The organism is Cupriavidus sp. SK-4, from assembly GCF_000611125.1.
GTDB classification, from domain to species: Bacteria; Pseudomonadota; Gammaproteobacteria; order Burkholderiales; family Burkholderiaceae; genus Cupriavidus; species Cupriavidus necator.
The window spans coordinates 88,303-144,295 of record NZ_JFJW01000036.1 but is presented as its reverse complement, the minus strand read 5'-3'; the positions used below and the strand labels follow the sequence as shown (position 1 = coordinate 144,295).

Here is a 55,993-nt window from a genome sequence, read left to right as displayed (position 1 = left end):
TCGTGATGCAGTTCGATGAGTGCACGCCGTACGAGATCGACGGCCGCGCTGCCACGCATGAAGAAGCCGCCAAATCCATGCGCATGAGCCTGCGCTGGGCCAAGCGCTCGCGCGACGAGTTCGAGCGCCTGGCCAACCCCAACGCGCTGTTCGGCATCGTCCAGGGCGGCATGTACGAAGACCTGCGCGATGAATCGCTGGCGGGCCTGTCCGAACTGGACTTCCACGGCTATGCCATCGGCGGGCTGTCGGTGGGCGAGCCCAAGGAAGACATGATGCGCGTGCTGGAGCACGTGGCGCCGCGCCTGCCGGCCGACAAGCCGCACTACCTGATGGGCGTGGGCACGCCCGAAGACCTGGTCGCCGGCGTCGCCGCCGGGGTGGACATGTTCGACTGCGTGATGCCGACCCGCAACGCGCGCAACGGCTGGCTCTTCACCCGCTTCGGCGACGTCAAGATCAAGAACGCGGCGCACCGCAACGACCCGCGCCCGCTGGATGAAAGCTGCGCCTGCTACACCTGCCGCAACTTCTCGCGCGCCTACCTGCACCACCTGCACCGCGTCGGCGAGATCCTCGGTGCGCGCCTCAATACCATCCACAACCTGCGCTACTACCTGCAACTGATGCGCGAGATGCGCGAAGCCATCGAGCACCACCGCTTTGCCGACTTCCGCCGCCAGTTCGCCGCCGACCGCGCCCGCGGCACGCAGTGACAACGCCGGGCGGCGCGAACTTTTGCGCTGCCGGCGGTCGAATAGCCGGGTCATCCGGGGGCGAGCCGCGATCCGGAACGCCCGGCCTTGCCGACCCCTGCCGCAAGTTGCCCCGGGTGCACCCGAACAAACCCGTATTCCGCCCTAGAATGCCAAGGGCGGGCGGAATGCGAATGGTAGAATGATCGATTATTTGACTAATTTTTGTGACGGAGAATTAACGTGCTGATTTCTAACGCATTTGCCCAGACCGCCGGAGCCGGCGGCGCGGCTGGCGGCCTGATGAGCTTCCTGCCCATCATCCTGATGTTTGGCGTGCTGTGGTTCATCATGATCCGCCCGCAGATGAAGCGCCAGAAGGAAGCCAAGGCAATGCTCGAAGCGCTGGCCAAGAACGACGAAGTCGTGACCGCCGGCGGCATCCTGGGCAAGGTGACCAAGGTCACCGACCAGTACGTCAGCCTGGAAATCGCCGAAGGCACTGAAATCACCGTGCAGAAGAGTGCCGTAACCACCGTGCTGCCCAAGGGCTCGCTCAAGGCGCTCTGATCTCCGGATCGCGCGCGCGACTCCCGCCTTTGTCTTTTCCGGCATGCCCGTTCGCGCATGCCCCGGCAGCCGCCTGATCCAGCCCGACGAAGCCCCCGTGGCTTCGATCCGTGGCTGCCAGGCGGCTGTTTGCCAAACCGGTTCGGCCCCGCCGACGTGGTGCGCCACGCCAGCGCCGGCCCCGCCAACCGCTGAATGACTGGCCAGAGATGAATCGTTATCCGCTTTGGAAATACCTCGTGATCCTGGTGGCCCTGGCCATCGGCATCATCTATACCTTGCCGAACTTCTTCGGCGAGGCGCCTGCGGTGCAGGTGTCCTCGGGCAAGGCCACGGTCAAGGTCGACCTGTCGATGCAGAAGCAGGTCGAAGAAATCCTGGCGCAGAACCAGCTGCAGCCTGACGGCGTCTTCTTTGACATTTCCGGCCAGTCCGGCTCGGTCAAGGCGCGCTTCCGCACCACCGACGAGCAGCTCAAGGCCAAGGACATCCTGTCGCGCACGCTCAACCCCGACGCGGCCAACCCCACCTATGTGGTGGCGCTGAACCTGCTGTCGGGTTCGCCAGGCTGGCTGACCGCCATGCACGCGCTGCCGATGTACCTGGGCCTGGACCTGCGCGGCGGCGTGCACTTCCTGCTGCAGGTCGACATGAAGGGCGCCGTCGACAAGAAGCTCGACAGCCTGGGCGGCGACGCGCGCACCCTGCTGCGCGACAAGAGCATCCGCCACGGCGGCATCGACCGCGACGGCGAGCGCCTGACGGTGCGCTTCAACAACGCCGAGGACGCCGGCCGCGCCCGCCCCATCCTGGCCGACAACCTGCGTGAAGTCGCCTTTGCGATGGACGGCAACAATATCGTCGGCACCTTCACCGAAGCCGCCCGCAGGGCCGTGCAGGACGCCGCAGTCAAGCAGAACATCACCACGCTGCACAACCGCGTGAACGAGCTTGGCGTGGCCGAGCCGGTGATTCAGCAGCAGGGCGCCGACCGCATCGTGGTGCAGCTGCCGGGCGTGCAGGACACCGCCAAGGCCAAGGACATCATCGGCCGCACCGCCACGCTGGAAGCCCGCCTGGTCGACAACGACGCCCCGCGCAGCCCGCGCCAGGGCGACCCGATCCCGTTCGGCAGCGAGCTCTTCACGCAAGGCAACGGCGCCCCGGTGGTGCTCAAGAAGCAGGTCATCTTCACCGGCGACCGCATTGAAAGCGCCTCGGCCGGCTTCGACCAGAACCAGCAGCCTTCGGTCAACATCAAGCTCGACGCCCAGGGCGGCCGCGTGCTGCGCGACGTCTCGCGCGAGAACCTGAAGAAGCCGATGGCGATCGTGCTGTTCGAAAAGGGCAAGGGCGAAGTGCTGACGGTGGCGACGATCCAGTCCGAACTGGGCTCGAGCTTCCAGATCACCGGCTCCTACTCCACCGAAGCCGCCAACGACCTGGCGCTGCTGCTGCGCGCCGGCTCGCTGGCCGCGCCGATGGAGATCATCGAAGAGCGCACCATCGGCCCGTCGCTGGGCGCGGACAACATCCAGAAGGGTTTTGACTCGGTCGCCTACGGCTTTGCCGCCATCGGCGTGTTCATGATCCTGTACTACATGCTGTTCGGCGTGTTCTCGGTGGTGGCGCTGGGCGTGAACCTGCTGCTGCTGATCGCGGTGCTGTCGATGCTGCAGGCCACGCTGACGCTGCCGGGCATTGCCGCCATCGCGCTGGTGCTGGGCATGGCCATCGACGCCAACGTGCTGATCAACGAGCGCATCCGCGAAGAACTGCGCGCGGGCGCGTCGCCGCAGATGGCGATCGCGGTCGGCTTCGACCGCGCCTGGGCCACCATCCTGGACTCCAACGTGACCACGCTGATCGCCGGCCTGGCACTGCTGGCCTTTGGTTCGGGCCCGGTGCGCGGCTTTGCCGTGGTGCACTGCCTGGGCATCCTGACCTCGATGTTCTCGGCGGTGTTCTTCAACCGCGGCCTGGTCAACCTCTGGTACGGCCGCAAGAAGAAGCTGCAGAGCGTGGCCATCGGCCAGATCTGGAAGCCGGGCAACACCACCGACACGCCGGTCGCCAAGTAAGGCGAGCAGCAACAACTAGCAGTACAGAACAGGATTCAACATGGAATTCTTCCGCATCCGGCGCGACATTCCGTTCATGAAGCACGCGTTGGTCTTCAACGTGATTTCCTTCCTGACGTTTGCCGCGGCCGTGTTCTTCCTCTGGCACAAGGGCCTGCACCTGTCGATCGAATTCACCGGCGGCACGGTGATGGAGGTCAGCTACCAGCAGGCGGCCGACCTGGAAAAGATCCGCGGCCAGGTGGGCAAGCTGGGCTATACCGACGTGCAGGTGCAGAACTTCGGCACCTCGCGCGACGTGATGATCCGCCTGCCGCTGCAGAAGGGCCCGGACGGCAAGCCCGTCACCTCGGCCCAGCAGAGCGAGCAGGTGATGACCTCGCTGCAGGCGGCCTCGCCTGACGTGAAGCTGCAACGGGTGGAGTTCGTCGGCCCGCAGGTGGGCAAGGAGCTGGCCACCGACGGCCTGCTGGCGCTGCTGTGCGTGGTGGCCGGCATCGTGATCTACCTGTCGTTCCGCTTCGAATGGAAGTTCGCGGTGGCGGGCATCATCGCCAACCTGCACGACGTGGTCATCATCCTGGGCTTCTTCGCCTACTTCCAGTGGGAATTCTCGCTGTCGGTGCTGGCGGCAATCCTGGCGGTGCTGGGCTACTCGGTCAACGAATCGGTGGTGATCTTCGACCGGATCCGCGAGAACTTCCGCAAGTTCCGCAAGATGACCACGCACGAGATCATCGACAACGCGATCACCAGCACCATCTCGCGCACCATCATCACCCACGGCTCGACCCAGATGATGGTGCTGTCGATGTTCTTCTTCGGCGGCCCCACGCTGCACTACTTTGCCCTGGCACTGACGGTCGGCATCTTGTTCGGCATCTACTCGTCGGTGTTCGTGGCCGCGGCGCTGGCGATGTGGCTGGGCGTCAAGCGCGAGGACCTGGTCAAGGGCGACAAGAAGTCCGACTCGACCGACCGCAACGACCCCAACTACGGCGCGCAGGCCTGACCCCTGCCCTGCCGGCAAAACAGAACGGCGCCCCGCGGGGCGCCGTTTTTCATGGCTGCAAAGCCTGGGTAATTCAGGCCGGCATCGAGAACCGCTCGATCCACGCCGCCAGCCGGTCGGCCGCGAATGCCTCGCTGCGCGGGCATGCGCGGCACACCACGGTGTTGCCGTCGCGCGCAAACTGCAGCGCGCCGCCAGCCTCTTCCAGCCACAGCAGACTGGCCAGCCAGGCCGCGTGCTGCGCCGACACGGGTGCGCCGATCGGCTGCGCGAGGAACTCCGCCAGCGTGGCCGGCGCGGTCCACACCACGGTGTCGCCGTCGCGGCGCACCACCTCGCTGCCCAGCGCATCGACAATCACGACTGCAGCATCGGCAGCGCCCCGGCCGGCATTGGCGCTGCGCAGGCCCGCCAGGCGCGTGGCCACGGCATGGCCGAAGCTGCCGCTGCGCTCGGCCTCCGCGCGCACCAGGTCGGCGTAGTCCATGCGCTGCCAGTCCGGCTCGACGCTGCCCGCGCCGGCCAGGTCGACCGCCGCGAGGTAGGTCTCCACCGGCTGGAAACGGCCCGGCCCGATCAGGCTGGCACACAGCGCATGCACCATGCCGATGCGAGAGGCCACGGTCTGGGTCTGCAGCACGGACAGCTTCTCGCGCAGCAGCTGGTCGCGTTCCTTGCGCAGGCCGGCCAGTTCCAGCGCCTGCTTCAGTTCCATGCGCAGCGCGGTAATGTCCCACGGCTTCTTGATGTAGCGGTGGATCTGCCCCTGGTTGACCGCCTCGACAGTCTGGTCGAGCTCCGAATACGCGGTGGTCAGGATGCGCACGATATGCGGGTAGCGCTCGCGCGCGTAGCGCAGCAGTTCGTTGCCATGCTCGCCCGGCATGCGCTGGTCCGACACCAGTACCGCCAGGCTGCCTGCGTGGGCGTCGAGCATTGCCTTGCCCTCTTCAACGGAGCCGCCCGTGGCCACCGGTGCCAGCGCCCCGATGGCACGCTGGAAATACTTGACTGCAGTCGCTTCGTCATCGACGAACAGAATCGCCGGGGGTGGTGCCTGCGTGGCATTCGGTTCGGTCATCGGTCACTCCTATGCTTTCGACTCTTGAAACTTGGAAAGTCCAGCGTCACCGTCGTGCCGGCGCCGGATGCGGATTCGATCCGGATGCCACCGCCAAACGACTGCATGACGCGGTTGCAGAAAATCATGCCCAGGCCGCTGCCGCCGGCACTGGCGTGCGTGGTGACAGGGTCGACCAGCAGCCGCTCCATCACCTCCGGCGGAATCCCCGGCCCGTTGTCGCAGATGCGGATTTCCGGGCGCGGCTGCGCCACCACCACAAAGCGCAACGCCGGCGTGCCGACACTGCCCAGCGCCCGCAGCGCGTTGCTCATCACCGAGGAGAGCACCAGCGCCACGCAGTTGGGCAGCGTCTGCACCGGGAAATCGCCGTGCATCTCCACCTGCACCCAGCTGCGCTGGTCGCCCGCGAACGGGTAGCTGTCCAGCAGCGAAGTGACCAGCGAGCCGGCGCTGACCTCGGCGCCGGCATCGGGCCGCGCCGGCGTGCTGCCGGCACTGTTGCGCACCGACTGCAGGAACGACGACAGCACCGCCAGGCAATACTGGGCGTTGTCGTACATGGCGCTGGCCGCCTGGCCGATCTCGGCCTGGCGCTGCGCACTGTATTCGCCGGCGACACGCCCGCGGATGCCGTGGGCAAAGTTGGCGATGGCTGCCAGCGGGGTGTTCAGCTCGTGCGCCAGGAAGGCCAGGGTCTCGTCGATCGCCATCAGCCGGTGCTGGCGCAGGGTGCGCTCGCGGTGACGCTCGGCGGCGCGTGCCAGCACCTCGCGCAGGTCGGCCACGCTCAGCGGCTTTTCCAGGATGCGGAAGACTTCGCCGCTGTTGACCGTTTCCAGCAGCACATCCTTGTCGGCATAGGCCGTGACCAGGATGCGCACGATCTGCGGGTATTCCTGCGCCACCTGGCGCAGCAGCTGGCCGCCGTCGCGCCCGGGCATGCGGAAGTCGGTCACCAGCACCGCCACGCGGGCGGGGTCCGCGCGCAGCACCGCCAGGGCCTCGTCGGCGCCGTCTGCCACCAGCACCTCATAGTCGCCGCCGGCGGCCCGGGCGAAATACTTGCGCGCCATCTCCTCGTCGTCGACATAGAGGACGGCAAGCCGTGCCTGCTTCGCTTCGCTCATGGCTGGTTACTCCGCACGCGGCAGGTCGAAGCTGAACGCGGTCCACTGGCCCAGTTCGCTCTCGGCATACAGCTGACCGCCGTGGCGTTCCACCACCGCGTAGCTGATCGACAGGCCCAGGCCAAGCCCCTGCCCCACCTCGCGCGTGGTGAAGAACGGCTCGAACACGCGCGCCAGGTTTTCCTGGGGGATGCCAGGGCCGTTGTCGCGCACCATGACGTGCAGGCGGTGGTTGTCCCACCGGGCCGTGGTATGGATCGCCGGCGCGGCCGTGCCTGCCTTGCGCATGGCCAGCGCGGCATTCGAGAACAGGTTGATCAGCACGCCGATGATGGCCGCCTCGTCGCCCAGCACCAGGGTGTCGGCAGGCAGTTCGCGGCTGAGGCTGACGCCGCGCAGCTCATGCGCGGTCAGGCGGATCGACGAATCGAGCGCCTTCTCGAACAGGAACGGCGTGCCTTCCACCTCGGCGCCCGGCTTGCGGTAGGCAAAGGTCTTGAGGTCGGAGACGATATGCTGGATGCGCTGCATCCCCTGCTTGGCGTCGACCAGGCACTCTTCCAGCGAAGGGTTCTCCTTGGCCTGCGGCTCTTCCATCGCCACTTCGATCGCCATCAGGCAAAAGTTGACCGGGTTGTTCACCTCGTGCAGCAGCCCGGCCGCCAGCGTACCGATGGCGGCCATCTTCTCCTGCTGCAGCATCTGGCCCTTGATGTCGGCCAGCCGGCGGTTGATGTCGGCAAGCTCGTCGTTCTTGTGCGCCAGCTCTTCCTTGAGCCGGATCAGGTGGAAGTGGCCGCGCTCGTTCATGAACGTGTAGACCGCACTGGCCACGATCGAAAACATGATGAACAGCGAATTGACGGTGAAGTGCGCGCGCTGCGCCAGGCCATCGGGGTGGATCAGGCAGGCGCCGAGGTAGAGCAGGTAAGTGACCACGCCAAAGCCGATGGTCTGCCACAAGCCCATGGGCATGGCGATGCCGACCGCGAAGATGACCAGGTTCAGCCCGGCATAGTAGATGGACGAGGCGCCGTCGGTGGTGGCGATCATCCATGTGATCATCATCTGCGGCAGCAGCAGCCAGGCCAGCGTGAGCGGCTGCACGAAGCGCCGGCCGGCCTGGTTGGCCAGCAGCAGGAAGATCAGCCCGATCAGGACCGAGACCACCAGGCGGGCGACAAAGAACTGCAGCTGGTGGCTGGGATAGATCCCGTAGTCGAGCCCGACGCCGGCCATCACCAGCACGATGGCCGTCAGCGCGCCGGCCCGGCTCGAGACCAGGCGAAACTCGCGCAGGTCGGCCTCGTATGGGGAGTACCTGCTCGCAGTCCGTTTCAGCATGGTGGTCAGGCCTTGGCCGGATCAGTCACGATCGCTTCCACAAACACGTTGACGCCGGTCGGGTCGACGTAGGTGCGGCCGTCGCGCGTATTGGCCGGCAGCAACGACTGCATGCCGGCCTCATCGCGGTAGATCAGGTACCACTCCAGCATATGTTCCATGCTGTACCGTTCCGGGTTGTCGACGTGGACGTTGGTGGCCAGGATGCGCCCCTCGGGATGGGTGCGCGTGGAGAAATAGCTCAGCAGGCGCGCGCAGACGCGGTCGGACAGGTAGTCGAACAGGCCGGCGCAATAGACCCCGTCGAACTCGCGCAGCGACGGATCGTGGTCGATCCGGCGCTTGAGCAGTTCATGCACCGAGTGGTGGACATATTCCACCTCGATCTTCGCATTGGCCTTGCGGCAGCTCTCGTCGATGCGCTCGCGCGCGTACTCCAGCGTTTCCTGGCTGAAATCGAGCAGCTGGAACGACAGCCAGTGCGGCTCGGGGTATTCGGTAATGAAGCGGTTGATCTCGACCGCCGGGCCGCAGCCCACGTTGAGCAGCCGGAACGGCTTGCCCGCGGCACGGGCCTGGTCCGCCATGCGCACCAGGAAATCGACCAGCAGGTCGATGCGGTTGCGGTGGGCAGCGGCCACGGACGACTGCAGGAACGTTGCGTTGACGATCTGGAAGTAGGTGCTGGGGCCCTGGCGCGGATCCGACAGGATCTGGTTGACCATCTCGTAGTCGCCGGCATAGCCGAGCGGCTTGGTATAGGTCCGGAACACGAACGGCGAGCGCAGCAGCAAGGGATGCAGCGCCGCCTGCGTGAAGGTGCGGTGCATCACGGTGTCTTCTTCTGGCACGTGCGCGGCTTCGCCGTCGAGCCGCGCGGAATATTCGCGGATCTTCAGTGCGATCGGGGTGGCCAGCTCCTCGAACACGTCCATGCGCAGCGTATCGCCTTCCTTGGGCAGCGTGCTGGTCATGTCTACCTGCTCCACCCAGCGCGACACCTCGGACAGGAACGCGCGCATTTCATTGACCACGATCTGGTAGTCGGGCCGGATATTGAAGCGCTCATTCCAGTCCTGCACGAACCGCTGCGACTCGCGCGCGACCGATTTGGGCTCGTTGTCCAGGTTGCTCAGTTCCAGCCACTCGTCGATCAGCGTCAGCGACACCACCGCGGTCAGGCCGGTGTTCACCAGGCTCATGACCACGGCCTTGCCGAGGTAGGCATTCTTCGAGCCCATGCGGACGCTGAGTTCGCTCAGCACCTCGCTGACCTGCACGATCGAATACGGGTTGTAGATTTCCATCACCAGGGACTTTCTCTGGAGATTGACAATCGTGCCCCGCACCTGCTCGCCCTGCGAGTTGCGGAAACTAACTACCGGATCGATTTGCGTTTTGGAATACACGGTATTGCGCCAGGGAAAACCGAGAAACGCTGCGGGCCATACAGCCAGGGCAGAACGGCCGGGTACAGCATGAGGGGCGAGGAGGTCGCGGGGGCGGCTACCGGTATCGGGACATGCAGCGAATGCTCATAGTGATGCGCTTTAGCCGGTTGCGGGCATGGCTCCCCCGCCTTGGCAGGAGTAGCAATGCCCCGATCAAGGAGGGATTGCCGCGGGCCATTGTACTGTGCCCGTCGGGGGTCGTACAACCAAGTGCCCAGGCAGGCGCCTGAATCATACCGGACAACAAAAAAGGCCGGCATGGCCGGCCTTGACTGCCTGGAAGCCCGGCGCAGCGGGCTGGCACGCTCAGTCCGCGCGCACGCCTTCCACCTGGATGGCGAGCTTGACCTCGGGCTTGAAGCCCATTTTCACGCCATAGTCCAGGCCGAAGTCGGCACGGTTGAAATGGCCCACGGCATCGGCGCCGCAGGCTTCGCGCTTGAGCATCGGGTGCTGGATGCACTTGAAGTCGCGGATTTCCAGCTTGACCGGCTTGGACACGCCGCGCAGCGTCAGCACGCCGTCAACCTCGGTCGGTACGTCGCCCTTGAACTTGGAGAACTTGCCCTTGTAGACGGCCTCGGGGAAGGCTTCCACGTCGAACATGTCCGGGCCCTTGGCGTGCTGGTTCAGCTTGGCATTGCCGAAATCGATCGAAGCCGGGTCGATCTTGACCTCGACCGAGCCCGCCTTGGCGGCACGGTCCAGCGTGACCACGCCGCTGGACTTGTCGAACTTGCCGCGCCAGGTCGACAGGCCGCCCAGATGGTCGGCCTCGAAGCTCGGGTAGGTGTGGGTCGGATCGAGGTTGTAGGTCACGGTATTGGCCGAAGCCACGCCGAAAGCGGCAGTTGCGGAAATGGCCGCGACGGCGGCAACGAGGAAACGCAGTTTCATGAAATCTCCCGACAAATCAGGTTGGGGCGGAACCGTTCTCAGGAACGCCTGTTGGGTACGTCAGCGGAATGCCGGCCTTGCTTCTTACTTCTTGGCCAGCACGATACGGAATTTGATCTGCACGTCGTCGGCCACCACGGAAGTGTCCTTCCATTCCCCGTCGCCGATATTGAAGACGGTGCGCTTGATCGGCAGCGCGCCCTCGAACACCTGCACGGCGCCTTCCTGGCGGTAGGTGGCGGGCACGACCACGTCAACGGTCTTGCCCTTGATGGTCAGCTTGCCGGCCACGTCGTACTTGCCCGGCGTGCCGTTCTTGATGCTGGTGGACTGGAACACGGCCTTGGGGTACTTGGCGGCGTCGAACCAGTCCTTGCCCTTCACTTCCTTGGTGGTCTCGGCGTCGCCGATCTCGAAGCTGGACACATCGATCTCGACCTTGGCCGACGAGGTCGCCAGCTTGGCCGGGTCGAAGCTGACCGCGGCATCGAACTTCCTGAACTTGCCTTCCATCGGCACGCCGATCTGGCGCGCGACCGCGGTCACCGAGCTCTTGGCGGCGTCAACCTGCGCCCAGGCCAGGTTGGCGGCGATGCCGGAGGCGGCCAGGACGGCGGCGATGACGAGCGAGCCGCGGCGGGAATTGCGTTTCATCTCAAAAAACTCCTGTCAGGGTCGGCGCAGCGCGCCGCGGTACGTAAAAGGTTGGCCGGGGCGGCGCCTCAGCGCAGGAACGGCAGCATCCGGCCCAGCGTGCCGTCGCGGTCGACGAACTGGTGCTTGACCGCAGCCGCCGCATGGACAACGACTACCGCCGCCATCAGGTAGTTCAGCCAGATATGGACAAATTTCAGTACTTCTTTCAGTTCGTCGTTCTTTTCCAGCAGCGCCGGCATCTTCCACAGGCCCAGGTAGACCACCGGCACGCCCGCGGCCGAGCTGTACAGGTAGCCGCTGATCGGCACGATCACGATCAGCAGGTACAGCAGGTGATGGGCGCCGGCCGCGGCCTTGGCCTGCCAGGCCGGGGTGCCGGGCGCCACCGGCGGTGCCGCATGGGTTGCACGCCACAGCACGCGCAGCACGGCAACCGCGAAGATCGTCACACCCAGCCACTTGTGCCAGGAGTAGAGCTTGAGCTTGGTCGGCGTCAGCCCCGGAATGCCGGTCATGTACAGGCCGAGCCCGAACGCGGCGAAGATCGCCAGCGCGATGACCCAGTGCAAGGCGATCGCGGTGGCACCGTAGCCGGTGGGGGCATTGGCGGTAGAACGCATCGGATTCCTCTCGCCCGCGCAGGAGCGTTTCACAATTTTGGGGAAGGCACCGGCGGGGGCTGACCCGCCCGTGCGCTTACGATTCTCGCATTATTGCGGCGGGCTGTGCGCCGATGAAGGACAGTCCTTCATTAAGTTATTCAAATGCTTTGAAGTGACATTCTGTCGCAAGCGGCACAAAGCCGCAGCGGCCCTGCCCGCCTTGGTGCGCCAGAAAAGCAAAAAGCCATCCTCGCGGATGGCTTTTGCAGCACGCCGCCCCGGTTCAGGGGCGGAATGTGGTGTCAGATGCGCTCGGCCAGCACCACGGCCTTGCCGATATAGCTGGCGGGGGTCATGTCCAGCAGCAGCTTCTTGGCGTCGTCGGGGATCGCCAGGCCGTTGATGAAGGTCTGCAGCGCCTCGCGCGAGATGCCCTTGCCGCGGGTCAGCTCCTTGAGCTGCTCGTACGGGTTGGGCACGCCGAAGCGGCGCATCACGGTCTGCACCGGCTCGGCCAGAACCTCCCAGCAGTTGTCCAGGTCTTCGTCCAGGCGCTCGGGGTTGGTTTCCAGCTTGCCCAGTCCGCGCAGGCAGGCCTCATAGGCCAGCAGGCTGTAGCCGAAGGCCACGCCGATATTGCGCAGCACGGTCGAATCGGTCAGGTCGCGCTGCCAGCGCGACAGCGGCAGCTTTTCGGACAAGTGGCGCAGAACCGCGTTGGCCAGGCCCAGGTTGCCTTCGGAGTTCTCGAAGTCGATCGGGTTGACCTTGTGCGGCATGGTCGACGAGCCGATTTCGCCGGCCTTGGTCTTCTGCTTGAAGTAGCCCAGCGAGATATAGCCCCAGACGTCGCGGTTCAGGTCGAGCAGGATGGTGTTGGCGCGGGCGATCGCGTCAAACAGCTCGGCCATGTAGTCGTGCGGCTCGATCTGGATGGTGTAGGGGTTGAAGGCCAGGCCCAGGCGGGTCTCGATCACCTGCTTCGAGAACGCTTCCCAGTCGAAGGTCGGGTAGGCCGACAGGTGGGCGTTGTAGTTGCCCACCGCGCCGTTCATCTTGCCCAGCAGTTCGACCTGCTCGATGCGCTGGATCGCGCGCGCCAGGCGCGCGGCCACGTTGGCCATTTCCTTGCCCAGCGTGGTCGGGCTGGCCGGCTGGCCGTGGGTGCGCGACAGCATCGGCTGCGCGGCATTGAGCTTGGCCAGCTCGACCAGGCGGGCGTGCACGCGCTTGAGCGCAGGCACCACCACGCCTTCGCGGGCGCCCTTGAGCATCATGCCGTGCGAGGTGTTGTTGATGTCTTCCGAGGTGCAGGCGAAGTGGATGAACTCGCTGGCGGCTTCCAGCTCGGCGTTGCCCTTGACCTGTTCCTTGAGCCAGTACTCGACCGCCTTGACGTCATGGTTGGTGACGGCTTCGATTTCCTTGATGCGGGCGGCGTCGGCCTCGCTGAACTTGTCCACCAGCGCCAGCAGCGCGGCCTCGGAGGCGGCCGAGAACTTCGGCATGTCAGGCAGGCCGGCCTGCGCCAGCGCGATCAGCCAGTGCACCTCGACTTTGACGCGGTTGCGCATGAACGCGGCCTCGGACAGCCATTCGCGCAGCGCATCGGCCTTGGCGGCGTAACGGCCATCGATCGGGGACAGGGCGGTGAGCGGCGAAAGCGAAGAGGAGGTCATGCTGGAAACCGGGAAAAGGGAGGCAATGGAAGAAGGCGACGAACAAGGCGCGCCGCGGGGGCTGGCGCTGTCAGCGTTGGCGGCGGGAGGGATCGAAAAAGCGACTTTTTGCGGCCTGATGCGTCCAAAACGCAATGCCGGCAGGCCCGCCGGCGCTGCGCAACGCGGGATTTTACCACCCCTGCCCCGGCTCCGGGCCGCGGTAAAGCGCCGCCGCGGGGCATCGGTGCGCAAGCCCGCATTCGCCATGCACCACGGGTATACTCGCGCACGCCGTTCCAGTAGCCTGTTATGAAGTGCATCGGGCAAGCCGCGCGCCCCACCGCCGCTGCCACAGAGCGACGATGCACTTCATAACAAGCTCAAGGGGAGAATATGAAGCTGTATGCGTCCCGGACCAGTCCCTACGCGCGCAAGGTGCGCGTGGTGATGGCGGAGAAAAAGATCGAGTGCCAGCTCATCGAAGAGGATGTCTGGTCGCCCGAGACCAGGATCGGCCAGTTCAACCCGCTCGGCAAAGTGCCTTGCCTGGTCATGGAAGACGGCGGCGCGATCTTCGATTCGCGCGTGATCGTGGAATATGTCGACACCTTGACGCCGGTCAGCCGGATGATCCCGCAGGGCGGGCGCGAGCGCCTGGAGGTCCGCTGCTGGGAGGCGCTCGCCGACGGCCTGCTCGACGCCGCGCTGCTGGTGCGCCTGGAAGCGACCCAGCGCGAGGCCCACGAGCGCAGCGAGCGCTGGGTGCAGCGCCAGCGCGGCAAGATCGACGCGGCGCTGGTGGCGATGGCGCACGGCCTGGCCGACCGCCCCTTCTGCACCGGCACGCACTATTCGCTGGCCGACGTGGCGGTGGGCTGTGCGCTGACCTACCTGGACTTCCGCTTCCCCGAGATCGCCTGGCGCGAGCGCCATCCCAACCTGGCGGCGCTGGAGGAAAAGCTGTCCAAGCGCCAGTCGTTTATCGATACGGAACCGCCGCGCGGCTGATCCGCAGCGGCCGACAAGAAAACACCCGCCTCGAGCGGGTGTTTTTTCGTGCAGCGGCAGCGCTTACTGGATGATGCCGCCGCCCAGGCAGATGTCGCCGTCGTACAGCACCGCCGACTGGCCGGGCGTGACCGCCCATTGCACCTCGGCAAACCCGAGCGTCAGCGCGTCGCCGTCCACCGCCTGCACCGTGCAGTCCGCATCGCTCTGGCGGTAGCGCGTCTTGGCCGCCATCGCCGCGCCGGCGGCGGGCGGCTCGCCGGCTACCCAGGACAGGTCCGACGCGGTCAGCACCGGCGTCAGCAGCCACGGGTGGTCGTGGCCCTGCACCACGAAAAGCGTATTGTTCGCCATATCCTTGCGCGCTACGTACCAGGCATCGCCGTTGCCGTCGCGGCTGCCACCCAGGCCGATCCCCTTGCGCTGGCCCAGCGTGTAGAAGGCCAGGCCGATATGCTCGCCCACGACCTTGCCCTCGGGCGTCTTCATCGGGCCCGGCTTGGTCGGCAGGTAGCGGTTCAGGAAATCGCGGAACGGGCGCTCGCCGATAAAGCAGATGCCGGTGGAGTCCTTCTTCTTCGCGTTCGGCAGGCCGATCTCGGCGGCGATCTCGCGCACGCGCGTCTTGGGGATCTCGCCCAGTGGGAACAGCGTGCGCGACAGCTGCGCCTGGTTCAGCCGGTGCAGGAAGTAGCTCTGGTCCTTGGTATGGTCGAGCGCCTTGAGCAGTTCGAACCGGCCGGCCGCGTTCTGCCGCACGCGCGCATAGTGGCCGGTGGCGATGGTTTCCGCGCCCAGCGACATGGCATGGTCGAGGAAGGCCTTGAACTTGATCTCGGCATTGCACAGGACGTCCGGGTTGGGCGTGCGCCCGGCGGAGTATTCGCGCAGGAAGTCGGCAAAGACCCGGTCCTTGTACTCGGCGGCAAAGTTGACCGCCTCCACGTCGACGCCGATCAGGTCGGCCACCGACACCACGTCCAGCCAGTCCTGGCGCGTGGAGCAGTACTCGCTGTCGTCATCGTCTTCCCAGTTCTTCATGAACAGGCCGATGACCTCGTAGCCCTGCTGCTTGAGCAGCCACGCGGTGACCGACGAATCGACCCCGCCCGACATGCCCACGACGACACGTTTTCCGGCACCACTCACGGCTGCGCTCCCAGCGGAATCGCCGCGGCCAGCGCCGACGGGTGCGTGTACAAGGCGTCCAGCGCAAAGCGCTTGCCGGCCAGGTAGTCGTTGACGCAGGCCATCACCAGCGGCGAACGGTGACGCTCCGGGCAGGCGCGCAGTTCTTCCGCGCTCATCCAGACCGTGCGCACGATGCCGGTATCGAGCTGGCGGCCCGCATCGAGCGAGCCCAGGTCGCCGGTAAAGGCAAAGCGAACATAGGTCACATCGGTGCCGGTGCGCGACGACAGCGAACGGCCCATGTAGCAGCCCAGCAACGCGCGCGGCTCAAAGGTGTGCGCGGTCTCTTCCAGGGTTTCGCGGATCACGGCGCGGATCAGGCTCTCGCCCGGGTCCAGGTGTCCGGCGGGCTGGTTCAGGCGCAGCCCGTCGGCGGTTTCCTCTTCGACCAGCAGGAAGCGGCCGCCACGTTCGATCACGGCGGCAACGGTCACGCTGGCATTCCAGTCACTTGACATGATGCTCAATTTTTAGGCAATCCAGCATTCTACCGGTTGCGGGCCCATCGTGCAGCGCCGCCGACCCGCCATGGCCCCGGGCGGGTGAGCCCGGCTGGTGCTGAAATACCGGCTGCAACTCCCCCTTTGGCGGTCGCCGCAAAAGCCGACCAGCCGGTCACCATTGAACGTCAGATTCCTGTAAGCTGCGAAAAAATTGTTGCGCTGCGGCTTAAGCCTGCGGCGCGCACGGGCCAGACGTCGGTCCGCCCAACCAGACAAGACGCCAGCTAAAGGAGAAATTGACGATGTACATCGGCATCCCGCAGGAGACGCGGGCCGGCGAGACTCGCGTCGCCGCCACCCCGGAGACAGTCAAGAAGTACGTCGCCCAGGGCCACAAGGTGGTCGTGCAGGCCGGCGCCGGCGTAAGCGCCAGCCAGCCCGACGGCGCGTATGAGGCCGTCGGCGCCACCATCGGCACCGCTGCCGAAGCACTGGGCGCCCAGCTGGTGCTCAAGGTGCGCGCCCCCGACACCGCCGAACTGGCGCAGATGAAGCCAGGCGCCGTACTGGTCGGCATGCTCAATCCCTTCGACGCCGAGAACAACGCGCGCATGTCCGCCGCGAACATCACCGCCTTTGCCCTGGAAGCCGCGCCGCGCACCACGCGCGCGCAGAGCATGGACGTGCTGTCGTCGCAGGCCAATATCGCCGGCTACAAGGCCGTGCTGGTGGCGGCGCACCACTACCAGCGCTTCATGCCGATGCTGATGACCGCCGCCGGCACCGTCAAGGCTGCACGCGTGCTGATCCTGGGTGCTGGCGTCGCCGGCCTGCAGGCCATCGCCACGGCCAAGCGGCTGGGCGCGGTGATCGAGGCCTCCGATGTGCGCCCCGCGGTCAAGGAGCAGATCGAATCGCTCGGCGCCAAGTTCCTCGACGTGCCCTTCCTCACCGATGAAGAGCGCGAGATCGCCCAGGGCGTCGGCGGCTATGCCCGCCCGATGCCGCCGGACTGGATGAAGCGCCAGGCCGAGCTGGTGCACCAGCGCGCGGTCCAGGCCGACATCGTCATCACCACCGCACTGATCCCGGGCCGCAAAGCGCCGGTGCTGCTGCAGGAAGCCACCGTGGCGCAGATGAAACCCGGCTCGGTGGTGGTGGACCTGGCCGCGGCACAGGGCGGCAACTGCCCGCTGACGGTGGCCGACGAAGTGGTCAATCACAACGGCGTCATCATTATCGGCCACACCAACCTGGCCAGCATGGTCGCGGCTGACGCCTCGGCGCTCTATGCCCGCAACGTGCTGGACTTCCTCAAGCTGGTCGTCGACAAGGACGGCCAGTTCACGCTGAACCTTGAAGACGACATCGTCGCGGCCTGCCTGATGTGCAGGGACGGCAAGGTCGTGCGAGAGGCGGCGTAATTTCCACGGGCGCCGTGCGCCCACTGCTTTTGCATCAAATATAAGGACGTATCACCCATGCAACGCATCATGCTCCGCGCCAAGCTCCACCGCGTCACCGTGACGCAGGCGGACCTCAACTACGAGGGTTCGTGCGGCATCGACCAGGACCTGCTGGACGCTGCCGACATGAAGGAGTTCGAGAAGATCGAGCTGTACAACGTGAACAACGGCGAGCGCTTCTCCACCTACATCATCAAGGGCGAGCGCGGCAGCGGCGAGATCTCGCTGAACGGCGCCGCGGCCCGCCGCGCGCACCTGGGCGACCAGCTGATCATCTGCACCTACGCGCCGATGAGCGACGAGGAAATCGCCGCCTACAAGCCCAAGGTCATCCTGGTGAACGAGAAGAACGGCATCAAGGAAATCAAGAAGTTCTGAGGGTTTGCTCCCCACCCCTCTGCCGCAGGCGGGAGAGGGGTCGCGCAGCTGGTCGCCTAGAGCCATGACCCGCACAGAGGTCTGTCGGCCTGCCTGCGCGGCAGCATCCCGGTCGTTCGCAATACAGCAAAAGACAAGCGGCATCCCGGATTCAAAGCAACGGAGGAGAAGTCGATGGAGATGGTGAACCACACGGTGATCAACCTGATCATCTTCGTGCTGGCGATCTACGTGGGTTACCACGTGGTCTGGACGGTAACGCCAGCCCTGCATACGCCCCTGATGGCGGTGACCAATGCGATCTCGGCGATCATCATCGTCGGCGCCATGCTCGCCGCGGGCCTGACCGAAGGCGGGGTCGGGCGCGTGATGGGCACGCTGGCGGTGGCACTGGCCGCGGTCAATGTGTTCGGCGGCTTCCTGGTCACCCAGCGCATGCTGGAGATGTTCAAGAAGAAGGAACCGAAGGCCAAGGCGCCTGAGGCCAAGCCGGCACTGGCCAAGGAGGGCGCGTGATGACCGGTCTTGTCAGCATGAACCTCGTCACCCTGCTCTACCTGGTGGCCTCGGTCTGCTTTATCCAGGCGCTCAAGGGCCTGTCGCACCCGGCCTCGGCGCGCAAGGGCAATGCCTTCGGCATGATCGGCATGGCCATTGCCGCGGTGACCACGCTGGTCCTGATCATCAAGCTGAAGAATGAATTCCTCGCGGCGGGCACGGCCCAGTCGTCGGTGGGCACGGGCCTGGCACTGATCCTCGCCGCGCTCGTGGTCGGCGGCGGCATCGGCGCCTACGTGGCGAAGAAAGTGCAGATGACCAAGATGCCCGAGCTGGTCGCGGCGATGCACTCGCTGATCGGTCTCGCGGCAGTGTTCATCGCGGTGGCGGCGGTGGCCGAGCCGGCGGCGTTCGGCATCAGCCCGGCAGGCTCGCACCTGATCCCGCTGGGCAACCGCATCGAGCTCTTCATCGGCTGCTTCGTCGGCGCGATTACGTTCTCGGGCTCGGTGATCGCCTTCGGCAAGCTGGCCGGGCGCTACAAGTTCCGCCTGTTCCAGGGCGCGCCGGTGGTGTTTGCCGGCCAGCACTGGCTGAACCTGCTGCTGGCGGTGGCGATGGTGGGCTTCGGCGTCATCTTCTTCCTGTCGCAGGACTGGCTGCCGTTCCTGATCATGCTGGCGATCGCCTTCGTGCTGGGCGTGCTGATCATCATCCCGATCGGCGGCGCCGACATGCCGGTGGTGGTGTCGATGCTGAACTCGTACTCGGGCTGGGCGGCGGCGGGCATCGGCTTCTCGCTGAACAACCCGATGCTGATCATCGCGGGCTCGCTGGTGGGCTCCTCCGGTGCGATCCTGTCGTACATCATGTGCAAGGCGATGAACCGGTCGTTCTTCAACGTGCTGCTGGGCGGTTTCGGCGGCGCGACGGCGGCGGCGGCAACGGGCGACCAGCAGCAGCGCCCGGTCAAGTCGGGTTCGGCAGACGATGCCGCGTTCCTGATGGGCAACGCCGAGACCGTGATCATCGTGCCGGGCTATGGCCTGGCCGTGGCGCGCGCCCAACACGCGCTCAAGGAACTGACCGAGAAGCTGGCCGAAAAGGGCGTGACCGTGAAGTACGCGATCCACCCGGTGGCAGGCCGCATGCCGGGCCATATGAACGTGCTGCTGGCCGAGGCCGAGGTGCCGTACGACCAGGTCTTCGAGATGGAAGACATCAACAGCGAGTTCGGCCAGGCCGACGTGGTGCTGGTGCTGGGCGCCAACGACGTGGTCAACCCGGCGGCCAAGAACGACCCCCAGTCGCCGATTGCCGGCATGCCGATCCTGGAGGCCTACAAGGCCAAGACCATCATCGTCAACAAGCGCTCCATGGCCGCAGGCTACGCCGGGCTGGACAACGAGCTGTTCTACATGGACAAGACCATGATGGTGTTCGGCGACGCCAAGAAGGTGGTCGAAGACATGTTCAAGGCGGTCGACTAAGGCCGTCCGCGCGCCGCGTGCAGGCCCGGGCCATCCCGGCCCTGCCGCGGGCGATTCTCCCGCCCGGCGCCCGCCGGGCTCCTCTGCCGCCGGCCCTGGCTGCAAGGCGTGCCTTGCAAGGCAGCCGTGGCGCGCTATACTGGCCTGCGAATGCGCACACTGGCTTGCCGCTTGCGCCACGCCCGTGCCTAACCACTGCGCCGAACCCCTGCCCGCCGCTCCATGACCTTCAACCCGCACGACCGGAACCTGTCGGTCTTCCATCACCCGGTCCTGACCGTCCTGGTCGATGACAGCAAGTCGTTCATCGACAGCCTGGCGTTCCAGATGGATGCCTCGCGCGCGGTGATCACCTTCACCGATCCGCGTGAAGCGCTGCAATGGATCCGCGAGGCCTACGCCACCCGCTTCCCGGGCTTCCTGCCGGTGCGCGTGACGCACGACGACCTGACCTTCCTGACCGAGCGGCGCACCGTGCAGCTCGACATCGACCGCATCTACCGCCAGATCCACGACTTCAAGCGCTTCCTGCAGCCGGGCGTGGTGGTGGTCGACTATTCGATGCCGCAGATGGACGGGCTGGAATTCTGCCAGGCGCTGCAGGACCTGCCCTGCAAGACCATCCTGCTGACCGGCACCGCCGACGAGAGCATCGCCGTGCAAGGCTTCAACCACGGGCTGATCGACCGCTACGTGAAGAAGCATGAAAGCAATATGGTCGAGCGGCTGGACCAGGAAATCGAGGCCATGCAGCAGGCGTATTTCGCCACGCTGTCGCGCACGCTGCGCGAGTTGCTGACGCGGCATTCGTTCTCGTTCCTGTCCGATCCGGCCATCACCGAGCGCGTGCGCCAGCTGATCGCGCGCTATGGTTTTGTCGAGTACTACCTGTACCCCAACCCGGCCGGCATCCTGCTGCTGACCGCGCAGGGCCACGCCACGCTGATGGTGATCGAGACCCGCGCCGGGCTGATGAGCCAGGTGGAATCGGCCGAGGCCTACGACGCCCCGGCGGCGCTGATCGAAGGCCTGCGCGAAGGCCGGCTGGTGCCGTTCTTCTGGCCCGGCAACGGCATGTACACGCCGGCGTGCGTGGACTGGGAACAATACTGCCTGCCGGCCGAGCGCTGCGAAGGCAATGAAGAATTCATCTACGCGCTGTTCGACCTGCCGCGCCACCTGCTGCAGGAGCCGGTGGTCAGCCTGCAGGGCTTCCTGGCGGACTTCAGCCGTAATCCGGACGCACTGACGGGGCGCAAGCGCCCCTGACCCGGCGGCGCAGGCGCCGTCAGTCCGCCTGCGCCGCCCGGTTGGCGCCGCGCACCATGTCGAAGCGGAACAGCCGGCATTCGATATTGCCGTTGTAGAGCGGCGTGCGGCGCGACTCCTTGAGCCGCAGCCGGCGCGGGAAGCCCATGTCGCCGGTAAACACCCACGCCTGCCAGCCCGCGAAATGCTGCTTGAGCGTGGTGGCAAAGGCACTGGCGAACTGGTTGGCGGCGGCCTCCTCCACCTCGTCGCGCGGCATCTCTTCCTCCGGCAAGCGGCGCTGGCCGCGCACCGCGATGCGCTCGCCGTACGGGGGGTTCATCAACAGCAAACCCGGCTCTTCAAAAGGCGGCTGCACGAAGCGCGCATCCACCTGCTTGGTGCGCGCTTCGCCCGGCAGGCCGGCACGCTCCCAGTTGGCGCGCGTGATGGCCAGCATGTCGGTGGAGATGTCCGAACCCACCACCTGCAGCTCATCGGCCGAGGCCAGCATGCGGGCGCGCTGCGCGTCCGCCTTCAGCTTCTGCCAGGCCTTGGTGTCCATGCCCTTGAGCCATTCGAAGGCAAAGCTGCGGCTGCCGCCCGGCGCGATGCCCAGCGCCACCTGCGCGGCCTCGATCAGGAAGGTGCCGCTGCCGCACATCGGGTCGTAGAAGGGCCGGAAGGTCTGGCCCGGCACCCAGCCCGCCAGGCGCAGGATGCCCGCGGCCAGGTTTTCCTTCAGCGGCGCCTCGCCCTTCTCGGTGCGCCAGCCGCGCTTGAACAGGGGCTCGCCGGTGGTGTCGAGATACAGCGTGCAGTCACGCTCGGTCAGGTGGGCATAGATGCGCACATCCGGGCTGGCGGTATCGACGCTCGGGCGCGCGCCGACGCGATCGCGCAGGGCATCGCAGACCCCGTCCTTGACGCGCAGCGCGGTGAAATTCAGGCTGCGCAGCGGCGACTTGTGCGACGTGATGTCCACGCGCAGCGATTCATCGGGCGAAAACCACTGCTCCCAGCGCACGCCGCGTGCCAGCGTATAGATGTCGTCCTCATGCCGGTAGCCGCGCGCGGCCACGCGCATCAGCACCCGGCTGGCAATGCGCGAATGCAGGTTGACCGCATAGGCGGCGGCCATCTCGCCCGAGAAATTGACGCCGCCCGGCACCTCCTGGTGCACCGTGAACGGCGCCAGCGCGGCCATGCCCGGCATCGCGGCGATCTCGCGCAGTTCTTCGGCGAGCGCGCTCTCCAGGCCGCGCGGGCAAGGGGCAAAGAAGGCTTGGGTCATGTGTTGGGTATCCTGCAAACAAAAACGTCCGCCGTAGCGGACGGGGATCTATCCGAAGCTTAGCTCAAGCCGCCACCAGGGCGCGGTCGAGGAAATCCAGCCGGTCCTGGCCCCAGAAGGGCTGGCCGTCATGGACGTACCACGGCGCGCCGAACACGCCGGCCGAAATCGCGTCCTGGGTGTTCTGCGCATAGGCGGCCTGCACCGACTGCGCCTCGCTGGCCTTGAGCAGGCTGGCACCGTCCAGGCCGGCCTCGTCGGCGATCTGCGCCAGCGTGGCGGCATCGGCGATATTGCGCTGCTGCGCCCACACCGCCGCGCCAATCGCGCCGGTCAGCTGCATCGCGCGCGCGGTGCCGTGCGCCAGCTGCGCGGCGATGATCAGCTTGCTGGCCGCGTCGCCCGATACCGGGAAGAACGTCGGCTGCGGATGCAGCGGCAGGTCCAGGAATTCGCTCCAGCGCGCCAGCTCCACCAGGCGGTAGGCCTGGCGCTGGGGCGGGCGCTGCGACAGCGGCAGCCCGCCGGAGACGGAAAACACCTTGCCCAGGTCGCACGGCTTCAGGTTCACCTGGGCGTCATGGCGCCCGGCGATGGCGGCAAAGCGCGCATGGCCCAGGTAGACGAACGGCGACTGCGGCGTCAGGTAATAGTCAACCAGCTTGCTCATCTCGATTTTCGCAACAGGATTGGCAACAACAGACCGGGCGCCAGGCTCAGAACGGCTTGACGACCACCAGGATCACCACCGCCAGCAGCACCAGCACCGGCAGCTCATTGAACCAGCGATAAAACTTGTGCGAGCGCGCATTGCGCCCCGCCTCGAACTTGCGCAGCAGCACGCCGCAGCCGTGGTGGTAGCCGATCAGCACCAGCACCAGCGCCAGCTTGGCGTGCATCCAGCCCTGCCCCGCGCCGCGGCCGATGCCGTAGCCCAGGTACAGCCACAGCCCGAACACCACCGCCGGCACCGCCAGCATGGTCATGAAGCGGAACAGCTTGCGCGCCATCAGCAACAGGCGCTGCGTGCTGGCGGCGTCGGTTTCCATGGCCAGGTTGACGAAAATGCGCGGCAGGTAGAACAGGCCGGCGAACCACGAGACCACGAAGACGATATGCAGCGCTTTGACCCAGAGCATCGGCAGAGAGACGTTCGAGAACGATTGTTATTGTTGTTGGCGCGCGAGCGTCAGGTGCGGATCTCGCCGTGCCCGAATACCACGTACTTCAGCGACGTCAGCCCTTCCAGCCCGACCGGGCCGCGTGCATGCAGCTTGTCGTTGGAGATGCCGATCTCCGCGCCCAGGCCGTACTCGAAGCCATCGGCAAAGCGGGTCGAGGCGTTGATCATCACGCTGGCGGAATCGACCTCGCGGATAAAGCGCATGCCCGCCGAGTAGTTCTCGGTGATGATCGAATCGGTATGGTGCGAGCCGTATTCGTTGATATGGGCGACGGCCTCGTCCAGTCCGGCCACGGTCTTGATGGCGAGGATCGGGGCCAGGTATTCCAGGCGCCAGTCTTCCTCGGCGGCATCGACCAGGCCGGTAAAGCCCGCCGCTTCCAGCGTGGCGCGGGTGGCCGGGCACACGCGCAGCTCGACGCCCTTCTCCTGGTAGATGCGGCACAGCGGCGGCAGTGCGGCGGCGGCGATGTCCTGCGACACCAGCAGCGTCTCCATGGTGTTGCACGGCGCATAACGCTGCGTCTTGGCGTTGTCGCAGACGCGCACGGCCTTGTCCAGGTCGGCATCGGCGTCGATATAGACGTGGCAGATGCCGTCCAGGTGCTTGATCATCGGCACGCGCGCTTCTTCCATCAGCCGCGCGATCAGGCTCTTGCCGCCGCGCGGCACGATCACGTCAACGTATTCGGTCATGGTGATGAGACGGCCGACCGCGGCGCGGTCGGTAGTCTCGATCACCTGCACGGCCTCGGACGGCAGGCCGGCTTCGGCCAGGCCTTCGGCCACCAGCGCGGCCAGCGCAGTGTTCGATTCGATCGCCTCGGAACCGCCGCGCAGGATGGTGGCGTTGCCAGACTTCAGGCACAGTGCCGCCGCGTCGATGGTCACGTTGGGGCGCGACTCGTAGATGATGCCGATCACGCCCAGCGGCACGCGCATCTGGCCGACCTGGATGCCAGTCGGGCGGAACTTCATGTTCGAGATCTCGCCGATCGGGTCGGCCAGCGCGGCGATCTGCTCCAGGCCAGCGGCCATGGTGGCGATGGCCTTGTCCGACAGCGTCAGGCGGTCGATAAAGGCGGCATCCTGGCCGTTGGCGCGGGCGCGCTCGAGATCGCGCGCGTTGACCGTCTTGAGCTTGTCGGCATCGCGGCGGATGGCCGCGGCGATGGTCAGCAGCGCACGGTTCTTGTCGGCCGTGGAGGCACGCGCCATGGCGCGCGACGCGGCGCGGGCCTGGCGGCCGACGCGGTCCATGTATTGGTTGAGGTCGAGCTCGTTCATCTCAGTGGCCCTGGGGTGGTGGCCGTCAGTGTGTTTTCCGTCCCCCCCCCCCCCCCCCCCCGGGGGGGGGGGGAAGCAAACCTGTGGAGTTGCGCGTTCAGCGCGCGATCATCAGGGCAAGCTGCTGCAGCCCGTCCCATGGTTCCGCCGGCAGCGGGCTGCCGCCCGGTGGCGGCAGGTCCGACAGGCCCTTGACCTGGCGGTCCAGCCGCGCCGCCAGCGCCAGCGCCGCATCCAGCCTTGGCTGCGCCAGGCGCTGCGCAGCCTGCGGCACCAGCCGCTCGCGCGGGCCCCAGACGCGCAGCTCGCGCATCAGCACGCCCGCCGGCTTGCCGGCCGCCAGCCCTTGCCGGACCTTGGATAATACGCGAATTTCCTCGGTCAGCGCCCACAGCACCAGCACCGTGGCCTCGCCCTCGCCGCGCAGCCCTTCGAGCATGCGCACCAGCCGCGGCACGTCGCCGGAGAGCATCGATTCAGACAGCTTGAACACGTCGTAGCGGGCCACATTCAGCACCGCATCGTGCACCTGGTCGAAGGTGAGCTCGCCGGGCGGGTACAGCAGCCCCAGCTTCTGGATTTCCTGGTGCGCCGCCAGCAGGTTGCCCTCGACCTTGTCGGCGATGAATTGCAGCGCACGCCGGCCCGGCTCGCCGCCCTCGACGCGCTGCTGCTGCAGCGACAGCCGCTCGCCGACCCAGGCCGGCAGCCGGGTGCGGTCCACGGTGTCGACCTTGATCGACACGCCGGCGCCTTCCAGCGCCTGGAACCAGGCCGACTTGGACGCGGCAAAATCCAGCCGCGGCAGCGTCACCAGCAGCACCACGTCGGGCGACGGCTGGGCGGCCACGGCGCGCAGCGCCTCGCCGCCGTCCTTGCCGGGCTTGCCCGACGGGATGCGCAGTTCAACGATCTTGCGGTCGCCGAATAGCGACATCGACTGCTGCGCCTCGACCAGCTGGCCCCAGTGGAAGCCGCGCTCGGCCGACAGCACGTCACGCTCGGTAAAACCGGCTTCGCGCGCCGCCGCGCGCAGGCGGTCGACGGCCTCCAGCACCAGCAGGTGCTCGTCGCCATGCACCACGTACAGCGGCGCCAGGCCCTTGGCCTTGGCCTGCTTCAGGTGCGCGTCGAGCCCGTCAAGCTTGAGTTGCATGCGTGGGTCAGATGACCTTGACGGCGGCCAGCCGGCGCATCAGCTGCTGCACGATATCGCGCTGCATGTCGCGGTACAGCTGCTGCTCTTCGTAGTCCTTGGCCAGCGTGTTGGCTTCGTTGTAGGTCAGGTCGCGCGTCAGCACCAGCTGCGACGGCGCGATCAGTTCCTTGCCGGCGGGGTCGCGCAGGCGGAAGGTGAAGCGCTGCGTCAGGCGGTATTCACGCACCACGCCCTCGGTCGTGATCGACAGGATCGACTTGGTGCGGGTGTCCTGCAGCACGTCCAGCAGGGCGTCGGCCTCTTTCTGGTCGGCCACCACCTGGGTGTCGGAGCCGCCGCGGATGGCGCGGCGCAGGTCGGCGCCCATCAGCGAATTGGCCGGAATCCCGATATACAGCCGCTTGAAGGCGAAATCCGCGTTGCCGCGCATGTGGAAGCCGCAGCCGGCCAGCAGGCCCGTTGCCGGCACCGCCAGCATTGCCGCGAGCACCTTGCGGCGCCCCATGTTCAGTCGCTTCATTCTTGGCGATTCCTTGTCAGGTTCCGGGGCCAGCTTACAACACCACGTTGACCAGGCGGCCGGGCACCACCACGATCTTCTTCGGCGCCTTGCCCTCGGCAAACTTGGCCACGGTCTCGCTGGCGGCGGCGGTTGCCTCGATGGCGGCGCGGTCGGCTTCGGCGGGCACGGTGATGCTGCCGCGCACCTTGCCGTTGATCTGCAGCACCAGTTCGATCTCGCTGCGCACCAGCGCGGCTTCATCGACCTGCGGCCACGGCGCGTCGAGCAGGTCGCCGGCTTCGGCGGCGTAGCCCAGCTGGTCCCACAGGCCGTGGGTGACGTGCGGCACCACCGGGTACAGCACGCGCAGCAGGATGCCGAAGCACTCGCGGCGCGCGGCCGGCGAAGCGGCCTTGGCGTCGTCCAGCGCGTTCAGCATCTTCATCGTGGCGGACACCACGGTGTTGTACTGGATGCGCTGGTAGTCGTAGTTGGCCTGCTTGAGCACGCCATGGATCTCGCGGCGCAGGTCGGCGTCATCGGCAGTCGGATTGCCAGCGGCGCCGTCGCGGATGGCCGCGGCATTGGCAAAGCCGTAGTTCCACACGCGGCGCAAAAAGCGCGAGGCGCCCTCCACGCCCGAGCCGCTCCATTCCAGCTGCTGCTCCGGCGGCGCGGCGAACATCACGAACAGGCGCGCGGTATCAGCGCCGTACTGGTCGATCAGCGCCTGCGGGTCGATGCCGTTGTTCTTGGACTTCGACATCTTCTCAATGCCGCCGATCACCACCGGCTGGCCGTCGGCGATCAGCGTGGCGCCCACCGGGCGGCCGCGCTCGTCGGTGCGCAGGTCAACCTCGGCCGGGTTGTACCAGTGCTTCTTGCCCGAGGCGTCTTCGCGGTAGTAGGTCTCGTTGAGCACCATGCCCTGCGTCAGCAGGTTGGCGAAGGGCTCGTCGAACTTGACCAGGCCCAGGTCGCGCATGACCTTGGTCCAGAAGCGCGCGTACAGCAGGTGCAGGATCGCGTGCTCGATGCCGCCGATGTACTGGTCCATCGGCATCCAGTAATCGTTGCGCGCATCGACCATGGTGGCCGCGTCCGGGCAGGTATAGCGCATGTAGTACCAGCACGAGTCGATGAAGGTATCCATCGTGTCGGTCTCGCGGCGCGCCGGCTTGCCGCACGACGGGCAGGTGCACTGCAGGAAGCGCGCATCCTTGGCCAGCGGGTTGCCGGTGCCGTCCGGCACCAGGTCTTCGGGCAGCACCACCGGCAGGTCCTTCTCAGGGACCGGCACCACGCCGCAGCTGTCGCAGTGGATCAGCGGGATCGGCGTGCCCCAGTAGCGCTGGCGCGAGATGCCCCAGTCGCGCAGGCGCCAGGTCACCTTCTTCTCGCCCAGGCCCATCGCGCCCAGGTCGGCGGCAATGGCTTCGACCGCGGCCTGGTAGCCGAGGCCGTCGTACTTGCCGCTGTGGATGCAGGTGCCGTTTTCCTTGTCGCCGTACCATTCCTGCCAGGCTTCGGTCGAGTACGGCTGGCCCTTCACGTCGATGACTTGCTTGATCGGCAGCTTGTACTTGAGCGCGAAGGCGAAGTCGCGCTCGTCGTGCGCGGGCACGCCCATCACGGCGCCGTCACCGTAGCTCATCAGCACGTAGTTGCCGACCCACACGTCGACCTTCTCGCCGGTCAGCGGGTGCACCACCTGCAGGCCGGTCGGCATGCCCTTCTTCTCCATGGTCGCCATGTCGGCTTCCATGACCGAGCCGTGCTTGCATTCGTCGATGAAGGCGGCCAGTTCGGGGTTGTTCAGCGCGGCGTGGGTGGCCAGCGGGTGCTCGGCGGCGACCGCGCAGAAGGTCACGCCCATGATGGTGTCGGCGCGCGTGGTGAACACGTACAGCTTGCCGTCATTGATCGGCTTGCCGTCCTCGCCCGGGATGTCGTGCGGGAACGCAAAGCGCACGCCCACGCTCTTGCCGATCCAGTTCTGCTGCATCACCTTGACGCGCTCGGGCCAGCCCAGCTGGTCCAGGTCGCCCAGCAGTTCCTCCGCATACTCGGTGATGCGCAGGTAGTACATCGGGATCTCCCGCTTTTCCACCACCGCGCCGGAGCGCCAGCCGCGGCCGTCGATGACCTGCTCGTTGGCCAGCACGGTCTGGTCGACCGGGTCCCAGTTGACGGTGCCGGTCTTGCGGTAGGCGATGCCCTTTTCCAGCATCTTCAGGAACAGCCACTGGTTCCAGCGGTAGTAGTCCGGGCTGCAGGTGGCGACCTCGCGCGACCAGTCGATCGCCAGGCCCATCGACTGCATCTGCTTCTTCATGTAAGCGATGTTGTCGTAGGTCCAGGCCGCCGGCGCCACGCCGTTGTTCAGCGCGGCGTTTTCCGCCGGCATGCCGAAGGCGTCCCAGCCCATCGGCATCAGCACGTTGTTGCCGTTCATGCGCAGGTAGCGCGCCATCACGTCGTTGATGGTGTAGTTGCGCACGTGGCCCATGTGCAGCTTGCCCGACGGATACGGCAGCATCGAGCAGGCGTAGAACTTGGGCTTTTCCTTGCCGTCGGCCCCGGCCGCATGCTCCGACACGCGATAGGCGTCGATGGCTTGCCAGTGCTGCTGGGCGGCTTGTTCAACGGCGGAAGGAAGGTATTTGTCTTGCATGGTCGGGACAGCAGTCAGGACAACGTTTGCGCGGCGACTGGCCTGCCGGCATCCGGGGGAATCGTTGGAATGAGAGCAGCGGGCGCGCCGCTTGCGCGGCGCCCGCCGGGCGTGCAATGCGAAAGAAGACGATTATAACCGTGGCGGCAGGCCAGTTTCGGCCCTGCGCGCCCCGCGGCGCCTTACTTCAGGCCCAGCACGTCCTGCATGTCGAACAGGCCGTTGGGCTTGTCGGCCAGGAAACGGGCGGCACGCACGGCACCGTCGGCATACGATTGGCGGCTGGACGACTTGTGGCTGATCTCGATGCGCTCGCCGATGCCGGCGAACATCACGGTGTGGTCGCCGACGATATCGCCGCCGCGCACGGTGGCAAAACCGATCGAGTTGGGATCGCGCTCGCCGGTGTGGCCTTCGCGGGCATAGACGGCGCAGGTCTTGAGGTCGCGGCCAAGCGCATCGGCGATCACTTCACCCATCTTCAGCGCGGTGCCCGACGGGGCATCGACCTTGAAGCGGTGGTGCGCCTCGATCACTTCGATGTCATAGCCGGTCGACAGCAGTTTGGCGGCCACTTCCAGCAGCTTGAAGGTGGCGTTGACGCCGACGCTGAAGTTCGCGGCAAAGACGATGCCGATCGACCTGGCGGCCTCGGCCAGCGCGGCCTTGCCGGCCTCGTCGAAGCCGGTGGTGCCGATCACCATCTTCACGCCCAGCTTCTTCGCCGCGGCCACGTGGGCCAGCGTGCCTTCGGGGCGGGTGAAGTCGATCAGGCAGTCCGCGCCGGACAGCACCGCTTCCACATCGGAACTGATCGCCACGCCGGTCTGTCGGCCCAGCAGCAGGCCCGCATCCTGGCCCAGCGCCGGCGAGCCCGGCACGTCGAGCGCGCCCGCCAGGCTCACGCCCTCGGTGTTCAGCACGTGTTCGATCAGCATGCGGCCCATGCGGCCCGATGCGCCTGCAATGGCGATGTTCATGGTGTCTGGCTCAGCGGAATATGCGCAATGCGCGGAAAGTGATCGAGCCGGCCATGCCTGACCGGCCCGGAAAACTGGTGGCGCGCCGCTGCCGGCGCGCCGTGCGGCCGATCAGTTGGCGGCCGGTTTGGGGGCCTGGGCCGGCGCCGCTGCCTCGGTGGGAGCGGCCGGCGATGCCGCAGGGGCGGGTGCCGCTTCCGGCTGCTGCGCCTGCCGCGGCACAAAATTCTCCACCGTGGTCTGCGACTCGGCCGGGGCGGACGCGGTGGCCGGGGTGGCCGCGGTGGCTGCCGCGCCGGTGGAGATCTTGCCCGGCGTCTGGTCCTTCAGCGCCTTTTTCATGCCGTCGATCTCGGCAATCAGCTCATACTCGGACGGCAGTTCATCGCCGCTGAACTTGACCAGCCGGTCGCCTTCAAAAAACACCGTAAAGCGGCGCTGCTGCACCACCGGGGTATTGCCGCGGCGGAACGAGAACACGTAGTCCCAGCGATCGGCGTGGAACACGTCATTCAGCAGCGGCGTGCCGAGCAGGAACTTGACCTGGTCGCGCGTCATGCCTTCGCGCAGTTGCGATACGGCCTCGCGCGAGACGAAATTGCCCTGCACGATGTTGATCCGGTACGGCGTGATGGCGTTGGCTACCTTGCGCGAGGTGGAATCGTAGGCTGAGCAGGCGCCGGCCAGCAGGGCCGCGGCCAGCAGGGAGACAACCAGCGTCGGGCGCATGGCGGACGAACGGATAGAACGCATGTATCTCGCTTCCGGGGAGGGAAAGAAAAGTGCCACGGCAAGGTATCGCAAAGCGGGCATAAAAACGGCGCAATATGCGCCGATTGCACCACATGCGCCTGTTGCGCCTGCCGCGACAACCACATGGGAAGGCAACCGCGCCGGGCGCGTGATGCCGACTTGGGACATCACTACCGCGAGCGACTTTTGCTGCCAAAACCCTTATGATTCAACTATCCAGTCATTGTACTCTAGGGAGTCACCCACATGCCGAGTCCGGCGGACCTCAAGAACATCGGCCTGAAGGCGACCGTGCCCAGGCTGAAGATTCTTGAAATTTTTCAGACCAGTGAACAGCGGCACCTGAGCGCGGAAGACGTCTACCGTATCCTGCTGAACGAGCATATGGATATCGGCCTGGCCACCGTCTATCGCGTGCTGACCCAGTTCGAGCAGGCAGGCCTGCTCTCGCGCAACAACTTTGAATCCGGCAAGGCGATTTTCGAACTCAACGAAGGCAAGCACCATGACCACCTGGTGTGCCTCGACTGCGCCCGCGTCGAGGAGTTCTTCGACTCTGAAATCGAGCACCGCCAGCAAAGCATCGCGCGCGAGCGCGGCTTTACGCTGCAGGAACATGCACTGTCGCTGTACGGCAATTGCACCAAAACAGACTGTCCCCACAGACCCAAACGATAAGCCTGCACGCTCCGCCGCGGAGCGCAGACGGGCAACAAAAAACCGGCGCCAGGCGCCGGTTTTTTGTTTGGGCTGCTCGCCGCAGGACGCCGCTCAGGGCGCCTGCAGGTCCTGCAGGTCCTGTTCGGTGACCACCCGCGCCGGGCGTGCCGGCGGCAGGCCGACGAACTCGCCCACCACCTGGCGGAACAGGTTGCGCGCCCACACCAGCATCGGATGGGTGTTGCGGCTGCGGTGCCAGAACATGTTCAGCCCGAGCGTGGTGTTCAGTTCCGCCGGCAGCGGGAAGGCCTTCAGGCCATAGGTTTCGCAGGCCATGTCCTTGGTCAGCGCATTGACCGTGAAGATCATGTCGGTCTGCGAAGCCAGTTCGGCCTGGGCACGCCATGAATGTACCGTCAGCGTCGCATTGCGCTTGAGCCCGCGCTGCTGCAGCGCGTAGTCGAGCGGGATCAGCGACGGCGCCGGGCGGCCGGAGCCGCCGGAGTGCGCCATGAAGATGTGGCCGCAATCCAGGTATTGCTCCAGCGAGCAGTGGTTCTTGAGCACCGGATGGCTCTTGCGCGCGCAAACCCACAGGTTCAGCGACGTCACCATTTCCTCGACGATTTCCGGGTGGCGGGTCGGGAACGGGGAAAAGGCCAGGTCAAGCTCGTTGGCGCGCATCGAGGCGACGTCCGTTTCCCACGAATGGGATTCGACCAGCTTGATATGCAGGTCCGGCGCCAGCTGCTTGATGCGCAGCACAAAACGGTTGAATACCGTGTCGCCCAGCTCGGCGGCAAAGCCGATGCTCAGCGTGCCGGTGGCAATGGCCGGATCAAAATTGTCGGCATCGCCCTCGTTGATCGATGACCACAAGTCCAGCATGTCGCGGATCTTCGGGCCCAGTTCCAGCGCACGTGGCGTCGGCGTCAGGCCATGCGGGACACGGATGAAGAGCGGATCGTCAAAGATTTCACGCAGCCTGCCCAGAGAGTGCGATACGGCCGGCGCGGTCATATGCATCTTTTCCGCTACATAAGTGGCGTTTCGCTTGCTCAGTAGTTCGGTGAAGATCACTAAAAGCTTCGTGTCTACGTTCACCATGATCAGGCCTCGGTCAGATTATTCTTAGCTAGATGGCCCCACCACTTGCACTGGCTGCACATCAGATTTCAACGGCGTCTTAATAGTGTAAGAGGAAAAAACAAGCTCGGAAAGCAAATTCGGCATTTCTGAAATGGCCGTCTACGCCATATTTCTGAAAAATTGCGCTCTTTTTCCTCTATTGACCGCATATGTGAACATTTCCCGCGCCGCAACATGCACTCGTGCATCGGCGTATAGTGGGTCCGCGGCTCCCATTTTTATCATTCTTTTCTGACGGCTCGATCCCGGCCATCATGCCTGAACATTTCCGCCTCCCCGTACCACTCCCGAAAGCCTACCGCTTGCTGAACCACGGCCCCACCGTGCTGGTCAGCGCCGCCGCCGGCGGCAAGCGCAATATCATGGCCGCCGCCTGGGCCATGCCGCTCGACTTCGCCCCGCCCAAGGTGGCAGTGGTGCTGGACAAGAGCACCTGGACCCGGCGCCTGCTGGAAGACAGCGGCGAGTTCGTGCTGCAGGTCCCCACCGTCAGCCAGGTCGACCTGACCGAGGCGCTGGGCTCCAGCTCCGGCCTGGCGCTGATGGAGCAGGAAGGCACCGACAAGTTCGACGCCTACGGCCTGGGCACTTTTGCTGGCACGGCGGTAAGCGCGCCGCTGCTGGAGGGCTGCGCGGCCTGGCTGGAATGCCGGCTGCTGCCGGAGCCAGCCACGCAGCAGACCTATGACCTGTTTCTTGGCGAAGTCGTGGCCGCGCACGCGGACGCGCGCGTGTTCAGCAACGGGCGCTGGCATTTCGACGGCCATGATGCGCTGCGCACCATCCACCACGTGGCTGGCGGCCATTTCCTGGTGGACGGCGACGCAATCGACGCGCGCCCGCTGGCGCCCCGCCCGGCTGGCTGAATATCACTGCACCGGAAAATGAAAAACGCGCCCGAAGGCGCGTTTTTCTTTACTGCGGAAGCTGCCGGATAAGGCTGCTGAATTACTTGGCCGCGACGCGGACCATTTCCAGCACCTTGTTCGAGTAGCCCCACTCGTTGTCGTACCAGCTCACGACCTTGATGAAGGTGCCGTCCAGCGCGATGCCGGCTTCGGCGTCGAAGATCGAGGTGCGGGCATCGCCGCGGAAGTCGGTGGCGACGACCTTGTCTTCGGTGTAGCCCAGCACGCCCTTGAGCGCGCCCTGGCTCTGGGCCTTCATTTCGGCGCAGATTTCTTCGTACGTGGCCGACTTTTCCAGCTCGACGGTCAGGTCAACCACGGACACGTCCGAGGTCGGCACGCGGAACGACATGCCGGTCAGCTTCTTGTTCAGCTGCGGAATCACCACGCCCACCGCCTTGGCGGCGCCGGTCGACGACGGGATGATGTTTTCCAGGATGCCGCGGCCGCCGCGCCAGTCCTTGTTGGACGGGCCGTCAACGGTCTTCTGGGTGGCGGTGGCGGCGTGCACGGTGGTCATCAGGCCGCGCTTGATGCCCCACTTGTCGTTCAGCACCTTGGCCACCGGTGCCAGGCAGTTGGTGGTGCAGCTGGCGTTGGAGATGATCGCCTCGCCCTTGTACGACTCATGGTTCACGCCGTACACGAACATCGGGGTGTCGTCCTTGGACGGGGCCGACATGATCACCTTCTTCGCGCCCGCGTCGAGGTGCTTCTGCGCGCCTTCCTTGGTCAGGAAGATGCCGGTCGACTCGACCACCACGTCGGCGCCGATCTCGCCCCACTTCAGCTCGGCCGGATCCTTGACCGCGGTCAGGCGGATCTTCTTGCCGTTGACGACCAGGGTGTTGCCGTCGACCGACACTTCGCCGTCGAAGCGGCCATGCACCGAGTCGTACTTCAGCATGTACGCCAGGTAGTCGGGCTCCAGCAGGTCGTTGATGCCAACGACTTCGATGTCCTTGAAGTTGGCGACTGCGGCGCGGAACACCATGCGTCCGATGCGGCCGAAGCCGTTGATGCCGATCTTGATGGTCATGACTGTCTCTCCTGAGGATCGATTGAAACCGGTGGGCGCCGCACGGGCCGCGCGGCGCACCACGCGGCTCCAGCGCCCGGATGCTTAGATAAGAGTGTCCTTCACCGTTCGGACCACGTTGTCGACGGTAAAGCCGAAGTGCTTGAACAGAACGCCGGCCGGGGCCGATTCACCGAAGGTGTCGATGCCCACCACCGCCTGGACCTGGTACTTCCACCAGAAGTCCGTCACGCCCGCCTCGACCGCCACGCGCGGCACGCCGGCCGGCAGCACGCTGGCCTTGTAGGCGCTGTCCTGCTTGTCGAACACCGTGGTGGCCGGGACCGAGACCACGCGCACGTGCACGCCTTCGGTAGCCAGCGCGTCGGCGGCGCCGACGGCCAGGCCCACTTCGGAGCCGGTGGCCAGGATCACGGCATCCGGACGCTTGGTCTTGGGGTTGACGCTGTCGCGCAGCACATAGCCGCCGCGCGCGATATTGGCACGGGTGGCTTCGTCGCGACGCTGGAACGGCAGGTTCTGGCGGCTGAAGATCAGGCAGCTCGGGCCGTTCTCGCGGCGGATCGACTCGGCCCAGGCCACGGCGGTCTCGGTGGTGTCGGCGGTGCGCCAGACATCCATGTTCGGGATCAGGCGCAGGCTGGCGACGTGCTCGATCGACTGGTGGGTCGGGCCGTCTTCGCCCAGGCCGATCGAATCATGGGTGAACACGAACAGCGTGCGGATCTTCATCAGCGCCGCCATGCGCAGCGCGTTGCGGCTGTAGTCCGAGAAGGTCAGGAAGGTGGCGCCGTAGGGGATGTAGCCGCCATGCAGCGTGATGCCGTTCATGATGGCGCTCATGCCGAACTCGCGCACGCCGTAGTTGATATGGTTGCCCCAGGCATCCACGCGCACGGCCTGGCTGCCCGACCAGTTGGTCAGGTTCGAGCCGGTCAGGTCGGCCGAGCCGCCGAGGAACTCGGGCAGCACCGGGCCAAAGGCCTCGATGGTGTTCTGGCTGGCCTTGCGGGTGGCGATGGTCTCGGCCTTTTCCTCGCACTTGGCGATAAAGGCGTCGACGGCGGCGTCGAACGAACCCGGCAGCTCGCCCTTCATGCGGCGGCGGAACTCGCCGGCCTCATACGGGTGGCGCTCGGCGTATGAATCGAACAGCGCGTTCCAGGCACGCTCCAGCGCCTGGCCGTTGCCCTTGGCGTCCCAGGCGTCGTAGACCTCGGCCGGCACTTCGAACGGGGCGTGGGCCCAGCCCAGCGCCTCGCGCGTGGCCAGCACTTCGGCGCCGCCCAGCGGGGCGCCGTGCACGTCGTGGCCGCCTTCCTTGTTCGGGGCGCCCTTGCCGATCTTGGTGCGGCAGCAGATCAGGGTCGGCTTGTCGCTGGCCTTGGCCTGCGAGATCGCCATGTCGACGGCGGTCACGTCATGGCCGTCGATGCCGCGGATCACGTTCCAGCCGTAGGCTTCGAAACGCTTCGGGGTATCGTCGTTGAACCAGTGCACCACGTCGCCGTCGATCGAGATGCCGTTGTCGTCCCACAGCGCAATTAGCTTATTAAGCTTTAGCGTGCCGGCCAGCGAGCTGGCCTCGTGGCTGATGCCTTCCATCAGGCAGCCGTCGCCCAGGAACACATAGGTGTGGTGATTGACGATGTCGTAGCCGGGGCGGTTGAATTCTTCACCCAGCAGGCGTTCGGCCAGCGCCATGCCGACCGCGTTGGTGATGCCCTGGCCGAGCGGGCCGGTGGTAGTTTCCACGCCCGGGGTGATGCCGAATTCCGGGTGGCCGGCGGTCTTGCTGTGCAGCTGGCGGAAATTCTTCAGCTCTTCCACCGGCAGTTCATAGCCGGTCAGGTGCAAGAGCGAATAGATCAGCATCGAGCCGTGGCCGTTGGACAGCACGAAGCGGTCGCGGTCGGCCCACTGGGGGTTGCTCGGGTTGTGCTTCAGGTGCCGGCCCCACAGCGCCACGGCGATGTCTGCCATGCCCATCGGTGCACCGGGGTGGCCGGAATTGGCCTGCTGGACGGCGTCCATGGCAAGCACGCGGATGGCGTCGGCCATCAGCTTGGCGGGCTGGGAAGCAAAAGGGCTTGTGGCGGGATGGGCAAGGGCGGACATGCGGGCGGTCTTGGACGTGAGCGGGCGTGAGCCTGACGGTGACGGCAGGAAAACCGCAATTTTAGCAGAAGCTAGGGGGTTTTCCGGACTCCCGGACAGCCCCCGCGGCGGAGTCCGCGCGATCACCGCAGGCCGGCTGGCACGGCCCCGCCCCCGGCACCGGAACCATCCGGGCCCTGACATGCCTGATGCTTCACCCCGACAGCACCAGCTTCGCCGCTGCACCGCACTTCGACAGCGTAGCGCGGCACGCGTAAGATGCACTCTCGCACCGCGCGGCACGCCAGCCGCGCCGGGTTTCCCGCACTCAGGAGACGATCATGACCAGACCGGCCAACACCCCCTGGCTCACCCCCTACCTGACCGTCGCCAACGGGCGCGCCGCACTGGACTTCTACAGCCGCGCCTTCGGCTTCGCCGCCGGCAACGTGGTCGACGAAAACGGCGTGCCGACCCATGCCGAGATGCACTACCAGGGCCAGCTGGTGGTGATGTTCGCGCCCGAGGGCGCCTGGGGCAGCACCGCGCGCACGCCGCGCTCGCTGGGCGTCGAGTGCCCGCAGACCTTCTATGTCTATTGCGACGATGTCGACGCCATGCACCAGCGCGCGGTCGACGCCGGCGCGGTCAGCCTGATGGCGCCGGCAGACCAGTTCTGGGGCGACCGCTATTGCATGGTGGAAGATCCCGACGGTTACCGCTGGGGCTTCGGCAAGCCGCTGGACCCGGCAGCAGGCCAGGCAAGCTGATGGCACCACGCTTCTTCGTCGGCGGCGCCGACACGGTCCTGGCCGCCGAATCCGATTTCCCGCTGCCCGAGCCGGTGGTGCGCCACGCGCAGGTGCTGCGCCTGGTGCCGGGCGACGCCATGACGCTGTTCGACGGCCGCGGCGGCAGCCACGCGGCCACGTTGGTCGAGCTGGGCAAGCGCCACGCGCTGGCGCGCATCGGCGCGCATGACGCGGCCGAAGCCGAGCCGCCCTTCCGTGTCACGCTGGCGCAGGGCCTGGCCGGCGGCGACAAGATGGACTGGCTGATCGAAAAGGCGGTCGAACTGGGGGTCACGGCAATCCAGCCGCTGCAGGCCGGCCGCTCGGTGGTGCGCCTGTCGGGCGAGCGTGCGCACAAGCGCCAGGCGCACTGGCAGGCACTGGTGCAGGCCGCCTGCGAGCAATGCGGCCGCAACCGCTTGCCGGAGGTTGCGCCGGTCGCTAACGTTGAGACATGGCTGACGCAGTCCGCGGCTGGCGGTGCCAGGCTGCTGGTATCGCCGCGCGCCACGCACTCGCTGCCGGCGTTCATCGCCGAACAGCGCGAAGCCTTGCTGGCTGGCGGCGTCACGCTGCTGATCGGCCCCGAAGGCGGCCTGGCGCCCGAGGAAGAGCAAGCGGCAAGGCAAGCGGGTTTCACCGGCGTGTCGCTCGGCCCCCGCATCCTGCGCACTGAAACCGCGGGGCTGGCATGCCTGGCAACCCTTAACGCCTTGCTTGGCGGATTCTGACGGCGGCGGCCACCCGGCCGTCGCGTCAACCTTGCAACCCTGACTGAAAGGAGTCGACCATGGGACTACTCGATAGCGTGCTGGGCGGTGTGCTCGGACAACTCGGCGGCGCGCGTGGCGAGGCTGGCAGTACCGGAGGGCTCGACCCCAAGCTGATGATGGCGCTTGGCCTGCTGGCAACGCTGGCCATGCGCGGCCGCGGGCAAGCAGGCGATGCGGCGCCTGTCGATGATGGCCTGGGCGGACTGGGCAGCCTCGGCGGGCTGCTGGGCGGCATGCTCGGCGGCGGCGGTGCCGGCGCAGCGCCCGGCGGCGCCACCGGCGGCCTGGACCTTGGCTCGCTGCTGGGCGGACTGCTTGGCGGCCAGGGTGGCGCGCCGGCCAATAGCCAGGCACTGGGTGCGGCCGCCGGCGGCATCGGCGCGCTGCAGCAGATCCTGGCGCAGGCCGGGCTGGGCGAACAGGTGAACTCGTGGATCGGCAGCGGCGCCAACCAGCCGGTCACGCCGTCGACGCTGAGCAGCGCGCTGGGCGACACCGGTGCGCTCGAATCGCTGGCACAGACCACCGGCATGTCGCAGGACGACGTGGCCGCGCAACTGAGCGAAGGGCTGCCGGAACTGATCGACCGCCTCACGCCGCATGGGCATCTGCCGGCGCAGGAATAGGACCAGCACCTCGCCGGAAAGCAAAAAGCCCGCTATTGCGGGCTTTTTGCTTGATTTGCCTTGCAAGGGCTCAGGCAGCGCTCTCAGGCGAACGAATAAAACACCCGGAACTGCACCTTGCGCTCGCCCCAGAACTCGGCGGCGTCGCGGAATACGTCGAGCAGCACCTCGCGCCCTTCCTTGTCGAACTTCTGCGCAATCGGCAGGCCTTCCAGCACGATCACAAAGCCCGGCTGCGGGCCGGCCTTGTAGATCATGTCGGTCAGGCAGTCAGCCAGCGCGTCGAAGTTCTTGCCGAAGTGCTTCGGGAAGGTGAACGACGTGGCGATGGTTTCCAGGATCTCCGCCTTGCTCGCGCAATGGGCGCAATTGGCATAGAGGAAATGCTGCCCGAGATCGGCGGCCGCCTGGGCCAGCTCAGGCACGCGGAAGGCGCGGATCGACTGGACGATGTTCGGACGCACCGTCTTGAACAGGTTCATGGCCCCCTCGCTGGTGCCGTCATTCCAACCGGGACCGGCGGGCATGGCCACGGGCGCGGTCGCGGGCGGGAGTTTTTGCATGAGCTCCTGGCTCGGCATCATCAGCACGTTGTCGTATAGGTTCTGGGCCTGCTGCTGAGCCCGCTGCCAGCCATCTCCGGCGCCGCGCTCTTCGCGGGCGGCAAGGGCGTCGCCCAATCCGAAAATGTCAGTCATCATTTGAGTATCCGTTTGAAGCTGTTGTAGTGATCTTCCGTGTAGTAACAATCGTTGGCAGCGCGTTGTTCCCCGCCGCAGACGATCCGCTTGGCTCCCCGGTTCCGGCTCCTGGCGCTCTTGACCGTGTATTCGCGGTAATACCCGCGTTCACGTTGCGGCAGGATGCGTTCGTAGTTGCCGAATCTCGATCCGTCCTTGTCATACAGGAACGGGCCGCCGGCTTCGATGCGCTCCAGGGTCTGCCGTGCATCGTTGGGCAACTGCTGCACTGCAATGGTTCCCACCCCTTCGGTCTGCACCTGCCGCGCCAGCGTCGGCTGCGCCAGGGCCAGCACCAGCGCCGCGCCGGTCATGGACCGGGCCAGCATGCGCGTTGCGTGCCGCATCAGAGGAACTTGGAAACCCACGTTGTTTGTCTTGGTTGAACCGGAAATCGAGCCTGCCGCTGGTTGGGTAGACGATCTATCTGTCCGGGCCACCCTGGCCAGCGCCCTGCGCCACCCGTAGAGGAGCGCGATGGATGCCGGCCGTACCGGGGCGCTCATGGCGAGCGCCTGTATCAAAGGCGTAAGGTTACGCGCATGCACGCAATTAAGCAATCCCGGCCCGGCAGCACCGATAATTCTTCAATTGTTTCAATATGTTAAGCGTATGTGTGCGCATACTAACCATGCACATATGGGCGCAAAAAAAGCCGGGCGAACCCGGCTTTTCGTCACATTGGCCAGCTACCGGCCCATGCAACTGGCGCTACCAGCGGTTTAGCGCTTGGCAGCGGCGTCCACCACGACCAGCGAGGTCATGTTGACGATGCGGCGCACCGTAGCCGACGGCGTCAGGATGTGCACCGGCGCCTTCACGCCCAGCAGGATCGGCCCGATCGCGACGTTGTTGCCCGCGGCAACCTTGAGCAGGTTGTACGAGATATTGGCCGCGTCGATGTTCGGGCACACCAGCAGGTTGGCTTCGCCCTTGAGCGCGCCGTCCGGCACCAGCTGGTCGCGCAGCTTCTGGTCGAGCGCGCTGTCGCCGTGCATTTCGCCGTCGATCTCCAGGTCCGGGGCGCGATCACGCAGGATAGCGAGGGTTTCGCGCATCTTGCGGGCCGAAGGCGCTTCGGAAGAGCCGAAGTTCGAATGCGACAGCAGCGCGATCTTGGGCTCGATGCCGAAGCGCTTCAGTTCCTCGGCGGCCATCAGCGTGATCTGGGCCAGCTCTTCGGCGCTCGGGTCGACGTTGACGTGCGTATCCACCAGGAAGATCTGGCGACCCGGCAGCACCAGGCCGTTCATCGCCGCGTAGACCTTGTTGGTGCCGCCCAGCACCTGGTCGATATAGCGCAGGTGCGCCGCGGTGTTGCTGACGGTGCCGCAGATCATGCCGTCGGCCTCGCCCTTGTTCACCAGCATCGCGCCGATCAGCGTGGTGCGGCGACGCATTTCCAGCTTGGCGTACTCGGGCGTGATGCCCTCGCGCGCCATCATGCGGTAGTAGGCGTCGGAATAATCGCGGAAGCGCTCGTCGTGCTCGGGGTTGACCACGGTGAAGTCCACGCCGGCGCGCAGGCGCAGGCCGAAGCGCTCGATGCGGTGCTGCAGCACGGCCGGGCGGCCGATCAGGATCGGGTTGGCCAGCTTTTCGTCGACGATCACCTGCACCGCGCGCAACACGCGCTCTTGCTCGCCTTCGGCAAAGACGATGCGCTTCTTCTCCATCTCGACCTTGCGCGCGGCGGCGTAGATCGGCTTCATCAGCGTGCCCGAGTGGTACACGAACTGCTGCAGCTGCAGGCGGTAGGCGTCCATGTCCTCGATCGGACGGGCGGCCACGCCGGACTTCATCGCGGCCTCGGCCACGGCCGGGGCCACCTTGACGATCAGGCGCGGGTCGAACGGCTTCGGGATCAGGTACTCAGGGCCGAACGACAGGTCCTGGATGCCATAGGCGGTGGCGACGATGTCGCTCTGCTCCTGGCGCGCCAGCTCGGCCAGAGCATTGGCCGCGGCGATTTCCATCTCGCGCGTGATGGTGGTGGCGCCGCAGTCCAGCGCCCCGCGGAAGATGAACGGGAAGCACAGGACGTTGTTGACCTGGTTCGGGTAGTCGGTGCGGCCGGTGGCCATCACCGCGTCCGGACGCACTTCCTTGACCAGCTCCGGCGCGATTTCCGGGTTCGGGTTGGCCAGGGCCAGCACCAGCGGCTTGTCGGCCATGCGCTGGACCATGTCCTGCTTGAGCACGCCGGCGGCGGACAGGCCCAGGAAGATGTCGGCGCCGTCGATCACTTCGGCCAGCTTGCGCTTGTCGGTCTTCTGGCAGAAGCGCGCCTTTTCAGGGTCCATCAGCTCGGTACGGCCTTCGTAGACCACGCCGGCCAGATCGGTCACCCAGATGTTCTCGATCGGAAGGCCGATGTCGACCAGCAGGTCCAGGCAGGCCAGCGCGGCCGCGCCGGCGCCCGAAGCCACCAGCTTGACGTTCTTGATGTCCTTGCCGACCACCTTCAGGCCGTTGATGATGGCCGCGGACACCACGATGGCGGTGCCGTGCTGGTCATCGTGGAAGACAGGGATCTTCATCTTCTCGCGCAGCTTGCGCTCGACGTAGAAGCACTCCGGTGCCTTGATGTCTTCGAGGTTGATGCCGCCGAAGGTGGGCTCCAGCGCGGCGATGATCTGGACCAGCTTCTCCGGGTCCTTCTCATCGACTTCGATATCGAACACGTCGATACCGGCAAACTTCTTGAACAGGCCAGCCTTGCCTTCCATCACCGGCTTGGAGGCCGCGGCGCCAATGTCGCCCAGGCCCAGCACGGCGGTGCCGTTGGTGATCACCGCGACCAGGTTGCCGCGGGCGGTGTAACGGAAGGAATTGGCCGGATCGGAAACGATCTCTTCACAAGCGGCGGCCACGCCCGGCGAATAGGCCAGGGCCAGGTCGCGCTGGTTCGACAGCGGCTTGGTCGGCGTGACCGAGATCTTGCCGGGGGTGGGAAACTCGTGGTACTCGAGCGCCGCTTTGCGCAGCGCCTCACGCTGCTGCTGTTTCAGATCGTCTTGGGACGGGGACTGCTGAGGGCTGGTCATCGGCGCATCTTCCAATCGGTGGAGCCGTCATTGACGAGGCGGGGGACGATCGGCGGACCGGCTCCACGTGTCCGCCCTTCTCTTCCTTTGGAACCCAGCATTTTATATAGTGAAATACTATTTCACAATAAGCGTTTTGCTTGGGGCACCTTTGCGATTCGGTACAATATGCCCCATCCTCCGGGGCAATACCAGCAAGCGTAGCGCCTGCCCGCAGAAGCGGCGCACCGCGTGGCGGTCATGGCTGTCGTGCGCGGCAGTATCTTGCTGAAATGCCGGACGCGCCCCATCCTGACGCGCTGCGCAGGCGCCGCGGGATTGCCCCGGATCGCCATTCATCTTCGCGCAACGCGCAGCCCCGATCCCGTCCCACCCGGCGGGCGAATCTTCCCGACGACGATGTCCCACGCCCAGCCAGCCCCGCTTTCCGAGTTCGACCTGATCCGCCGCTATTTCACGCGGCCGGTGCGCAAGGCCGCGCTCGGCGTGGGCGATGACTGCGCGCTGATCGAGGGCCGCCCCGGCCATCACCTGGCCATCAGCACCGACATGCTGGTCAGCGGCCGGCATTTCTTCCCGGACGTGGCGCCGCGCGCACTCGGCCACAAGGCCCTGGCCGTGAACCTGTCCGACCTGGCCGCCATGGGCGCCGAGCCGCGCGCCTTCACACTGGCGCTGGCCCTGCCCGAGGCCGACCCCGCCTGGCTGGCCGAACTGGCCGACGGCATGCTGGCGCTGGCCGACGCCCACGGCTGCGAGCTGGTCGGCGGCGACACCACGCGCGGCCCGCTGACGCTCTCGCTGACGGTGTTCGGCGACGTGCCGCTGCGCGCCGCGCTGCGCCGCGACGCCGCCCGGCCCGGCGACGATATCTGGATTTCCGGCACGCTTGGCGACGCCCGCCTGGCGCTGGGCGACTGCCGCGGCGAATGGCTGCTGCCGGAGCCCGAGTTCAGCCAGGTCCGCCCGCGCATGGACACGCCCACGCCGCGCGTGGCGCTGGGCATGGCCCTGCGCGGCATGGCGCATGCCGCACTCGACATCTCCGATGGCCTGGTCGGCGACCTCGGCCATATCCTGGAACGCTCGCAGGTCGGCGCGCTGGTCGACGTCGATGCGCTGCCGCGCTCGGCGGTGCTGGCCAGCCAGCCGGACGCGATCCAGCGTGAATGCGTGCTGGCCGGCGGCGACGACTACGAGCTGTGCTTCACCGCGCCCGCCGGCAACCGCGACGCCATCGCGGCGATCAGCGACCGCCTGGCGCTGCCGCTCACACGTGTCGGCGCGATCACGCCGGAGCCCGGCCTGCGGCTGGTCGACCGTGCCGGCAACCCGACCCGGTACCAAGGCGCCAGCTTCGACCACTTCGCTGCCCCCTGACACCGGGTCACAGGCATGTCATGATGCCGGCATCGGCGCGCTGCGCGGGCACGGGAGTCCCGCAAGCATGGCAGTGCAAGCCGGCCATAACCATAAGCAGTATCTGCATCACACGAGCCAACTTTGATGTCCACCTTCCCTCCCGGGGCCGCGCCGCGCGACCCCGCCCTAACCCTGGAAGCCGGCCAGACCGTCAAGGTCACGCGCCCGAGCGCGCGCTTCATGCTGGCCCATCCGGCCCACCTGATCGCCTTCGGCTTCGGCTCGGGCCTGTCGCCCGTTGGGCCGGGCACGGTCGGCACGCTCTACGGCTGGCTGTCGTTCGTGGTGATTTCGCTGTGGATCGCGCCCACCACCTGGCTGTGGATCATTGCCGGCGGCTTCCTGGTTGGCCTGTGGGCGTGCGCGCGCACCGCGCGCGACATGGGCGTGCACGACCATGGCAGCATGGTCTGGGACGAGATCGTCGCCTTCTGGCTGGTGCTGGCCTTTGTCATGCCGACCGGCTTCTGGGGGCAGTTCGCCGCCTTCCTGTGGTTCCGGCTGTTCGATATCGCCAAGCCGGCGCCGATCGGCCACTATGACCGCACGCTCAAGGGCCCGGGCCTGCGCGGCGGCTTTGGCGTGATGTTCGACGACATCTTCGCGGCCTTCTACACGCTGCTGGTGTTCGCGCTGTGGCGCTCGTTCTGAGCCCCGCATCGCCAGCCATTGCAAGCTGATTCCCCTCAAAACTACCCTGTATCCACCATGTCTGTCAGCCGCCTGCTCGACCAGCTCGCCATCCAGGCCGGCGTCGCCCTTGCCGACAAATCCCTGATGCTGGCCACTGCCGAATCCTGCACCGGCGGGCTGGGGGCCGCCGCCATTACCGATGTATCCGGCTCGTCCGGCTGGTTCGAGCGCGGCTTCGTCACCTATTCCAATGAGGCCAAGTCCACCATGCTGGGCGTGCCCGCCAAGCTGATCCGCGACCACGGCGCGGTCAGCGAGGAAGTGGCGCGCGCCATGGCCGAAGGTGCACTGCTGAACAGCCGCGCCCAGGTGGCGCTGTCCGTCACCGGCGTGGCCGGCCCCAACGGCGGCACCCCGGAAAAGCCGGTGGGCATGGTCTGCTTCGGCTGGAGCAACCGCATTACCACGCATACCGAGACCCAGCGCTTTCGCGGCGACCGCGGCCAGATCCGCCGGCAGGCGGCCGAGCATGCGATGCGGGGGCTGCTGGAGCTGATCCGGAACGAGGCCTGAGGCCGGCGCCCGGCAACCTCCGCCCAATAAAAAACCGCGCCATCTCCGGCGCGGTTTTTTTGTCTGTGTCCGGCCTCAGCCGTGGCGGTAGCGGTTGATGGTCTCCCGCGTCTGCAGCGCGACATTGCGCGCCGCCGCCGCAAAATCCTTCTCGCGGCTGGCGTAAAGGATGGCGCGCGACGAGTTGATCATCATGCCGGTGCCGTCCGCGGTGCGCCCCGCCTTGACCGTGGCCTCGATGTCGCCACCCTGGGCGCCGATGCCCGGGATCAGCAGCGGCATGTCGCCGACGATCTGGCGCACCCGCGCGATCTCGTTGGGGAAGGTCGCGCCGACCACCAGGCCCATCTGGCCGGTGGTGTTCCAGCGCTCGCGCGCGGCCTCGGCCACCAGCTGGTACAGCGGCTTGCCGTCGACCTGCAGGAACTGCACGTCCGATCCGCCCGGGTTGGAGGTGCGGCACAGCACGATCACGCCGCGGTCCGGGTAGGCCAGGTACGGTTGCATCGAATCGAAGCCCATGTACGGGCTGACCGTGACCGCGTCGGCGTGGTAGCGCTCGAAGGCCTCCAGCGCGTAGTGCTCGGCGGTCGAGCCGATGTCGCCGCGCTTGGCGTCCAGGATCACCGGGATGCCGGGGTGGGCGTCGTGGATATAGTGGATCAGCTGCTCGAGCTGGTCTTCGGCGCGCTGCGAGTGGAAGTACGCAATCTGCGGCTTGAAGGCACAGACCAGGTCGGCGGTGGCGTCAACGATCTCGCGGCAGAACGAAAAGATGGCGCCGCCCGCCCCGGTCAGGGACAGCGGCAGCTTCTGCGGGTCAGGATCGAGCCCGACGCACAGGAGGGAATCGTTGCGCTGCCAGGCGGCAGCAAGCTGCTCGGTGAAAGTCATGGGTACTCGGAAAATCCTGGTGGCGCCGGCGTCCCATTGGCCCGGCCGGCGCGGTTGGCCGCAGCGGCGTGAAAACCTTTCATCCCTGCAGCATATGTCGCTTCCGGCAATTTTACCCGCTGCGTGCTATCGTTTTGCGCTTCCTCTCAAAACAAAGCGCGGCATGACGTACAGCCGCGTCCCGTCATGTCTCTCGATCGCCGCGGTATCTTCCTGCTTGTCGTGCTCACCCTTGCCTGGGGCATCAACTGGCCCATCATGAAGGTAGGCGTAGCGCACTTTCCGGCGATGGGCTTCCGCCTGCTGTGCATGGCGGGCGGGCTGGTGGCGCTGGGGCTGGCGCTGCGGCTGCGCGGCGATTCGCTGGCCGTACCGCGGCGCGAGTGGGGCACGGTGGTCCGCCTGGCCATTCCCAACATGGTGATCTGGCACCTGTTTGCGATCTGCGCGGTCAAGATGCTGTCCTCGGGCCGCGCCGCCATCCTGGGCTATACCATGCCGATCTGGGCAGTGGTCTGGGGCCTGGTGTTTTTCCGCGAGCGCATTGGCGCCTGGGCCTGGCTGGGCATCGGCTGCGCGCTGGCCGGCACGGTGCTGCTGCTTTCCGGCGAGCTCGCAGCGCTGACCGGCAGCCCGGCCGGCACGCTGCTGATGCTGCTGGCCGCGGCCGGCTGGGGCTTCGGCACCCAGCTGATGAAGCGCACCCAGACCGACGTGCCCATCGGCGCCATGACTTTCTGGATGCTGGCCGTGACCCTGCCCGTCCTGGCGGCCGGCTCGCTGCTGCTGGAAGACGGCTGGCGCATGCCCACCGCCGTCGAATGGGGCGCCATCGCCTACAACGCGGTGGTGGTCTTCGCCTTCTGCCACCTAGTCTGGTTCGGGCTGGCGCGCAGCCTGCCGCCGGTGGTGTCGAGCCTGTCGATCATGTTCATTCCGGTGGTCGGCGTGTTCTCGGGCATGTGGATGCTGGGCGAGCAGCCGCACTGGCAGGACTACGCGGCGATCGTGCTGATGTTCCTGGCGCTGTCCTCGGTGATGCTGGCGCCGCTGCTGTGGCGCCGGCTGCAGGGCGCGCTGGGCTGATCGCCGGGTGGGCGCGCCCCCGGTCGTGAGCGGGCAACAGCGGGCCGCGTGCGCGGAGATTTCACTTAACAAGCCACCCTACGTTGGGCTACACTCGCGGCCATCACAATCCCGGAGAAATTACGTGGGCAGTAGCATCGGGTGTTCGAGTTGCCGCAGCAGCGCTGCGACCTCTGCGAATGCCATGTCACTGCGGGCTGCGTAACGACGACCCGCCCGGAGCACCCGGCTCCGCGCCTCGTCGGCCTCGCCCGCAGCAGAACACTGCGGGCGAGTGTCTTTCCGTGCCACCGGCGGCGCCATCCATGCGCGCCGCATCGTTGCGGATCTTCCCTCCCCCGGCTAGCCAGCCAACCCAGGCAAACGCCATCGCCTTGTACCGCTGTGCCGAACGGCAGCCGCGGTACAGCGCGATCACGCTTGCCCGTGGCCCGGCCCTGGCAGGGCGCCTTCCGGCGTCTCGCCAGGCCATGCAGGGCATGACGGACTACCTGGGAATGCGGCGAGCCGCCTGCGCTTGTCTTCGCGCTTGTCTTTGTTTTTCGTCGCAATCAGCAATAAGGAATCCCGGGGATGATCAACCTGTTCGTCCTGCAGAAAGGCCGGCTTGCCCAGGAGCAGGTCGACGAGCGCAATGAGCTGCTGCAGCACAAGCCGATCTGGATCGATGTCGTCAATCCCGACGACGAAGAACTGAACTGGATCAAGGAAGCCTATGGCGTCGCCCTTCCCGAACTGGAAGACCTGGGCGACCTGGAAGCGTCAGCGCGATATTTCGAGGGCGAGGACGAGAATATCCATATCCGCACCGACTTCCTGCTGGACGAGGAAGAGGCCTTGTCGCGCAACGTGCGCGTGGCCTTCGTGCTGACGCGCGACGTGCTGTTCTCCATCCACGACGAAGACCTGCCGGTGTTCCGGCTGGTGCGGCTGCGCGCGCGCATGCGCCCGGGCTCGGTGCGCAATGCCAAGGACGTGCTGATGGACCTGTATGCGACCGACGCCGAGTATTCCGCCGACTCGATCGAGGAAATCTACGAGCGGCTTGAAGAAGCGAGCCGCCGCGTGCTGGCCGAGAACGTGACCGATGCCGCCGCGGCCGACGTGCTGGAAACCATCGCCCGCGAGGAAGACTTGAACGGGCGCATCCGCCGCAACGTGATGGACACGCGCCGCGCGGTGTCCTTCCTGATGCGCAGCCAGCTGCTGTCGGCCGAGCAGCAGGACGAGGCGCGCCAGATCCTGCGCGACATCGACTCGATCGAGAACCACACTGCGTTCCTGTTCGACAAGATCAACTTCCTGATGGACGCGACCGTCGGTTTCATCAACATCAACCAGAACAAGATCATCAAACTGTTCTCGGTGGTGTCGGTGGCACTGATGCCGCCCACGCTGATCGCCAGCATCTACGGCATGAACTTCAAGTTCATGCCGGAGCTGGACTGGGGCGCGGGCTATCCGTGGGCGATTGCGCTGATGGCGGTGTCGGCGGCAATTCCGCTGGTGTATTTCCGCAGGAAGGGCTGGTTGAGCTGAGCCCCGCGGGGCTCAGTCGGGCAGCGTGGCTGCCCCCATCCGCCGCGCGATGGTGCTTGCCTTGGCGCGGAAGTTCACGCGCACATTGGCGCAGTACTCCTTCTTGTCGAAGCACTTGGGCGCCGGCAGTGCCGCGGCCAGGCGCGCGGACTGGCCCACGCTGAGCTTGTCGGCGCTGGTGCGGAAATAGTGCTGCGCCGCGGCCTGCGCGCCGAACACGCCCTCGCCCCACTCCACCGAATTCAGGTAGATCTCGTAGATGCGCTGCTTGTCCAGCCAGAACTCGAGCATCCACGTGATCGCCAGCTCCTGGCCCTTGCGCAGGTAGTGCTGCTCGGACGACAGGAACAGGTTCTTGGCCAGCTGCTGCGTGATGGTGGAACCGCCACGCACGATGCGCCCGCGCTTCTTGTTGCGCTCCCAGGCATCGAGCATCGCATCCAGCTCATAGCCCGGGTGGTTGACGAAGTCGGCGTCCTCGCTGGCGATCACCGCGCGCTTGAGGTTGCGCGAGATGCGGTCGTACGGCACCCATTGCCGGTCGATGCCGCAGTTCCAGACGTTGATGCCGCACAGCCGCCAGCGCTCGGCGCGCATGAACGTGGTCGTCGAAGGGTTGATGTATTGCCAGCTTGCGATCTGCACGAAGAAGTACAGCTGCATCGCCACCACGCCCGCCGCCACGCAGCCCAGCAGGTAGCCGAGCCAGCGGACCGGGTTGAGCACCGTGCGTGCGGGGGCTGCGCCGCGGCTGGCGCTGGCTGCGCGGTTGCGGTTGGCCACGGCTGGCGGCGCCCCGGTCAGCCCTTGCGTTCGGCCTGCAGCGCGGTGCGCAGCTCGGCCAGCACGGGCGCGGTGCGCGGCCGCACGCCACGCCAGATATAGAAGGCCTCGGCGGCCTGTTCGACCAGCATGCCCAGGCCGTCGCTCACGCGCGCGCCGCAGCGGGCGGCGAACTGCAGGAACACGGTGGGCTCGGCACCGTACATCATGTCGTAGGCCAGCACGCCTTCGCCCAGCAGGAACTCGGGCACCGGCGGCACTTCGCCATGCAGGCTGCTGGACGACGCGTTGATCACCACGTCAACGGCTTCGTCCTCGGACAGCCCGTCGAGCGCATCGAGCCCGCCGCCCCACAACTCCACGCCGTACTGGTCCGCAGCTTCGACAAACTCTTCCAGCATGTCGCTGGCGCGCGACGCGGTACGGTTGGCCACCACGATGCGCGACGGCCGGCATTCGATCAGCGGCAGCATCGCGCCCATGGCGGCGCCGCCGGCGCCCAGCAGCAGCACGCGCTTGCCTTCGATCAGCGTGTCGAGGTTGTCCTGGATATCGCGCACCAGGCCGATGCCGTCGGTGTTGTCGCCATGGATCATGCCCTCTTCGATCCACAGCGTGTTGACCGCGCCGGCGGCCTCGGCGCGCTCGGTCAGGCGGTCGGCCAGGTCATAGGCCTCCAGCTTGAACGGCACCGTCACGTTGCAGCCGTAGCCGCCATCGGCAAAGAACTGGCGCACGGTGTCGGCAAACCCGTCCAGCGGCGCCTCCAGGCGGTCGTACTGCACCGCCTCGCCGGTCTGGCGCGCAAAGGCCGCGTGGATCGCCGGCGAGCGGCTGTGCGCAACCGGGTTGCCGATCACCACATAGCGGTCGGAAGTGGCTTGGGAAGAATCAGTGGATGTCATCAGCGTGCCTGCAAGCGGGTTTCCAGCCCGCTGCGCGAAAACTTGAAAGTGGAAACGACTTCGAGGATGTCCTGGCGCGACGCCATCTCGGCGGTAAAGGGGCCGAACGGCGCGGCCGCGCGCACGATCGCCACGGCCTGGCGGTCCAGCGCGGGATCGCCCGAGCTCTTGACCACGTCGATGGCATCGACGTTGTAGCCGTCGCGGTTGTAGCCGAGCTTGCCCAGCCGGTTGACGTTGATCACCAGGATGAGCTGGCCGTACAGCGGCTTGCCGTTGCGTTGCGGGAAGTCAGTGGTGCCGCGCGCCTCGATCTTGTGGCGCAGGCGGTCGTAGTACTGCGCGTAGTCGACCGCCTGGGCGCTGGTGGCGGTCAGCTGGAAGCGCTTGGGCCGCTTGGCGTAGTGGTCCAGGTTGCGGCCGATCTCGGCCTCGAGCCGGGCCATCTCGTCGGTCGAGGTGCGCTCGTCCTGGCCGCGCTGCGGGTTGTCCTGGCGCTTCTCGCCGGGCTTGAGCGGCTGGTTGCGCACCGACGGCGCGGCCTCGCGCGACTGGGTCAGCAGGCGTTGCTGCTCCTGTTCCAGCTGCTCGACGCGGCGCTGCACCTGGCGCACCAGGTCGCCTTCCTGCGTCAGGGTCTGCGCGGGCAGCGGCGTGGTGGCGCGCTGCAGGTCATGGTCGCCGCCGCCGTCCAGGTTGGCTTGCGCCAGCGCGGTCGGGTTGCGCGGCTTCTGCGCCGACTTGGCATTGACCAGCACCACGTCCAGCGCGGCATCGCTGCGCTTGATCTCGAACACCTCGGGCGCGGCCACCCGCACCATCAGCAGCACCACGTGCACGGCCACGGAAATGGCCAGCGCCTTGGCCAGCGTACTGCTGTTGTGCCACCTGGCATGCCACCAGTGGCGGGGAGCGGCGAGAGTGGCGTTCACGATGGATGGAGGGTGGCTGAAGGGCGGGCGGCGGCCCGAACCGGTCCGGGCCGGCGGCCTGGCAAGACCGGGGCCGCGGGCCCCGGATCAGACAGGCATTGTAAGTGAGCGCCGCCGATTTCCGAAGGCTTCAGCCAGCCGCCGGGGTGCCGGTGTCGCGCTCGCCCGACGCCGCGCCGGCATCGTCGTCGCCAGCTTCGGCCGGGGTTTCGTCCGAGACCCCGGCGGCCTGCTCGGCCGCTTCCTCGGCGGCCGCCTCGGCAGCGGCTTCGGCGGACAACTCTGCGGCTTCCTCGTCGCTTTCCAGCTCTTCCTCGGGCACTTCGCCCTCACCGGCGAAGATTTCCAGCACCCGGCAGGACACTTCCAGCGTGATCTCGTCGGTCTCGCCGATCTCCAGCAGCACCTGCGTGCCGCGCTGCGCCTGGACCAGTTCGGGCACGCGCGTGACCAGCGGGATCTCGGTAAAGCGCACCGCGCCTTCCTTGAGCACCGAGGCCACCATGCGCTCGCGCTTTTCCTGCTTGAGCCAGCGCAGGCACCAGTAGCGCTCCATGGTCGACTGGTGGTCGGCGTAGGCCGCGTAAGTGCCTTCGAAGTCCGCCACCGCGGCCAGCAGGTCGGCGTCCTTGGGCTTGAACGGCGCCACCAGCTTGGCGGTCACGCCGTGCTGGGCCACCGCCAGGATCTGCCACTGGTTGACCAGGTCGACATAGCGGCGCAGCGGCGAGGTGCTCCACGCGTACTGCGCCACGCCCAGGCCCTCGTGCGGCGCCGGGTAGGTCTGCATGCGGGTGCGGTGCATGCCCCACGCCTTCTGCGTGCGGTAGATGCCCGGCACGCCGTTGTCGGCCAGCAGCTTGCCCCAGGTGCTGTTGGCCAGGATCATCAGCTCGGCCACGATCTTGTCCAGCGGCGAGCCGCGCTTGCGCTGTTCGATGCGCACGCGCTGGCTGCCGTCGGCCTGGTCGTCCAGGTAGAAATTGAAGTCGGCGCGGTTGTGGGTCTCGGGACGCAGGCCGCTGGCCAGGCGCGCCTTCTGGCGCTCGTCGTACAGGTAGCCGGCAAAGTGCCACAGCTGCGTCAGCGCGTCGCGGAACGGGTAATCGCCGGTGCCCGCAGCAAGCGCAGCCTCGGTGATGACATCGTCGAGCAGGTTGTGGCGCAGGTTGGCGGCGATCGGCACCATCTCGGCGCGGGTCTCGCTGCCGGTGATCAGCCACACGGTCGGGTCCACCGTCACGTACAGCGACAGCGCCGGGCACGTGCGCCCTTCCTGCAGCGTGTAGCGCTCCACCACGGCGTCGGGCAGCATGGTGATCTTGTCGCCCGGGAAATAGACCGTGGACAGCCGCTGGCGCGCGACCGCATCGAGCGGTTCACTGCGGCGGATGCCCAGCGCGGGCGCGGCGATATGGATGCCGATGCGCAGCTTGCCGTCGGGCAGCTTGGTCACGGACAGCGCATCGTCGATCTCGGTGGTGGTGACGTCGTCGATGGAGAATGCCTCAACCTCAGCCACCGGCAGGTCGGTGGGCGGCTCGGGCACGTCGGTATCCGGGAAGCCGGTGCCCTTGGGGAAGCACTCCGCCAGAAACTTGGCTTCGTGCAGCGCGCGCGCGCTGGCGACGCCGCCGGCGGCCACCATCAGCCGCATCGGGGTCATGCCCAGCGCGGTGCAGGCGGCGTCCATGGCCTTGAATTCGAGGCTGTTCTTGTCCGGCTTGAACAGCAGCTGCAGCACCTTGTTGCGGAACGTCTCCGGCAGCGTCAGCGCCTTGAGCTGTTCTTCGTACTCGGCCTGCACCAGCGCCTGCTGGCGCTTGCGCTCGAGCGCGGCCAGCGCCGCCTTGAGCTGGTCTTCGGGCGCGCGCTGGTAGCGGCCGCGCCCCTTGCGGCGGAAGTACACCGGGTTGCCGTGCAGCGCCATCGCCAGCGCCGCCTGCTGCACCGGGCCGGGCTCGGCGCCGTAGTACTCGGCGGCCAGCTCGGCAAAGCCGAATTCAGCCTCGGGCGCGCATTCCCACAGGAAGTCCAGGTCGATCTCGGCCATCATGTCGCCGGTCTGGCGCACCAGCTCGATTGCCGACGGCTGCGCGAACTGCAGCAGCACGTCGCGCGACTTGACCTTGGTGCGCTTGCCGGCTGGCAGCTCCACCTGGTAAGCCTCGCCCTGCTGGTTCAGCACGGTGCCGGCGCGGATTTCGCCGCCTTCTTCGAACAGCAACTGCATCGATCGGTACTTTCAGAAATGCGCGGAACCGCGTCTGGCCGCCAAGAGGCAGCGCCGGGGCGGGTCCTGTGGGAGAAATGGTGCAACCGGGCGCCAACGCGTGCGAACGGAAGCGAGTGCGGCGCGCGGGGTGCAAATCGCTGGCCGCGAGCCGCGCCGTATCGATACGGCCCGAGACCTGGAATGATACCGCACCCCGCTCCGGCGGCTGCGGGGGCCGGCGCACCGGCAAGGTGCGTGCACCCGGCCCGCAGTGGTGCGCAGGCTCAGAGCGACATGCCGCCGCTGGCCTCGATCGCCACGCCGTTGACGTAGCTGGCGTCGTCGCTGGCCAGGAAGGCGTAGATGCTGGCGATCTCGGCCGGCTCGGCCAGGCGGCGCAGCCAGCACGACGATTTCATGCCGTCCAGCACCTTTTCCGGCACGGTCTGCAGGATCTCGGTATTGACGAAGCCCGGGCACACCGCGTTCACGCGCACGCCCTTGGGACCCAGCTCGCGCGCCCAGGTCTTGGTGAAGCCGATCACGCCGAACTTGCTGGCGGCGTAGTTGGTCTGGCCGAAGTTGCCGTACAGGCCGACTACGCTGGAAGCGTTCAGGATCACGCCCTTGCCCTGCTCGCTCATCAGGCCGGCCACGGCCTGCGCGCAGTTGAAGACGCCCTTCAGGTTGACGTCGATGACGGCATCGAACTGGGCCTCGGTCATCTTGGCCAGGCGTGCATCCTTGGTGATGCCGGCGTTATTGACGAGGATGTCGACGCGTTCGTGCGCGGCCAGCACGGCGGCCACCATGGCATCGACTTGGTCGCGCCGGGTCACGTCGACGCGGTAGGCCGACACGGTGGCGCCGGTGGCGGCCAGCTTGTCGGCGGCCTCGCGCACGCGCTCTTCCTGCACGTCGCACAGGACGACGATGGCGCCGTCGGCGGCAAAGCGCTGCGCGGTGGCAAACCCGATGCCAGCGGCGGCACCGGTGATGATGGCAACCCGACCCTGCAGTTTCATCTCGTGGTCTCTTTCTTGGTTTCGGTAGTGTGTGTGGAGGGGCTTCGGTCTGTGGTCCGCAAATACCTGGGATGCGGAACCGCCTCGGTCCCCGGGGATGGCCGCGACAGCAGGTCCGGCAGGAACACTTCTGTCACGAGCATGACGCCGCCGCCGCGCCGGAACACCGAGCGCCGCGCCGGCAGCATGGGCAGTGGCGCCATGGCCGGCAGCACGCGCTGCAAGGCCTGGCGCAGCGGATGGTGCGGCAGCAGCCGCGCGAACTGGAACGGCTCGCGCGCCACCGCCGGGTCGACAAACAGCCGACCGCCCAGCGGGCGCTCGCCCAGCCCGCGCAGGAACGGCCAATCGCGGCGCGCGTGGCGGCAGCGCACCACGGTATGGGCAAACACGGCGGGAATGTCGTCGCAGATCAGCAGCACCTCGCGCGTCAGCGCGGGGGTGCGGTCGTGCTGGCCCAGCACCTGCCATTCATCGGCCAGCGGGCGCTGCGGGCGCTGCAGCAGGCGCGCCACGCGAAAGCGCTCCGACGCTGCCACCAGGCGCGCGGTCAGCGAGCCATCGTCACCGGTCACCCAGCGCCGCTGGTTGGGCGTGATGGCTGCATCAAAGGCCAGGTGCGGGCTCCAGCTGCAGCGGCGCGCGGACTGCGCGCTCATGCCGGGCCTGCGCCGGCCGGCACCTTGCCGCCGGGGCCATAGCCGCAGAAGGCGAGCACATCGTCGACGTAGTCGGCAAATTCGCTGATGCCGTGGTCGCTGCCCTCGATTACGCGGATGTTCGCGCCCGGGCAGGCCGCGACCATCTCACGGTAGTCCAGCACCTCGTCGCCGGTGGCGGCGAGCAGGTAATAGCGTCCGGGATCGGTGATGGTGTCCACGCGCAGGTCCAGCAGCTCCTGCAGGTGGCGGCGCTCGACCGTGACCGAGCCACCGCCGTGCCATAGCGGCTGTTCGCCCAGGTACGTTTCCAGGTCGGTCCAGGGGTGGATGGCCGGATTGAGCAGCACGGTCCTGCAGCCATGGCGCTCGCCCAGCCAGCGGGCATAGAAGCCTCCCAGCGACGAGCCGACGATGGCGATCTCCTGGTCGCCGCCGGCCCGCGCGGCGCGGATCGCGGCTTGCGCCTGGGCAATGGCCATTTCGGGCGAGACATTGAGCGTGGGGCAGGCGTAGTAGCGGCCCACGCCCCACTCGCGCATGCGCTCCTGCACCAGCCGGGCCTTGAACGACTGGGGCGAGGAGCGGAATCCGTGCAGGTACAGCAGCATGGTGGTCCTTCCCGCCGGTCAGCGTGCGGCGCCCTGGGCCAGGGCGTCCAGCAGCTTCTGGTGCACGCCGCCGAAGCCGCCGTTGCTCATCACCAGCACGTGGTCGCCCGGCTGCGCCGCGGCACGCACGGACTGCACCAGCGCGCCCAGG

At 66.7% G+C, this 55,993-nt stretch carries 54 protein-coding genes (2 of these 54 running past the window's edge); 20 read left to right on the top strand and 34 right to left on the bottom strand.

All coding sequences use genetic code 11. From position 1 onward, the window contains the following. From tgt to secF, 4 genes are all read left to right on the top strand, one after another. Positions 1 to 716 carry the 3' portion of a tRNA guanosine(34) transglycosylase Tgt gene (gene tgt / locus CF68_RS07985; protein WP_035817231.1) on the top strand. It extends 415 nt beyond the left edge of the window, so only the last 716 of its 1,131 coding nucleotides appear in the window; its start codon lies off the left edge, out of view; the stop codon is at positions 714 to 716. 222 nt (positions 717 to 938) lie between these two features. Further along, the gene (yajC, locus tag CF68_RS07980) at positions 939 to 1,265 is read left to right on the top strand and encodes a preprotein translocase subunit YajC (RefSeq protein ID WP_013957943.1); all 327 of its coding nucleotides are present in this window, start codon (positions 939 to 941) and stop codon (positions 1,263 to 1,265) included. Positions 1,266 to 1,474: 209 nt separating this feature from the next. Then, positions 1,475 to 3,346, top strand: a complete 1,872-nt coding sequence (gene secD, locus CF68_RS07975; RefSeq protein WP_035817229.1) for a protein translocase subunit SecD — start codon at positions 1,475 to 1,477, stop codon at positions 3,344 to 3,346. Between the two features lie 40 nt (positions 3,347 to 3,386). Beyond that, positions 3,387 to 4,358 carry a protein translocase subunit SecF gene (secF, locus tag CF68_RS07970; RefSeq protein ID WP_035817227.1) on the top strand — a complete coding sequence of 324 codons (972 nt, stop codon included), beginning with the start codon at positions 3,387 to 3,389 and terminating at the stop codon, positions 4,356 to 4,358. Between the two features lie 73 nt (positions 4,359 to 4,431). Here the strand turns inward: secF and CF68_RS07965 are convergent, their stop codons facing one another. The 8 genes from CF68_RS07965 to purB form a co-directional block, all read right to left on the bottom strand. Then, entirely contained in the window at positions 4,432 to 5,439 is a 1,008-nt protein-coding gene (locus CF68_RS07965; protein WP_035817225.1) for a response regulator, read from the bottom strand. Next, positions 5,436 to 6,569: a hybrid sensor histidine kinase/response regulator gene (locus tag CF68_RS07960; protein ID WP_035817224.1), complete on the bottom strand. Its 1,134-nt coding sequence runs from the start codon at positions 6,567 to 6,569 to the stop codon at positions 5,436 to 5,438. Before CF68_RS07960 ends, CF68_RS07965 begins: the two co-directional genes overlap by 4 nt. Before the next feature lie 6 nt (positions 6,570 to 6,575). Continuing rightward, entirely contained in the window at positions 6,576 to 7,913 is a 1,338-nt protein-coding gene (locus CF68_RS07955; RefSeq protein WP_035817222.1) for a sensor histidine kinase, read from the bottom strand. A gap of 5 nt (positions 7,914 to 7,918) precedes the next feature. Further along, positions 7,919 to 9,322 (bottom strand): class I SAM-dependent methyltransferase, encoded by a 1,404-nt coding sequence (locus CF68_RS07950; protein WP_035817221.1) that lies wholly within the window; start codon positions 9,320 to 9,322, stop codon positions 7,919 to 7,921. Positions 9,323 to 9,670: 348 nt separating this feature from the next. Continuing rightward, positions 9,671 to 10,261 (bottom strand): YceI family protein, encoded by a 591-nt coding sequence (locus CF68_RS07945; RefSeq protein WP_035817220.1) that lies wholly within the window; start codon positions 10,259 to 10,261, stop codon positions 9,671 to 9,673. 84 nt (positions 10,262 to 10,345) lie between these two features. Further along, entirely contained in the window at positions 10,346 to 10,915 is a 570-nt protein-coding gene (locus CF68_RS07940; RefSeq protein ID WP_010815070.1) for a YceI family protein, read from the bottom strand. Positions 10,916 to 10,983: 68 nt separating this feature from the next. After that, entirely contained in the window at positions 10,984 to 11,538 is a 555-nt protein-coding gene (locus CF68_RS07935; RefSeq protein WP_035817219.1) for a cytochrome b, read from the bottom strand. Between the two features lie 284 nt (positions 11,539 to 11,822). Next, positions 11,823 to 13,199, bottom strand: coding sequence for an adenylosuccinate lyase (gene purB, locus CF68_RS07930; RefSeq protein WP_035817218.1), 1,377 nt, complete (start codon positions 13,197 to 13,199; stop codon positions 11,823 to 11,825). Positions 13,200 to 13,574: 375 nt separating this feature from the next. Between purB and CF68_RS07925 the strand changes: the two genes are divergently transcribed. Further along, entirely contained in the window at positions 13,575 to 14,189 is a 615-nt protein-coding gene (locus CF68_RS07925; RefSeq protein ID WP_035817217.1) for a glutathione S-transferase C-terminal domain-containing protein, read from the top strand. Positions 14,190 to 14,252: 63 nt separating this feature from the next. Here CF68_RS07925 and mnmA read toward each other — a convergent pair whose 3' ends face one another. Continuing rightward, positions 14,253 to 15,338, bottom strand: a complete 1,086-nt coding sequence (gene mnmA / locus CF68_RS07920; RefSeq protein WP_084187119.1) for a tRNA 2-thiouridine(34) synthase MnmA — start codon at positions 15,336 to 15,338, stop codon at positions 14,253 to 14,255. Further along, the gene (locus tag CF68_RS07915) at positions 15,335 to 15,838 is read right to left on the bottom strand and encodes an NUDIX hydrolase (protein ID WP_035817215.1); all 504 of its coding nucleotides are present in this window, start codon (positions 15,836 to 15,838) and stop codon (positions 15,335 to 15,337) included. Before CF68_RS07915 ends, mnmA begins: the two co-directional genes overlap by 4 nt. 287 nt (positions 15,839 to 16,125) lie before the next feature. On the opposite strand from CF68_RS07915, the gene CF68_RS07910 reads away from it, so the two are divergent. The 5 genes from CF68_RS07910 (at position 16,126) to CF68_RS07890 (ending at position 20,924) form a co-directional block, all read left to right on the top strand. Beyond that, on the top strand, positions 16,126 to 17,247 hold the full coding sequence (locus tag CF68_RS07910; protein WP_035817214.1) for a Re/Si-specific NAD(P)(+) transhydrogenase subunit alpha: 1,122 nt from the start codon (positions 16,126 to 16,128) through the stop codon (positions 17,245 to 17,247). Positions 17,248 to 17,304: 57 nt separating this feature from the next. After that, positions 17,305 to 17,667 (top strand): aspartate 1-decarboxylase, encoded by a 363-nt coding sequence (gene panD / locus CF68_RS07905; protein ID WP_010815077.1) that lies wholly within the window; start codon positions 17,305 to 17,307, stop codon positions 17,665 to 17,667. Positions 17,668 to 17,841: 174 nt separating this feature from the next. Then, positions 17,842 to 18,183 carry an NAD(P) transhydrogenase subunit alpha gene (locus CF68_RS07900; RefSeq protein ID WP_035817213.1) on the top strand — a complete coding sequence of 114 codons (342 nt, stop codon included), beginning with the start codon at positions 17,842 to 17,844 and terminating at the stop codon, positions 18,181 to 18,183. Further along, positions 18,183 to 19,655, top strand: a complete 1,473-nt coding sequence (locus CF68_RS07895) for an NAD(P)(+) transhydrogenase (Re/Si-specific) subunit beta (RefSeq protein ID WP_035817212.1) — start codon at positions 18,183 to 18,185, stop codon at positions 19,653 to 19,655. Before CF68_RS07900 ends, CF68_RS07895 begins: the two co-directional genes overlap by 1 nt. Before the next feature lie 222 nt (positions 19,656 to 19,877). Then, positions 19,878 to 20,924 (top strand): two-component system response regulator, encoded by a 1,047-nt coding sequence (locus CF68_RS07890; RefSeq protein WP_010813222.1) that lies wholly within the window; start codon positions 19,878 to 19,880, stop codon positions 20,922 to 20,924. A 19-nt stretch (positions 20,925 to 20,943) separates the two neighbouring features. Here the strand turns inward: CF68_RS07890 and CF68_RS07885 are convergent, their stop codons facing one another. From CF68_RS07885 to CF68_RS07845, 9 genes are all read right to left on the bottom strand, one after another. Next, complete coding sequence (locus CF68_RS07885) at positions 20,944 to 22,197, bottom strand: class I SAM-dependent RNA methyltransferase (RefSeq protein ID WP_035817210.1); 1,254 nt, start codon at positions 22,195 to 22,197, stop codon at positions 20,944 to 20,946. Positions 22,198 to 22,261: 64 nt separating this feature from the next. Next, on the bottom strand, positions 22,262 to 22,867 hold the full coding sequence (locus tag CF68_RS07880) for a 2-hydroxychromene-2-carboxylate isomerase (protein ID WP_035817208.1): 606 nt from the start codon (positions 22,865 to 22,867) through the stop codon (positions 22,262 to 22,264). Between the two features lie 46 nt (positions 22,868 to 22,913). After that, positions 22,914 to 23,336, bottom strand: a complete 423-nt coding sequence (locus CF68_RS07875; protein WP_035817206.1) for a CopD family protein — start codon at positions 23,334 to 23,336, stop codon at positions 22,914 to 22,916. A gap of 50 nt (positions 23,337 to 23,386) precedes the next feature. Next, positions 23,387 to 24,667 (bottom strand): glutamate-5-semialdehyde dehydrogenase, encoded by a 1,281-nt coding sequence (locus CF68_RS07870; protein ID WP_035817204.1) that lies wholly within the window; start codon positions 24,665 to 24,667, stop codon positions 23,387 to 23,389. Between the two features lie 97 nt (positions 24,668 to 24,764). Next, the gene (gene holA, locus CF68_RS07865) at positions 24,765 to 25,823 is read right to left on the bottom strand and encodes a DNA polymerase III subunit delta (protein ID WP_035817202.1); all 1,059 of its coding nucleotides are present in this window, start codon (positions 25,821 to 25,823) and stop codon (positions 24,765 to 24,767) included. Positions 25,824 to 25,830: 7 nt separating this feature from the next. After that, entirely contained in the window at positions 25,831 to 26,346 is a 516-nt protein-coding gene (gene lptE / locus CF68_RS07860; RefSeq protein ID WP_035817200.1) for an LPS assembly lipoprotein LptE, read from the bottom strand. Between the two features lie 34 nt (positions 26,347 to 26,380). Then, positions 26,381 to 29,002: a leucine--tRNA ligase gene (leuS, locus tag CF68_RS07855; RefSeq protein WP_035817198.1), complete on the bottom strand. Its 2,622-nt coding sequence runs from the start codon at positions 29,000 to 29,002 to the stop codon at positions 26,381 to 26,383. Between the two features lie 182 nt (positions 29,003 to 29,184). Next, on the bottom strand, positions 29,185 to 29,982 hold the full coding sequence (dapB, locus tag CF68_RS07850; protein ID WP_035817197.1) for a 4-hydroxy-tetrahydrodipicolinate reductase: 798 nt from the start codon (positions 29,980 to 29,982) through the stop codon (positions 29,185 to 29,187). Between the two features lie 111 nt (positions 29,983 to 30,093). Continuing rightward, complete coding sequence (locus CF68_RS07845) at positions 30,094 to 30,735, bottom strand: outer membrane protein assembly factor BamE (RefSeq protein WP_035817196.1); 642 nt, start codon at positions 30,733 to 30,735, stop codon at positions 30,094 to 30,096. Positions 30,736 to 30,981: 246 nt separating this feature from the next. Here CF68_RS07845 and fur point away from each other — a divergent pair, with 246 nt between their 5' ends. Continuing rightward, the gene (gene fur, locus CF68_RS07840; RefSeq protein ID WP_035817195.1) at positions 30,982 to 31,413 is read left to right on the top strand and encodes a ferric iron uptake transcriptional regulator; all 432 of its coding nucleotides are present in this window, start codon (positions 30,982 to 30,984) and stop codon (positions 31,411 to 31,413) included. 93 nt (positions 31,414 to 31,506) lie between these two features. Here fur and CF68_RS07835 read toward each other — a convergent pair whose 3' ends face one another. Further along, positions 31,507 to 32,502, bottom strand: coding sequence for a LysR family transcriptional regulator (locus tag CF68_RS07835; protein WP_035817194.1), 996 nt, complete (start codon positions 32,500 to 32,502; stop codon positions 31,507 to 31,509). Between the two features lie 296 nt (positions 32,503 to 32,798). Between CF68_RS07835 and CF68_RS07830 the strand changes: the two genes are divergently transcribed. Next, the gene (locus CF68_RS07830; RefSeq protein ID WP_035817193.1) at positions 32,799 to 33,410 is read left to right on the top strand and encodes a flavin reductase family protein; all 612 of its coding nucleotides are present in this window, start codon (positions 32,799 to 32,801) and stop codon (positions 33,408 to 33,410) included. Between the two features lie 82 nt (positions 33,411 to 33,492). Here the strand turns inward: CF68_RS07830 and gap are convergent, their stop codons facing one another. Then, positions 33,493 to 34,491, bottom strand: a complete 999-nt coding sequence (gene gap / locus CF68_RS07825) for a type I glyceraldehyde-3-phosphate dehydrogenase (RefSeq protein ID WP_010813209.1) — start codon at positions 34,489 to 34,491, stop codon at positions 33,493 to 33,495. Positions 34,492 to 34,575: 84 nt separating this feature from the next. Next, the gene (gene tkt, locus CF68_RS07820; RefSeq protein WP_200872539.1) at positions 34,576 to 36,609 is read right to left on the bottom strand and encodes a transketolase; all 2,034 of its coding nucleotides are present in this window, start codon (positions 36,607 to 36,609) and stop codon (positions 34,576 to 34,578) included. Between the two features lie 320 nt (positions 36,610 to 36,929). Here tkt and CF68_RS07815 point away from each other — a divergent pair, with 320 nt between their 5' ends. Genes CF68_RS07815 through CF68_RS07805 form a run of 3 tightly spaced genes read left to right on the top strand, consistent with a single transcriptional unit; the run spans position 36,930 to position 38,778 of the window. Continuing rightward, positions 36,930 to 37,358: a glyoxalase/bleomycin resistance/extradiol dioxygenase family protein gene (locus CF68_RS07815; RefSeq protein ID WP_035817190.1), complete on the top strand. Its 429-nt coding sequence runs from the start codon at positions 36,930 to 36,932 to the stop codon at positions 37,356 to 37,358. Further along, positions 37,358 to 38,110: a 16S rRNA (uracil(1498)-N(3))-methyltransferase gene (locus CF68_RS07810; RefSeq protein ID WP_035817188.1), complete on the top strand. Its 753-nt coding sequence runs from the start codon at positions 37,358 to 37,360 to the stop codon at positions 38,108 to 38,110. The genes CF68_RS07815 and CF68_RS07810 overlap by 1 nt, the downstream gene beginning before the upstream one ends. Positions 38,111 to 38,169: 59 nt before the next feature. After that, positions 38,170 to 38,778, top strand: a complete 609-nt coding sequence (locus CF68_RS07805) for a YidB family protein (RefSeq protein WP_035817187.1) — start codon at positions 38,170 to 38,172, stop codon at positions 38,776 to 38,778. Positions 38,779 to 38,861: 83 nt separating this feature from the next. Here CF68_RS07805 and CF68_RS07800 read toward each other — a convergent pair whose 3' ends face one another. From CF68_RS07800 to CF68_RS07790, 3 genes are all read right to left on the bottom strand, one after another. Then, complete coding sequence (locus tag CF68_RS07800) at positions 38,862 to 39,479, bottom strand: barstar family protein (protein WP_013957976.1); 618 nt, start codon at positions 39,477 to 39,479, stop codon at positions 38,862 to 38,864. After that, positions 39,476 to 39,847, bottom strand: coding sequence for a ribonuclease domain-containing protein (locus tag CF68_RS07795; RefSeq protein ID WP_035817186.1), 372 nt, complete (start codon positions 39,845 to 39,847; stop codon positions 39,476 to 39,478). The genes CF68_RS07800 and CF68_RS07795 overlap by 4 nt, the downstream gene beginning before the upstream one ends. A 393-nt stretch (positions 39,848 to 40,240) precedes the next feature. Next, on the bottom strand, positions 40,241 to 42,565 hold the full coding sequence (locus CF68_RS07790) for an NADP-dependent malic enzyme (RefSeq protein WP_035817185.1): 2,325 nt from the start codon (positions 42,563 to 42,565) through the stop codon (positions 40,241 to 40,243). A 399-nt stretch (positions 42,566 to 42,964) separates the two neighbouring features. Between CF68_RS07790 and thiL the strand changes: the two genes are divergently transcribed. From thiL to CF68_RS07775, 3 genes are all read left to right on the top strand, one after another. After that, positions 42,965 to 43,945: a thiamine-phosphate kinase gene (thiL, locus tag CF68_RS07785; protein WP_035817184.1), complete on the top strand. Its 981-nt coding sequence runs from the start codon at positions 42,965 to 42,967 to the stop codon at positions 43,943 to 43,945. 126 nt (positions 43,946 to 44,071) lie between these two features. After that, positions 44,072 to 44,638 (top strand): phosphatidylglycerophosphatase A, encoded by a 567-nt coding sequence (locus CF68_RS07780; protein ID WP_013957980.1) that lies wholly within the window; start codon positions 44,072 to 44,074, stop codon positions 44,636 to 44,638. A 57-nt stretch (positions 44,639 to 44,695) separates the two neighbouring features. Then, positions 44,696 to 45,193: a CinA family protein gene (locus tag CF68_RS07775; protein WP_035817182.1), complete on the top strand. Its 498-nt coding sequence runs from the start codon at positions 44,696 to 44,698 to the stop codon at positions 45,191 to 45,193. Between the two features lie 75 nt (positions 45,194 to 45,268). Here CF68_RS07775 and pyrF read toward each other — a convergent pair whose 3' ends face one another. After that, entirely contained in the window at positions 45,269 to 46,087 is an 819-nt protein-coding gene (pyrF, locus tag CF68_RS07770) for an orotidine-5'-phosphate decarboxylase (protein ID WP_010813198.1), read from the bottom strand. A 186-nt stretch (positions 46,088 to 46,273) separates the two neighbouring features. On the opposite strand from pyrF, the gene CF68_RS07765 reads away from it, so the two are divergent. Continuing rightward, entirely contained in the window at positions 46,274 to 47,173 is a 900-nt protein-coding gene (locus tag CF68_RS07765; RefSeq protein ID WP_035817181.1) for a DMT family transporter, read from the top strand. Positions 47,174 to 47,746: 573 nt separating this feature from the next. Beyond that, a complete protein-coding gene (gene corA, locus CF68_RS07760; protein WP_010813196.1) occupies positions 47,747 to 48,712 on the top strand; it encodes a magnesium/cobalt transporter CorA in 966 nt (321 codons plus the stop codon). 12 nt (positions 48,713 to 48,724) lie between these two features. On the opposite strand, the gene mtgA is transcribed toward corA, so the two are convergent. The 8 genes from mtgA to mpl form a co-directional block, all read right to left on the bottom strand. After that, positions 48,725 to 49,375, bottom strand: coding sequence for a monofunctional biosynthetic peptidoglycan transglycosylase (gene mtgA / locus CF68_RS07755; RefSeq protein WP_051591457.1), 651 nt, complete (start codon positions 49,373 to 49,375; stop codon positions 48,725 to 48,727). Between the two features lie 137 nt (positions 49,376 to 49,512). Then, positions 49,513 to 50,400 carry a shikimate dehydrogenase gene (gene aroE, locus CF68_RS07750; RefSeq protein ID WP_035817180.1) on the bottom strand — a complete coding sequence of 296 codons (888 nt, stop codon included), beginning with the start codon at positions 50,398 to 50,400 and terminating at the stop codon, positions 49,513 to 49,515. Further along, a complete protein-coding gene (locus tag CF68_RS07745) occupies positions 50,400 to 51,332 on the bottom strand; it encodes an energy transducer TonB (RefSeq protein ID WP_035817179.1) in 933 nt (310 codons plus the stop codon). Before CF68_RS07745 ends, aroE begins: the two co-directional genes overlap by 1 nt. A 130-nt stretch (positions 51,333 to 51,462) precedes the next feature. Beyond that, positions 51,463 to 53,565 (bottom strand): ribonuclease catalytic domain-containing protein, encoded by a 2,103-nt coding sequence (locus CF68_RS07740; RefSeq protein WP_035817178.1) that lies wholly within the window; start codon positions 53,563 to 53,565, stop codon positions 51,463 to 51,465. A gap of 266 nt (positions 53,566 to 53,831) precedes the next feature. Then, positions 53,832 to 54,572 carry a beta-ketoacyl-ACP reductase gene (locus CF68_RS07735; RefSeq protein ID WP_035817177.1) on the bottom strand — a complete coding sequence of 247 codons (741 nt, stop codon included), beginning with the start codon at positions 54,570 to 54,572 and terminating at the stop codon, positions 53,832 to 53,834. Further along, entirely contained in the window at positions 54,569 to 55,231 is a 663-nt protein-coding gene (locus CF68_RS07730; protein WP_035817176.1) for a chorismate lyase, read from the bottom strand. The genes CF68_RS07735 and CF68_RS07730 overlap by 4 nt, the downstream gene beginning before the upstream one ends. Continuing rightward, a complete protein-coding gene (locus CF68_RS07725; protein ID WP_035817175.1) occupies positions 55,228 to 55,842 on the bottom strand; it encodes a YqiA/YcfP family alpha/beta fold hydrolase in 615 nt (204 codons plus the stop codon). Before CF68_RS07725 ends, CF68_RS07730 begins: the two co-directional genes overlap by 4 nt. Before the next feature lie 18 nt (positions 55,843 to 55,860). After that, positions 55,861 to 55,993 carry the end of a UDP-N-acetylmuramate:L-alanyl-gamma-D-glutamyl-meso-diaminopimelate ligase gene (gene mpl / locus CF68_RS07720; protein ID WP_035817174.1) on the bottom strand. It continues 1,253 nt past the right edge of the window, so only the last 133 of its 1,386 coding nucleotides appear in the window; its start codon lies off the right edge, out of view; its stop codon occupies positions 55,861 to 55,863.

Coding starts and splice junctions, on each gene's coding strand:
- secD (WP_035817229.1), top strand. CDS start 1,475: ATGAATCGTTATCCGCTTTGGAAATACCTCGTGATCCTGGTGGCCCTG.
- CF68_RS07775 (WP_035817182.1), top strand. CDS start 44,696: ATGTCTGTCAGCCGCCTGCTCGACCAGCTCGCCATCCAGGCCGGCGTC.
- fur (WP_035817195.1), top strand. CDS start 30,982: ATGCCGAGTCCGGCGGACCTCAAGAACATCGGCCTGAAGGCGACCGTG.
- CF68_RS07880 (WP_035817208.1), bottom strand. CDS start 22,867: ATGAGCAAGCTGGTTGACTATTACCTGACGCCGCAGTCGCCGTTCGTC.
- tkt (WP_200872539.1), bottom strand. CDS start 36,609: ATGTCCGCCCTTGCCCATCCCGCCACAAGCCCTTTTGCTTCCCAGCCC.
- CF68_RS07940 (WP_010815070.1), bottom strand. CDS start 10,915: ATGAAACGCAATTCCCGCCGCGGCTCGCTCGTCATCGCCGCCGTCCTG.
- CF68_RS07800 (WP_013957976.1), bottom strand. CDS start 39,479: ATGATGACTGACATTTTCGGATTGGGCGACGCCCTTGCCGCCCGCGAA.
- pyrF (WP_010813198.1), bottom strand. CDS start 46,087: ATGACTTTCACCGAGCAGCTTGCTGCCGCCTGGCAGCGCAACGATTCC.
- CF68_RS07725 (WP_035817175.1), bottom strand. CDS start 55,842: ATGCTGCTGTACCTGCACGGATTCCGCTCCTCGCCCCAGTCGTTCAAG.
- CF68_RS07790 (WP_035817185.1), bottom strand. CDS start 42,565: ATGACCAGCCCTCAGCAGTCCCCGTCCCAAGACGATCTGAAACAGCAG.
- panD (WP_010815077.1), top strand. CDS start 17,305: ATGCAACGCATCATGCTCCGCGCCAAGCTCCACCGCGTCACCGTGACG.
- CF68_RS07935 (WP_035817219.1), bottom strand. CDS start 11,538: ATGCGTTCTACCGCCAATGCCCCCACCGGCTACGGTGCCACCGCGATC.
- gap (WP_010813209.1), bottom strand. CDS start 34,491: ATGACCATCAAGATCGGCATCAACGGCTTCGGCCGCATCGGACGCATG.
- CF68_RS07925 (WP_035817217.1), top strand. CDS start 13,575: ATGAAGCTGTATGCGTCCCGGACCAGTCCCTACGCGCGCAAGGTGCGC.
- corA (WP_010813196.1), top strand. CDS start 47,747: ATGATCAACCTGTTCGTCCTGCAGAAAGGCCGGCTTGCCCAGGAGCAG.
- CF68_RS07875 (WP_035817206.1), bottom strand. CDS start 23,336: ATGCTCTGGGTCAAAGCGCTGCATATCGTCTTCGTGGTCTCGTGGTTC.
- mtgA (WP_051591457.1), bottom strand. CDS start 49,375: ATGCAGCTGTACTTCTTCGTGCAGATCGCAAGCTGGCAATACATCAAC.
- CF68_RS07885 (WP_035817210.1), bottom strand. CDS start 22,197: ATGACCCAAGCCTTCTTTGCCCCTTGCCCGCGCGGCCTGGAGAGCGCG.
- CF68_RS07780 (WP_013957980.1), top strand. CDS start 44,072: ATGTCCACCTTCCCTCCCGGGGCCGCGCCGCGCGACCCCGCCCTAACC.
- CF68_RS07845 (WP_035817196.1), bottom strand. CDS start 30,735: ATGCGTTCTATCCGTTCGTCCGCCATGCGCCCGACGCTGGTTGTCTCC.
- CF68_RS07890 (WP_010813222.1), top strand. CDS start 19,878: ATGACCTTCAACCCGCACGACCGGAACCTGTCGGTCTTCCATCACCCG.
- CF68_RS07805 (WP_035817187.1), top strand. CDS start 38,170: ATGGGACTACTCGATAGCGTGCTGGGCGGTGTGCTCGGACAACTCGGC.
- CF68_RS07960 (WP_035817224.1), bottom strand. CDS start 6,569: ATGAGCGAAGCGAAGCAGGCACGGCTTGCCGTCCTCTATGTCGACGAC.
- CF68_RS07835 (WP_035817194.1), bottom strand. CDS start 32,502: ATGGTGAACGTAGACACGAAGCTTTTAGTGATCTTCACCGAACTACTG.
- CF68_RS07900 (WP_035817213.1), top strand. CDS start 17,842: ATGGAGATGGTGAACCACACGGTGATCAACCTGATCATCTTCGTGCTG.
- leuS (WP_035817198.1), bottom strand. CDS start 29,002: ATGCAAGACAAATACCTTCCTTCCGCCGTTGAACAAGCCGCCCAGCAG.
- CF68_RS07730 (WP_035817176.1), bottom strand. CDS start 55,231: ATGAGCGCGCAGTCCGCGCGCCGCTGCAGCTGGAGCCCGCACCTGGCC.
- purB (WP_035817218.1), bottom strand. CDS start 13,199: ATGACCTCCTCTTCGCTTTCGCCGCTCACCGCCCTGTCCCCGATCGAT.
- CF68_RS07945 (WP_035817220.1), bottom strand. CDS start 10,261: ATGAAACTGCGTTTCCTCGTTGCCGCCGTCGCGGCCATTTCCGCAACT.
- holA (WP_035817202.1), bottom strand. CDS start 25,823: ATGCAACTCAAGCTTGACGGGCTCGACGCGCACCTGAAGCAGGCCAAG.
- CF68_RS07765 (WP_035817181.1), top strand. CDS start 46,274: ATGTCTCTCGATCGCCGCGGTATCTTCCTGCTTGTCGTGCTCACCCTT.
- CF68_RS07810 (WP_035817188.1), top strand. CDS start 37,358: ATGGCACCACGCTTCTTCGTCGGCGGCGCCGACACGGTCCTGGCCGCC.
- CF68_RS07910 (WP_035817214.1), top strand. CDS start 16,126: ATGTACATCGGCATCCCGCAGGAGACGCGGGCCGGCGAGACTCGCGTC.
- CF68_RS07915 (WP_035817215.1), bottom strand. CDS start 15,838: ATGTCAAGTGACTGGAATGCCAGCGTGACCGTTGCCGCCGTGATCGAA.
- CF68_RS07870 (WP_035817204.1), bottom strand. CDS start 24,667: ATGAACGAGCTCGACCTCAACCAATACATGGACCGCGTCGGCCGCCAG.
- CF68_RS07895 (WP_035817212.1), top strand. CDS start 18,183: ATGACCGGTCTTGTCAGCATGAACCTCGTCACCCTGCTCTACCTGGTG.
- CF68_RS07815 (WP_035817190.1), top strand. CDS start 36,930: ATGACCAGACCGGCCAACACCCCCTGGCTCACCCCCTACCTGACCGTC.
- CF68_RS07955 (WP_035817222.1), bottom strand. CDS start 7,913: ATGCTGAAACGGACTGCGAGCAGGTACTCCCCATACGAGGCCGACCTG.
- secF (WP_035817227.1), top strand. CDS start 3,387: ATGGAATTCTTCCGCATCCGGCGCGACATTCCGTTCATGAAGCACGCG.
- CF68_RS07735 (WP_035817177.1), bottom strand. CDS start 54,572: ATGAAACTGCAGGGTCGGGTTGCCATCATCACCGGTGCCGCCGCTGGC.
- CF68_RS07740 (WP_035817178.1), bottom strand. CDS start 53,565: ATGCAGTTGCTGTTCGAAGAAGGCGGCGAAATCCGCGCCGGCACCGTG.
- CF68_RS07965 (WP_035817225.1), bottom strand. CDS start 5,439: ATGACCGAACCGAATGCCACGCAGGCACCACCCCCGGCGATTCTGTTC.
- lptE (WP_035817200.1), bottom strand. CDS start 26,346: ATGAAGCGACTGAACATGGGGCGCCGCAAGGTGCTCGCGGCAATGCTG.
- aroE (WP_035817180.1), bottom strand. CDS start 50,400: ATGACATCCACTGATTCTTCCCAAGCCACTTCCGACCGCTATGTGGTG.
- thiL (WP_035817184.1), top strand. CDS start 42,965: ATGTCCCACGCCCAGCCAGCCCCGCTTTCCGAGTTCGACCTGATCCGC.
- dapB (WP_035817197.1), bottom strand. CDS start 29,982: ATGAACATCGCCATTGCAGGCGCATCGGGCCGCATGGGCCGCATGCTG.
- CF68_RS07830 (WP_035817193.1), top strand. CDS start 32,799: ATGCCTGAACATTTCCGCCTCCCCGTACCACTCCCGAAAGCCTACCGC.
- CF68_RS07795 (WP_035817186.1), bottom strand. CDS start 39,847: ATGCTGGCCCGGTCCATGACCGGCGCGGCGCTGGTGCTGGCCCTGGCG.